At 64.1% G+C, this 48350-nt stretch carries 43 protein-coding genes and 3 tRNA genes; 28 read left to right on the top strand and 18 right to left on the bottom strand.

The genetic code is table 11. The features are described from left to right. Positions 1 to 1199 (bottom strand): chaperonin GroEL (gene groL, locus D779_RS15600; protein ID WP_043755816.1); only part of this gene is annotated, 1199 nt, incomplete at its 3' end. A 73-nt stretch (positions 1200 to 1272) separates the two neighbouring features. Then, a complete protein-coding gene (locus D779_RS15595; RefSeq protein WP_043755813.1) occupies positions 1273 to 1560 on the bottom strand; it encodes a co-chaperone GroES in 288 nt (95 codons plus the stop codon). A 265-nt stretch (positions 1561 to 1825) separates the two neighbouring features. Between D779_RS15595 and recJ the strand changes: the two genes are divergently transcribed. The 4 genes from recJ (at position 1826) to D779_RS15575 (ending at position 6727) form a co-directional block, all read left to right on the top strand. Further along, a complete protein-coding gene (gene recJ, locus D779_RS15590; protein ID WP_043755811.1) occupies positions 1826 to 3547 on the top strand; it encodes a single-stranded-DNA-specific exonuclease RecJ in 1722 nt (573 codons plus the stop codon). 53 nt (positions 3548 to 3600) lie between these two features. Beyond that, positions 3601 to 4161, top strand: a complete 561-nt coding sequence (yjgA, locus tag D779_RS15585; RefSeq protein ID WP_052348179.1) for a ribosome biogenesis factor YjgA — start codon at positions 3601 to 3603, stop codon at positions 4159 to 4161. Positions 4162 to 4392: 231 nt separating this feature from the next. Beyond that, positions 4393 to 5817 (top strand): VWA domain-containing protein, encoded by a 1425-nt coding sequence (locus D779_RS15580; protein WP_043755810.1) that lies wholly within the window; start codon positions 4393 to 4395, stop codon positions 5815 to 5817. Positions 5818 to 5827: 10 nt separating this feature from the next. After that, positions 5828 to 6727 carry a coiled-coil domain-containing 22 family protein gene (locus D779_RS15575; RefSeq protein ID WP_043755808.1) on the top strand — a complete coding sequence of 300 codons (900 nt, stop codon included), beginning with the start codon at positions 5828 to 5830 and terminating at the stop codon, positions 6725 to 6727. Positions 6728 to 6745: 18 nt separating this feature from the next. Here the strand turns inward: D779_RS15575 and D779_RS15570 are convergent, their stop codons facing one another. Next, the gene (locus tag D779_RS15570) at positions 6746 to 7156 is read right to left on the bottom strand and encodes a hypothetical protein (RefSeq protein ID WP_043755806.1); all 411 of its coding nucleotides are present in this window, start codon (positions 7154 to 7156) and stop codon (positions 6746 to 6748) included. Positions 7157 to 7309: 153 nt separating this feature from the next. Continuing rightward, on the bottom strand, positions 7310 to 8587 hold the full coding sequence (locus D779_RS15565; protein WP_081763553.1) for an MgtC/SapB family protein: 1278 nt from the start codon (positions 8585 to 8587) through the stop codon (positions 7310 to 7312). 239 nt (positions 8588 to 8826) lie between these two features. Here D779_RS15565 and D779_RS15560 point away from each other — a divergent pair, with 239 nt between their 5' ends. The 10 genes from D779_RS15560 (at position 8827) to D779_RS15515 (ending at position 19339) form a co-directional block, all read left to right on the top strand. Continuing rightward, positions 8827 to 9786 carry a DUF4351 domain-containing protein gene (locus D779_RS15560; RefSeq protein ID WP_043755803.1) on the top strand — a complete coding sequence of 320 codons (960 nt, stop codon included), beginning with the start codon at positions 8827 to 8829 and terminating at the stop codon, positions 9784 to 9786. 239 nt (positions 9787 to 10025) lie between these two features. Further along, positions 10026 to 11048 (top strand): glycosyltransferase family 2 protein, encoded by a 1023-nt coding sequence (locus D779_RS15555; RefSeq protein ID WP_043755802.1) that lies wholly within the window; start codon positions 10026 to 10028, stop codon positions 11046 to 11048. Next, on the top strand, positions 11048 to 12706 hold the full coding sequence (locus D779_RS15550; RefSeq protein ID WP_043755799.1) for an ArnT family glycosyltransferase: 1659 nt from the start codon (positions 11048 to 11050) through the stop codon (positions 12704 to 12706). The genes D779_RS15555 and D779_RS15550 overlap by 1 nt, the downstream gene beginning before the upstream one ends. Next, on the top strand, positions 12703 to 13566 hold the full coding sequence (locus D779_RS15545; protein ID WP_043755797.1) for a phosphatase PAP2 family protein: 864 nt from the start codon (positions 12703 to 12705) through the stop codon (positions 13564 to 13566). The genes D779_RS15550 and D779_RS15545 overlap by 4 nt, the downstream gene beginning before the upstream one ends. Positions 13567 to 13696: 130 nt before the next feature. Then, positions 13697 to 14251, top strand: a complete 555-nt coding sequence (locus tag D779_RS15540) for a SiaB family protein kinase (protein WP_043755795.1) — start codon at positions 13697 to 13699, stop codon at positions 14249 to 14251. Positions 14252 to 14279: 28 nt separating this feature from the next. Further along, positions 14280 to 14687: a DUF1987 domain-containing protein gene (locus D779_RS15535; RefSeq protein ID WP_043755793.1), complete on the top strand. Its 408-nt coding sequence runs from the start codon at positions 14280 to 14282 to the stop codon at positions 14685 to 14687. After that, positions 14662 to 15513 carry a GGDEF domain-containing protein gene (locus D779_RS15530; RefSeq protein ID WP_052348178.1) on the top strand — a complete coding sequence of 284 codons (852 nt, stop codon included), beginning with the start codon at positions 14662 to 14664 and terminating at the stop codon, positions 15511 to 15513. The genes D779_RS15535 and D779_RS15530 overlap by 26 nt, the downstream gene beginning before the upstream one ends. Before the next feature lie 6 nt (positions 15514 to 15519). After that, positions 15520 to 16287, top strand: a complete 768-nt coding sequence (locus D779_RS15525; protein ID WP_043755789.1) for a substrate-binding periplasmic protein — start codon at positions 15520 to 15522, stop codon at positions 16285 to 16287. A 12-nt stretch (positions 16288 to 16299) separates the two neighbouring features. Next, the gene (locus tag D779_RS15520; protein WP_043755787.1) at positions 16300 to 17991 is read left to right on the top strand and encodes a PP2C family protein-serine/threonine phosphatase; all 1692 of its coding nucleotides are present in this window, start codon (positions 16300 to 16302) and stop codon (positions 17989 to 17991) included. A gap of 247 nt (positions 17992 to 18238) precedes the next feature. Beyond that, entirely contained in the window at positions 18239 to 19339 is a 1101-nt protein-coding gene (locus D779_RS15515) for a glycosyltransferase (RefSeq protein ID WP_043755785.1), read from the top strand. Positions 19340 to 19393: 54 nt separating this feature from the next. Here the strand turns inward: D779_RS15515 and D779_RS15510 are convergent, their stop codons facing one another. Continuing rightward, the gene (locus tag D779_RS15510) at positions 19394 to 20896 is read right to left on the bottom strand and encodes a DUF2325 domain-containing protein (RefSeq protein ID WP_043755783.1); all 1503 of its coding nucleotides are present in this window, start codon (positions 20894 to 20896) and stop codon (positions 19394 to 19396) included. 346 nt (positions 20897 to 21242) lie between these two features. Here D779_RS15510 and D779_RS15505 point away from each other — a divergent pair, with 346 nt between their 5' ends. Then, on the top strand, positions 21243 to 22634 hold the full coding sequence (locus D779_RS15505; protein ID WP_052348177.1) for a DEAD/DEAH box helicase: 1392 nt from the start codon (positions 21243 to 21245) through the stop codon (positions 22632 to 22634). Positions 22635 to 22698: 64 nt separating this feature from the next. On the opposite strand, the gene D779_RS15500 is transcribed toward D779_RS15505, so the two are convergent. Next, on the bottom strand, positions 22699 to 23442 hold the full coding sequence (locus D779_RS15500) for a ferredoxin--NADP reductase (RefSeq protein ID WP_043755781.1): 744 nt from the start codon (positions 23440 to 23442) through the stop codon (positions 22699 to 22701). Positions 23443 to 23593: 151 nt separating this feature from the next. On the opposite strand from D779_RS15500, the gene D779_RS15495 reads away from it, so the two are divergent. The 3 genes from D779_RS15495 (at position 23594) to D779_RS15485 (ending at position 26214) form a co-directional block, all read left to right on the top strand. Further along, positions 23594 to 24139, top strand: a complete 546-nt coding sequence (locus D779_RS15495; protein WP_043755827.1) for a glutathione peroxidase — start codon at positions 23594 to 23596, stop codon at positions 24137 to 24139. Positions 24140 to 24243: 104 nt separating this feature from the next. Further along, positions 24244 to 25584, top strand: a complete 1341-nt coding sequence (locus D779_RS15490) for a heterodisulfide reductase-related iron-sulfur binding cluster (protein WP_043755826.1) — start codon at positions 24244 to 24246, stop codon at positions 25582 to 25584. Positions 25585 to 25635: 51 nt separating this feature from the next. Continuing rightward, on the top strand, positions 25636 to 26214 hold the full coding sequence (locus D779_RS15485) for a DUF3501 family protein (protein ID WP_043755779.1): 579 nt from the start codon (positions 25636 to 25638) through the stop codon (positions 26212 to 26214). Between the two features lie 96 nt (positions 26215 to 26310). On the opposite strand, the gene htpX is transcribed toward D779_RS15485, so the two are convergent. Further along, complete coding sequence (htpX, locus tag D779_RS15480; RefSeq protein WP_198295734.1) at positions 26311 to 27198, bottom strand: protease HtpX; 888 nt, start codon at positions 27196 to 27198, stop codon at positions 26311 to 26313. A gap of 186 nt (positions 27199 to 27384) precedes the next feature. Here htpX and D779_RS15475 point away from each other — a divergent pair. Continuing rightward, a tRNA-Ala gene (locus D779_RS15475) sits at positions 27385 to 27460 on the top strand. A gap of 61 nt (positions 27461 to 27521) precedes the next feature. Beyond that, positions 27522 to 27597, top strand: a tRNA-Glu gene (locus D779_RS15470). Positions 27598 to 27687: 90 nt separating this feature from the next. Here the strand turns inward: D779_RS15470 and hypF are convergent. Further along, the gene (gene hypF, locus D779_RS15465; protein ID WP_043755822.1) at positions 27688 to 30060 is read right to left on the bottom strand and encodes a carbamoyltransferase HypF; all 2373 of its coding nucleotides are present in this window, start codon (positions 30058 to 30060) and stop codon (positions 27688 to 27690) included. A gap of 84 nt (positions 30061 to 30144) precedes the next feature. Here hypF and D779_RS15460 point away from each other — a divergent pair, with 84 nt between their 5' ends. From D779_RS15460 to msrA, 3 genes are all read left to right on the top strand, one after another. Continuing rightward, positions 30145 to 30744, top strand: coding sequence for an NUDIX hydrolase (locus D779_RS15460; RefSeq protein ID WP_043755778.1), 600 nt, complete (start codon positions 30145 to 30147; stop codon positions 30742 to 30744). Further along, complete coding sequence (locus tag D779_RS15455; protein ID WP_043755777.1) at positions 30741 to 32216, top strand: sigma-54-dependent transcriptional regulator; 1476 nt, start codon at positions 30741 to 30743, stop codon at positions 32214 to 32216. The genes D779_RS15460 and D779_RS15455 overlap by 4 nt, the downstream gene beginning before the upstream one ends. 108 nt (positions 32217 to 32324) lie before the next feature. Continuing rightward, complete coding sequence (gene msrA, locus D779_RS15450; protein ID WP_043755775.1) at positions 32325 to 32861, top strand: peptide-methionine (S)-S-oxide reductase MsrA; 537 nt, start codon at positions 32325 to 32327, stop codon at positions 32859 to 32861. 15 nt (positions 32862 to 32876) lie between these two features. On the opposite strand, the gene D779_RS15445 is transcribed toward msrA, so the two are convergent. Beyond that, entirely contained in the window at positions 32877 to 33461 is a 585-nt protein-coding gene (locus D779_RS15445; protein WP_232424211.1) for a MarR family winged helix-turn-helix transcriptional regulator, read from the bottom strand. Positions 33462 to 33866: 405 nt separating this feature from the next. Here D779_RS15445 and D779_RS15440 point away from each other — a divergent pair, with 405 nt between their 5' ends. After that, positions 33867 to 34688, top strand: a complete 822-nt coding sequence (locus tag D779_RS15440) for a glycine/sarcosine N-methyltransferase (protein WP_081763552.1) — start codon at positions 33867 to 33869, stop codon at positions 34686 to 34688. Continuing rightward, positions 34688 to 35533 carry an SAM-dependent methyltransferase gene (locus D779_RS15435; protein ID WP_043755772.1) on the top strand — a complete coding sequence of 282 codons (846 nt, stop codon included), beginning with the start codon at positions 34688 to 34690 and terminating at the stop codon, positions 35531 to 35533. Before D779_RS15440 ends, D779_RS15435 begins: the two co-directional genes overlap by 1 nt. A gap of 86 nt (positions 35534 to 35619) precedes the next feature. Here D779_RS15435 and D779_RS15430 read toward each other — a convergent pair whose 3' ends face one another. From D779_RS15430 to D779_RS15415, 4 genes are all read right to left on the bottom strand, one after another. Continuing rightward, positions 35620 to 37014: a ribonucleotide-diphosphate reductase subunit beta gene (locus tag D779_RS15430; protein ID WP_043755770.1), complete on the bottom strand. Its 1395-nt coding sequence runs from the start codon at positions 37012 to 37014 to the stop codon at positions 35620 to 35622. 162 nt (positions 37015 to 37176) lie between these two features. Then, positions 37177 to 37647 carry a hypothetical protein gene (locus D779_RS15425; RefSeq protein WP_043755768.1) on the bottom strand — a complete coding sequence of 157 codons (471 nt, stop codon included), beginning with the start codon at positions 37645 to 37647 and terminating at the stop codon, positions 37177 to 37179. Between the two features lie 330 nt (positions 37648 to 37977). Further along, complete coding sequence (locus D779_RS15420; RefSeq protein ID WP_043755766.1) at positions 37978 to 39702, bottom strand: potassium/proton antiporter; 1725 nt, start codon at positions 39700 to 39702, stop codon at positions 37978 to 37980. Positions 39703 to 39850: 148 nt separating this feature from the next. After that, on the bottom strand, positions 39851 to 40138 hold the full coding sequence (locus D779_RS15415; RefSeq protein ID WP_052348180.1) for a YMGG-like glycine zipper-containing protein: 288 nt from the start codon (positions 40136 to 40138) through the stop codon (positions 39851 to 39853). A 311-nt stretch (positions 40139 to 40449) separates the two neighbouring features. Between D779_RS15415 and hcp the strand changes: the two genes are divergently transcribed. After that, on the top strand, positions 40450 to 41739 hold the full coding sequence (hcp, locus tag D779_RS15410) for a hydroxylamine reductase (protein ID WP_043755765.1): 1290 nt from the start codon (positions 40450 to 40452) through the stop codon (positions 41737 to 41739). Between the two features lie 104 nt (positions 41740 to 41843). Here the strand turns inward: hcp and ruvB are convergent, their stop codons facing one another. After that, positions 41844 to 42896: a Holliday junction branch migration DNA helicase RuvB gene (gene ruvB, locus D779_RS15405; RefSeq protein ID WP_043755762.1), complete on the bottom strand. Its 1053-nt coding sequence runs from the start codon at positions 42894 to 42896 to the stop codon at positions 41844 to 41846. A 105-nt stretch (positions 42897 to 43001) separates the two neighbouring features. Further along, positions 43002 to 44492: an FAD-linked oxidase C-terminal domain-containing protein gene (locus D779_RS15400; protein WP_043755760.1), complete on the bottom strand. Its 1491-nt coding sequence runs from the start codon at positions 44490 to 44492 to the stop codon at positions 43002 to 43004. Between the two features lie 188 nt (positions 44493 to 44680). On the opposite strand from D779_RS15400, the gene D779_RS15395 reads away from it, so the two are divergent. Together D779_RS15395 and D779_RS15390 are read left to right on the top strand one after the other, a co-directional pair. Next, positions 44681 to 44756 (top strand) — tRNA-Thr (locus tag D779_RS15395). Between the two features lie 431 nt (positions 44757 to 45187). After that, on the top strand, positions 45188 to 45622 hold the full coding sequence (locus D779_RS15390) for a Panacea domain-containing protein (protein WP_043755757.1): 435 nt from the start codon (positions 45188 to 45190) through the stop codon (positions 45620 to 45622). A 707-nt stretch (positions 45623 to 46329) separates the two neighbouring features. Here the strand turns inward: D779_RS15390 and D779_RS22340 are convergent. The 3 genes from D779_RS22340 to D779_RS15380 all read right to left on the bottom strand — a co-directional run bounded on the left by D779_RS22340 (position 46330) and on the right by D779_RS15380 (position 47989). After that, positions 46330 to 46539 carry a hypothetical protein gene (locus D779_RS22340; RefSeq protein ID WP_157726426.1) on the bottom strand — a complete coding sequence of 70 codons (210 nt, stop codon included), beginning with the start codon at positions 46537 to 46539 and terminating at the stop codon, positions 46330 to 46332. Then, positions 46536 to 47147, bottom strand: coding sequence for a hypothetical protein (locus D779_RS15385; RefSeq protein WP_043755756.1), 612 nt, complete (start codon positions 47145 to 47147; stop codon positions 46536 to 46538). The genes D779_RS22340 and D779_RS15385 overlap by 4 nt, the downstream gene beginning before the upstream one ends. 236 nt (positions 47148 to 47383) lie before the next feature. Continuing rightward, positions 47384 to 47989 (bottom strand): hypothetical protein, encoded by a 606-nt coding sequence (locus tag D779_RS15380; RefSeq protein ID WP_043755755.1) that lies wholly within the window; start codon positions 47987 to 47989, stop codon positions 47384 to 47386. Positions 47990 to 48350 lie beyond the last annotated feature (361 nt).

The following is a 48350-nucleotide window of genomic DNA, read 5'->3' as shown; positions in this document are numbered from 1 at the left end:
AGGGCGTCCTCGACGCGCGCCTTCTTCTCCTTCATCTCGATCTCGGTGGCGGCGCCGACCTTGATCACGGCCACGCCGCCGGCCAGCTTGGCCAGACGCTCCTGGAGCTTCTCGCGGTCGTAGTCGGAGCTGGTGTCCTCGATCTGGCCGCGGATCAGCTCGCAGCGCGACTTGATCTGCTCGTGCGAGCCGGCGCCGTCGATGAGGGTGGTGTCGTCCTTGCCGACCTGGACCGTCTTGGCCTGACCCAGGTCGTTCAGGGTCGCCTTCTCGAGCGACAGGCCCACCTCCTCGGAGATGACGGTACCGCCGGTAAGGACGGCGATGTCCTCCAGCATGGCCTTGCGGCGGTCGCCGAAGCCCGGCGCCTTGACCGCGCACACCTTGAGGATGCCGCGTAGATTGTTGACCACCAGGGTCGCCAGGGCCTCGCCCTCGATGTCCTCGGCGACGATCAGCAGCGGCCTGCCGGCCTTGGCGACCCCTTCGAGCACGGGCAGCAGATCGCGGATGTTGGAGATCTTCTTGTCGTGCAGCAGGATGTAGGGATCGTCCAGCTCGGCCTTCTGGCTCTGCTGATTGTTGATGAAATAGGGCGACAGATAGCCGCGGTCGAACTGCATGCCCTCGACCAGATCGAGCTCGTTGGCGAGCGACTTGCCTTCCTCGACGGTGATGACGCCTTCCTTGCCGACCTTCTCCATGGCCTCGGCGATGATGCTGCCGATCGAGTCGTCGGCGTTGGCCGAGATGGTGCCGACCTGGGCGATCTCCTTGTTGGTGGAGCAGGGGCGCGAGAGCGACTTGAGTTCGGCGATGGCGGCCTCGACGGCCAGGTCCATGCCGCGCTTGATGTCCATGGGGTTCATGCCGGCGGTGACCGACTTGAGTCCCTCGCGGACCATGGCCTGGGCCAGCACGGTCGCGGTGGTGGTGCCGTCGCCGGCGATGTCGGAGGTCTTGGAGGCGACCTCCTTGACCATCTGGGCACCCATGTTCTCGAATTTGTCCTTGAGCTCGATCGCCTTGGCGACCGAGACGCCGTCCTTGGTGACCGTGGGTGCGCCCCAGGACTTCTCGATCACCACGTTGCGGCCCTTGGGACCCAGGGTGACCTTGACGGCGTTGGCCAGGACGTCGACGCCGCGCAGCATCTGGGCGCGTGATTTCTCGTTGAAATGGATGAGTTTAGCGGCCATGTGGGCTGAGCCTCGAATAAGGGCTGGATTGAATGTTTTTGGCGATGGATCGGCGGAGAGTCGGCGGCGGCCGTTACTCGATCACGCCCATGATGTCGTCTTCGCGCATCACCAGCAGCTTCTCGTCCGCGACCTTGACCTCGGTCCCGGAATACTTGCCGAAGAGCACCTTGTCGCCGACCTTGACCTCGAGCGGACGCACGTCGCCGCTGGTCAGGATCTTGCCGTTGCCGACGGCGACCACCTCGCCCTGGATCGGCTTCTCGGTGGCCGAATCCGGGATGACGATGCCGCCGGCACTGGTGCGCTCTTCCTCGCTGCGGCGAACGACGACGCGGTCATGCAAAGGACGTAGGTTCATGGATGACGATCTCCCTCGGGGAATCTCAGTGAAGTTGGGTGGATCTTGTGTTGTTAGCACTCTCTCAGAGAGAGTGCTAACGATGTCTCGGAAGTCCAGGCTTGTCAAGATGTCGGTGAGGATGGGCATTCGGGTGTGGGTCGGGTTTGGCCTCCACCTGTCCCAGGCAATACACTGAGCCGAATGGCTCGTCGGGTCTCGATCCGGCCGGCCGAGCCTCATCGATCAACCGGCGATCCCGATCAATACGAGACAGCATTTCGACGTGATTCCCATCCGAATTCGACGCCTCTCCGACGAGGACGGTTTCGCACAGATTCGTACCCCGGAGGCACTGCTGACCGCCCTTTACGCCAATCGCGGCCTGACCGATCTCGATGGCGAGGGTCGACTCGGTCTGGGCGATCTCGAGCCCGTCGACCACCTGCTCGGACTGGAGCGGGCGGTCGAGGTACTCGCCGAGCGGATCCGCGGCGGCGGCCATCTCATGATCGTCGGCGACTACGACGCCGATGGCGCCACCGGCAGCGCCCTGGCGGTGCGCGGACTCAGGGCGCTGGGCGCGGCCCGCGTCTCCTATCTGGTGCCGAGCCGCTTCGCGAACGGCTACGGTCTCAGCCCGGCGGTGGCCGAGGCGGCGGCCGGGCTCCGTCCGGACCTGATGGTCACGGTCGACAACGGGATCTCCAGCGTCTCCGGTGTCCGACGCGCCCGCGAGCTCGGCATCCCGGTCCTGGTCACCGATCATCATCTGCCGGGCGAGGTGCTCCCCGAGGCCGAGGCCATCGTCAATCCCAATCAGGTCGGCTGCCGATTCCCGAGCAAGCACCTGGCCGGGGTCGGGGTGGTCTTCTATCTGCTCGCCGCGACCCGCCGCCATCTGCGCGACGGCGGCTGGTTCGGGGCGGGACGGCCCGAGCCGAATCTGGCCGATCTGCTCGATCTGGTGGCGCTCGGGACCGTGGCCGATGTGGTGACCCTGGACCGCAACAACCGCATCCTGGTCGAGCAGGGGCTGCGCCGCATTCGCGCCGGGCGCTGCACGGCCGGGGTGTCCGCACTGCTGCGGGTGGCCGGGCGCGATCCGAGCCGGGTCACGACGGCCGATCTCGGGTTCTTCGTCGCGCCCCGTCTCAATGCCGCCGGGCGTCTGGAGGAGATGTCGCTCGGTGTCGAGTGTCTGCTGAGCGACGATCCCGACCATGCCTTCTCCATCGCCCAGACCCTGGACGCTCTCAACCGGCGCCGCCGCGAGATCGAGGGCGAGATGAAGGATCAGGCCGAGTCTCTGCTCGACCGGCTGAGTCTCGACGGCGAAGCCCTGCCGCCGGCACTCTGTCTGTTCGGCGAGGATTGGCACCAGGGGGTGTCCGGGATCGTCGCCGCGCGTATCCGCGAGCGCTATCACCGGCCGGTCATCGCCTTCGCCGATGCCGGGGGCGGGGTGCTGCGCGGCTCGGGCCGCTCGATCGACGGACTGCATCTGCGCGATGCCATCGATGCCGTCGACCGCCGACATCCGGGGGTGATCGAGCGTTTCGGCGGTCATGCCATGGCCGCTGGACTGACGATCCGAGTCGATGTCCTCGATGTCTTCCGGGATGCCTTCGTCGAGGCCGTGCGCGAGCAGCTCGGCGACGTGCCTCCTCAGCCAGAGATCCAGTCGGACGGCATTCTGCCGCCAGGCTTGCTGACCCTGGAAACGGCCGAGATGCTGCGGCTCGCCGGCCCCTGGGGCAAGGGATTCCCCGAGCCCAAGTTCGACGGTCCCTTCGAGGTGCTGGATGCGCGTATCGTCGGCGAGCGTCATCTGAAGCTGCGTCTGGTCCCACCCGGCGGGGTGCCGGTCGAGGCCATCGGATTCCATTTCGGCGATCGGCTCGAGCAGGCCCGAGGGCGGATCCAGCTCGCCTATCGGCTCGACGTCAATCAATATCGGGGCGTGCGCTCGGCTCAGCTGGTCATGGAATACCTGCAGCCGGCCTGATGGGCATGAACCTGTTTTCGAACCGCAAAGCGCCGAGTGCGCAAAGAGTGACCATGGTGAGTGAATACGACGAGGATCTCGAGGATCGGTACCTGGATCCGAACGAGGATAAGGATGAGGACGTGATTCCGCTCGGTCCGAGCAAGAGCCAGATCAAGCGCGAGAAGCTGGCGATGCAGGTCCTGGCCGAGCGGCTGGCGGGCATGCCGCGCGCGGAACTGGAGCGGCTGAATCTCAGCGAGGCCACCTGGGCCGCGCTCGACGAGACCCCGCGCATCAAGGACCTTCGCGCGCGCAGCCGGCATTGGAAACGCATCGCCAATCTGCTGGCGCGCGAGGACATGGACGCGGTGCACGCGCTCATGGACGGCGCCGAGCAGCGCGAGCGCGAGGCCAACGCGCGCCACCATGCGCTGGAGCGCTGGCGCGAGCGCATGATCGCCGAGGGCGACGGCGCGGTGAACGCCTTCGTCGAGGAGTGTCCGACGGTCGATCGGCAGCAGCTGCGCTCTCTGGTGCGCGCTGCCCAGCGCGATACCGAGCGTGGAAAGCCGGATGCCCCGCGCAAGCTGTTCCGTTTCCTGCGCGAGACGATGGAAGCGATGGATCCCTGAGACCTTTCATCGGCCCGCGACGATCGCCAGATACATCCAGGGGTCGAGCCCCGGCGTTTGGGTCCGGGGCCGATGGATTTCTCCGTCGGGCGGGAGGGCGGTCGAATTCATGTTTATACTGCACCAGGCGTTCCTTGCGTGTACGTTCTGAGGGACACCGTCTGACTCATCCGCGCCGCGAGTCTCGAATCACATCAACGGGAGGCTGTTCTCATGATGGGTGGGCCGGCGATGCGCCTCTTACCGATCCTGTTCCTGGCCCTCGGAACGCCGGCCGCGGTCGCCTCTGTCGACGTGATGCTGGCGCTGGACCGCTCGCTCAGCATGGCCAGCAACGATCCGGACCGGGACAGCCTCAAGGGGGTCGAGGTTTTCAGCGCCCTGCTCAAGCCCGATGACGAGTTGGGTATCATCACCTTTGCCGAGACGGCCGAATTGGGTGTCGCCGGCAGGGACATGGCGGAAGCCGATGCCCGCACGGATATCGACGCCTTTCTGCGCGAGGTGGTGATGGATGGCAAGCGTACCAATTTCGGTGCCGCCTTGCGTCTCGGCTACGAGACCTTCGCGCACCAGGACGTGAAGTTCGGAGCGGAGCGGTTCCTCGTTCTCTTCACCGATGGGCAGCTCAATCTGGGCGCCGAGGCGGCGACCCAGGCCGCGCGCCGAGCCATCTTCGACGAGCTTCTTCCACTCTATCGGTCCGCGGGGATCCGCATCTTCGGTCTAGCCTTCTCCTCGGAGGCGGATCTCGACTTCCTCGGCCGGCTTGCCGATTCGACCAACGGTCGGGCCTTTCGCGCCGAGAAGGCCGAGGATCTCTATGCTGCCTTCGTGCAGCTTTTCGAGCAGCTGGACATTCCGCTGACGACGCCGATCGCGGGGGACCAGATCCAGGTCGACGAGAATGTGAAGGGGCTGGAGCTTCTCGTCAAGCGCGGCCCGGACGGTGGCCAGATGCGTTTGATCGATCCCGTCAACCAGACGCTCACGGTCGCGGATGGACGCTCGGGTGTCGAATGGCAGAGTTTCGACGATTTCGATCACATCCGGATCCAGGATCCTCAGCCGGGAACCTGGAGGCTCGCGACCTCGAGCACGGACAGCAAGGCCTATATCGAGAGCGATCTGGATCTGGAGGCCGAGATTCCTCCGCGGGTCCGGGCCGGCGAAGGCGTGACGGTGGAGGCGCGTCTGGTGAATCACGATCCGGACGGCGATTCGGCCCTGATCGAGGGGGCGCGCCTGGAGGCTCGGATCCAATCCGCGTCGGGCTGGGAGCAGCCTCCGATTTCGTTCGAATCCGTCTCCATGGATGACGATGCCCATGACTTCAGAGGGACCTTGCTCTTCACCTCCATGGGGGATGCGCGCGTCGAGCTGACTGCCCGGGGCCGGGGTTTTCGGCGTACCAAGCACTATCCGATCGAGGTCGCCGCCGCGGTCTCCGCGCTGGACAGCGTACCGGCGAATGATCAGGATCCCAAGGCCAAAGGGGGCGAACCGATCCCCGCCACGCCGCCGGAGCAGTCCGCCGCTGTGACCCTGTTGTTCGCGAATGCGCTCATCCTGGCCCTGCTGGCCCTCATCCTCGGGGCTTGGTGGTGGCGCCGATGCAGGATGGCCGACCGCGACGAATCCGACCTGGACGTCTGACATCGAGACGATGACGGAAACCGACTATCTATGGACCTACGGATTGGCCGAATTCTCCGCGGTATCGCTGATCGCGGCCTTGGTGTTCGGCATCAATTGGTGGCGTCTGCACAAACGGCAGAAGAAATTGAGGCGAACCTGCAAGGCGGTCTCCAATCGGATCGCCAAGGAGATCGAGGCATTCGGCCGTGACCGAATGGAGGGTCGCCCACGCGGGGACGATCCCGTGGCCTTTCTCGAATTCTTGGCTAAACCTTTCGATGCTGGCGACATCGCCGAGGCAGCGATCTGGAAATCGGTCATGGACGATCTCCACCGCCTGCTTCAAGTCTGCTGCAGCAAGCATGGGGTGTCCCGCGACATCGCCTCGCCCGTGAGCGTGGAGAAGGATCCTTCCCTGGCTGGAGGATTGGCGCTCGGGGAGTATCCGGAGCTCGATGGACTGGAAACCGGTATCGACGACCTCTTGGATCAATATCAGGCGAGTCTGTCGTCGTTCTCCGAGAATCGCAATGACATCGGCAATCTCACGGACAAGTGCCGACAGCTGGAGAGCGCGAACAAGGAGCTTCGACACAAGCTCGAGAAGAACGCGAGATCGGATCTGACCGAGCAACTGATTCAGGATCTCGATGCGATCGAGCAGCAGAATCTCGACCTGAGACAGCTCCTGTCCGAGTCGAGCCAGCATCAGAACGCTCTGGGGGCCGAAATGGATCAGCTGGCGGAGAAGATTCTCTCGCTCAAGTCGATCAATCAGGAATATCGCAGGCTGGTGCAGGAGACACAGCTCGAGCGCGACAGTCTGGCGGAGCAGAAGAGACAACTGTTGGGCCAGCTCGAACGCATGAATCGAACCTACAGCAGTCTGCGTCTCGAATACCTCAAGTTGTATCGCATCACGCACTGAAGCGGCGGCATCGGGCCTTCAGGTCGAGCTCGGGTTTCTGCTCTCCTGATGTTCCTGGTGCTTGCTCAGCGCCTCCGCCAGCTGCTCCCCGGACAGCTTTCCCTGCTTGACGAGGATGTCCCCGATCTGGATACGCTGCTTCGCGGCCGTTTCGAGCATGGCCGCGCAGCCCTCCTCGGACATGATGCCGAGCGTGCGGCTTGCCTGACAGAAGGTCACCATGTGCTCGCGCTGATATTGCCGGGCCCGCATGATCTGGTCCATGGACAGGATCCCTCGCTCGACCAGATGAAAGAGCGGACTGGCGTTGAGCTCCCGCTGCACGGAGGCTGCCTCGGCAATATCCTTTTCCCTCACCAGTCCCATCAGGACGAGATAGCGGCCGAACAGTATGGGCACATCCAGAGAGTCGAACATATCGTTATTCATGTCTTCATCTATCGCGGTTCAGATCGGTGCATCGCCAGGGGCGCGAGCGAATGCCTGCTCGAGATGGAGGCCGTCCCCCGGTATTGGATTCGCGATCTTAAGCCGAATACCTGACTGTTTTGCATCCCTAATCGTCCGATTCTGCTGCTTGCTTCACGAAATCGAACCGGCTGCCGCCCAGATCCAGGCGGTCGAGAGCCCGACGGCGGCACTGGCCGCGAGCGGGAGGCCGACGCGGAGCCGGATCGCCCGTCCGCCGATCGTCGCCGCCATGAGTCCCTTGGTGAGGTTGTTGGCCGAGGCGGCGATGAGGATGCCGGTGGCGGCGGTCTGGATCCCGATGCCGTCGTTGCTCATGCGCGCCAGCGACAGGGTGATGGCGTCCACGTCCGTGATTCCGGAGATGGCCGCGAGCGCCAGCACCCCGGCCGTCCCGAACCACTGGTGCAGGGCGGTACCGAAGAACATCACCAGAGCCAGCAGCAGACCGAAGGTGAGCGCCGTGCCGAATTCGAGCGGATTCTTCAGCGGCGACTCGAGCGGTGCGTCGCCGGTCGTTCGGTTTCGCCATTGCAGCAGCGCAGGCAGCAGCAGACAGAGCGTCATGAGCCCGACCGGGGTGAGCAGCTGCCGAGCCAAGGCCGGATGCAGCAGGGCCGTGACCATGAGCATCCGCGGGAACATGGTCATGCAAGCCAGCAGGATGCCCATCGCCAGTATCGGCGCCGAGTCGCTCTCCTGGCGTGCCATGCGCGAGAAGTTCAGCGTGACCGCGGTCGAGGAGGCGATGCCGCCCATCAGACCGGTCGCGACGATACCGCGCCGGGCCCCGATCAGCTTGACCGATATGTAGCCCGCGAACGAGATGCCGGCGATGAGCACCACCATCCACCAGATGGTGTATGGGTTCAGCGCCTGCCAGGGGCCGTAGCCCCGGTCGGGCAGGATGGGCAGGACTACGACCGAGATGAGGAGCAGCTCGAGACCCGCCTTGAGTTCGGCCTCGCCGAGCCGCTCGACCCAGCGGTGGAGCATGGGCTTGGCGCTGAGGACGAGCGTGGCGACCACGGCGCAGGCGGCCGCGATCGAGACCTCGCCCGCGACCGCCAGTGCGCCGAAGGCGAAGGTCAGGAATACCGCGACCAGGCTGGTGATCCCGAGATCCTGGTCATGGGCGTGCTCGATCACATAGGTCGCCGTGGCCAGGGCGGCGAGCCCGATGAAGACCAGCGCGAGCAGGACCGGACCGAAGGTCTGGGACAGGAGCGCCGTGACCCCGCCGAGCAATCCGATCAGCCCGTAGGTACGTACCCCGGCGACCCGCCGCCCCTCCGAGGCGCGGCGCGCCTTCCAGCCGCGCTCGGTTCCGATCAGCAGGCCGATCGCCAGCGCCACGCCCAGTCTATAGAAGATTTGCTGCTCGTCGTTCATGCCTGCCACCGCCGTCTTGTCGAATCTGGATTACAGCCAAACGGCCGAAGATGAATCGTTCCCCAGCCTGGGAGGATCGTTACACGACCCAGAACAGCGCGCACAGATCAACCCAGACTGCGATTGGGTGTTGAATTGGTTTCGGTTATTTTGCTTTCCATATCGGTTCGATAACCATGGCCGGTTTGTAAGCCCGTTACACGGCCGCTGGGCAACGCCAGTATCCTCGAGATGAGCGTATGAGCCACGACCAGAACTTCAAAAACCTCATCCTGGACTACCCGCGCCAGGCGCTGGACTTCTTCGCCGCCGGGGACCCGATCGAGCATCTGGCGGAGGCCGAGATCCTGCCGGTGCGCCAGGAGCAGCTCAAGGAGCGGCTCGGCGATCGCTTCCGCGAGCTCGACGTCCCGCTGCTGGTGCAATGGCCCGACGGCCGACGCGAGGCGCTGCTGTTCGTCCTCGAGGAAGAGAGCGACCCGAGACGCTTCTCGATCCATCGGCTGGCGCATTACTGTCTCGATCTCGGCGAGCTGCTGGAGACCGACCGGGTGGTGCCGGTCGTCATCTTCCTTCGCGGTCGGTCTCCGCGCTACGAGCTGATCCAGGGCAGCGACCACCAGACCTATCTGAGCTTCCGCTACCTGGCCTGCGAGCTGTCGGCGATCGCCTACGAGCGCTATCGCGAGAGCGACAACATCGTCGCTCGGCTCAATCTGCCGAGCATGCGCTATGCCCCGCAGGACAAGATCGATGCCTACGCCCATGCCGTGCGGGGACTGGCGACGCTCGAGGAAGATCCGGAAAAGCAATTGAAATATATCGATTTCATCGACATCTACGCGGTCCTGGATGACAATGAGCGAGCCAGATACGAGCGGGACTATCCGGAAGAGAGCGAGATCATGAGCACCTTTGCAGAGCGATTCATCCAGCAGGGCTGGGAGCGTGGGAAGCAGGAAGGCGCCTTGGAAGGACGTCAAGCCGGGCGCCAGGAAGGCCGTCGGGAAGGCCGTCGGGAAGGTCGTCAGGAAGGCGAAGCGGCGATGTTGTCGAGGCTTCTCCAGCTGAAATTCGGCGAACTTCCGCCTCAGGTTCTGACTCGGATCGGGGCTGCCGACGTCGAGACGCTGTTGGTTTGGTCCGAGCGCGTGCTGATCACCGAGAGCCTGGAGCGGATCTTCGACGAGAACGATTGATCTTCAAGGCCGGGATTCGTTCCGTCGAGGCCACATCATGGTCAATTGCAGTTCTGTTCCCCCCTCGAGGTTCAGGTTGTCGCGAGTCCAGCGATGGCGATACCGAGTCCGAGGCTGACACCAAGTACGAGCCGATTTCGGATCGAGGCGATCCGCCAACCCGCAGTTGAATTTTCCAGGTCTCCCGTATAGTTTGCCCCTGCCCGGGCCGGCTTGGCCTCATCACGGATCATGCCTCGATGACCAGTTCCCCAGTCTCAGAAGCCGTCGCCGAGAGACGGCCGTCGCTTTCGGTCGTCATTCCCATGTACCAGGAGATCGACAATGTCGAACCCATGGTGGCACGGGTGCAGGAGGGGCTCGCCGCCTATCGGGGGCCTTGGGAACTGATCTGCGTCGACGACGGTAGCCGCGATGGTACCGGCGAGCGTCTAAGCGAGGTTGCCGAACGCACCGGCCCGCATCTGCGCGTGATTCGTCTTCGGCGCAATTTCGGCCAGACGGCGGCCATGCAGGCCGGGTTCGACGCCGCCCGGGGCGAGCTGATCGCGACCCTCGACGGCGATCTGCAGAACGATCCGGCCGACATTCCGCGCATGGTCGACGAACTCCTGGAGCGCGATCTGGATCTGCTGCAGGGCTGGCGGCGCCGGCGCCAGGACGATCTGGTGATGCGCAAGATCCCCTCGCGCATCGCCAACAAGCTGATCGGCAAGGTGACCGGCGTGGCCCTGCACGACTACGGCTGCAGCCTCAAGGTCTACCGCGCCGAGGTCATCAAGGAGGTGACCCTGCTCGGCGAGATGCACCGCTTCATCCCGGTCTGGGTGGCCGGCGTGACCGCGCCCCAGCGCATCGGCGAGACCGAGGTCGCCCACCAGGCGCGCCAGTTCGGCGTCTCCAAGTACGGCATCTCGCGCACCTTCCGGGTGGTGCTGGACCTGATCGCCGCCTTCTTCTTCCTGCGTTTCGGATCGCGCCCCGGACACTTCTTCGGCTCGATCGGGATCCTCTTCGGGCTGCTCGGCGGGCTCATGATGACGCACCTGCTGGTGGTCAAGTTCGTGCTGGGCGAGAACATCGGCGATCGCCCCCTGCTGTTCGTGGCCATCCTCTTCCTAGTCGCCTCGGTCCAGTTCCTGACCACGGGCGTGCTCTCGGAGCTGCTGACCCGCACCTTCTACGCCTCGGGCGAGCGCACGCATCATCGGATCCGCTGGCAGTCCGATCCGGATACGGCTGGCTGGAGCGAGACGCTCTGATGGTCGGCTCCACGGATACGCTCAAGGGCGCCGCGAACTCGGGGATCGCGGCCGGGCGCTTCCAGCGGCTCATGACCTCGCCCTGGCTGCTGATCCTGGTGGTGGCCCTGAGCTTCTTCTGGCAGCTCGGGGCCGTGCCGCTCTACGACCTGGACGAGGGGGCCTTCACCGAGGCGACCCGCGAGATGCTGGCGAGCGGCGATTTCATCACCCCGCACAAGGATGGGGAGCCCCGCTACGACAAACCGGTGCTCATCTACTGGCTGCAGGCGGCGAGCGCCGAGCTGTTCGGGTTCGACGAATTCGCCCTGAGGCTACCCTCGGCCATCGCCGCGACCCTCTGGATCGCCGGCCTCTGGTTCTTCGTGCGGCGCTGTCTCGACGCCCGGACCGCGACCGTCGCCGGTCTGGCGATGGCCCTCTCGCTCCAGGTGTCCCTGATCGCCAAGGCCGCGGTCGCGGACGCGGTGCTGAATCTCTTCATCGCCCTGGCCTTCTTCGAGATCTATCGCTATTTCCTGGATCCGGACCCCAAGACCAACCGAGGCTTCGTGCTGCGTGCCTACCTATGGATGGGGCTCGGATTCCTGACCAAGGGTCCGGTGGCGGTCTTCTTCCCGCTGGTGGTGAGCTTCCTCTTCTTTCTGTCCGAGATGGGCGGGGCGAACGGCGGTCTCCGGCGCTGGTTCCGCGCGGTCTTCTCGCCGCTCGGCTGGCTCGTCTTCCTCGCAGTGGCCGGACCCTGGTATCTGGCCATCTATCTGGACGACGGCGCCGGATTCTTCCGCAGCTTCTTCTTGCAGCACAATCTGGGGCGGTTCGATTCGGCCATGCAGGGCCACAGCGGCTTCCCCGGCTACTATCTGGTGATGCTGCCGATCATCCTGCTGCCCTTCTCGGGCTGGTTCCTGAGTCTCTTGAAGGACCTGCGCCGGTCCTGGTCCGATCCGCTCGATCGCTTCCTCTGGATCTGGTTCCTGACCGTGCTGCTCTTCTTCTCCTTCTCCGGGACCCAGCTGCCGCACTATCTGCTCTACGGCTGCACGCCGCTCTTCATCCTCATGGCCCGATATCGCGAGCGGCTGACCAACGGCTGGCTGGCCTTCGTGCCGCCACTGTTCCTGTTCGCGATCCTGGTGGCGCTGCCCTGGCTGCTGGAGACGGTGGTTCAGGTCGCGCTCCGGTTCGATCTCGGGCTCAAGGCCCACCAGGTCGCCATGATCGGCGCCGGGCGCTTCGCCCTCGATCTCCACTATGGTGCCGCCGTGCTGGCCGGATTGGTCGCCATGCTGGGTCTCATGGTCTGGTCGCGTCCGGCGCTCTGGTCCCGTCTGGTGCTGGCCGGGATCATTCAGACCCTGGTGGTTTTCGGGGTTCTGGTGCCCAAGGTATTCGAGGTCATGCAGGCGCCGGTCAAGGAGGCGGGTCTGGTGGCCAAGGCGCTGGACATGCCGACGGTCGTCTACCGCACCTCCATGCCCAGCTTCAGCGTCTATCGCGAGGCGGTGACGCCGAACCGTCGGCCCCAGGCCGGGGATCTGGTGTTCCTGCGCATCGACAAGCTCGATCGTTTGGAGCGGGATCTGCCGGATCTGGATCGGACGCTCGTCTATCAGCGGGGGCCGGTGGCCCTGGTCATGGTGCGGGCGCCGGAATGATGGGGGCGAGCCTCGGACGTTTCCACGCCGAATGGCGGCGGCGTCTCCAAGCCGGTGTCGAGCGTGCCCCCGAGCTGGATCCGAGGTCGGGCGTCTGGCTGATCCGCTGGGCGCTGGTCGCGCTCTTGGTGGGCTCGACCATCTATCTGATCTGCGGCTATCACGGTGGTTTCGAGCGGCTCAACGGCATTGCCTCGGGCTATCCGGATTGGCTCTGGGAACACCTGACCAGCCTGGGCGATGAGAGATTGGTGTTCGCGCTCTCGCTGCTCTTTTCGCTGCGCTATCCGCGTCTCTTCTGGTCGCTGGTCGTTGCCGGGACGATCGCCGCACTCTATGGTCGAGGATTCAAGGCGCTGTTCGACGCCTCCCGGCCTCCGGCCGTGTTGGCCGCGGACCTCTTCAATCTGATCGGTCCAGCGCACCGGCATGCCAGCTTTCCATCCGGCCACAGCGTGACGGCGGCGGTCTTCTGCGGCGTCCTGCTTTTCCATTCGCATCGCTGGGGCTGGCGGGTTCTGCTGACGCTGATCGCGGTCGCGGTCGGACTCAGCCGTATCGCGGTCGGCGTCCATTGGCCGGTGGATGTCGCCGCCGGGCTCATGGGCGGAGCGCTGGCGGCCTGGGTGGGCTGCCGGATCGCCCAGCGCTGGTCCGGTCCGGCGGCCAATCCGGTCCTGCATCTGTCGATCGTGATCCTCGCCGCGTTTCCGGCGATGAGTCTGCTGTACGATCCTGGCGATTATTCGAGCGCCGTGCCGATGGTGCGGATTCTGGGGCTGGCGGGCCTGGTGGGTATGCTGGTTCAATACGGACTCCTGCCTTGGCGGTCTCTCGCGAGGGTGGACGGACTCCGCTGAAGGTCGGGTCGCATGCGCATCGGTTCGTCGATGACATCCTTCCCGAGGGGGCGGATCCGGAGAGATGCCAAGCGCCGAGGCGTCCGTTTCCGGCGTTCCGCCCTTCGCGGTTCCTTGGAGATCCGATAGCATGTCCATGGCCGAAGACTATTTTCGATTCCACCAGAAGATGGTAGGGGAGGGCGTGATCTTTTCCTTCGTCGGCTATCTTTCCGAAGGTATCCTCTTTTCGCTCGGCGAGGCGCTCAAACAGAAGATGCGCCTGGACGCGACCGACGCCAACGTCACCAAGCGGGTCTTCGCCATCTTCGTGGAGCAGGTCCAGAACATCATCCGTTATTCGGCCGAGCGACTGGAGTCCGACGAGGGACGGCCGAACGAGCTGAGTTCTGGCATGATCACCGTGGGACGGGAGGAGGGGCATTTCTTCGTCGTCTGCGGCAACTGCGTGCTGCGAGATGAGGGCGAGGCATTGACTCGAAGGCTCACCGCGCTGGCCGCCATGGATAAGGATTCGATCAAGACCTACTATCGAGAAAAGCTGCGCGAGCCTGCCGAGGAGGGGAGCCGCGGCGCCAGCATCGGGCTGATCGAGATCGCGAGGCGATCGACCAGGCCGATCGAATTCGGTCTGACGGAGCTGTCCGGGGATCGCGCCTTCTTCTGTCTCAAGGCCTTCATCTGAGATGCCAACAGCCTTTGCATACGAGTCGATGGATACCCTCTTTCTCCAGCGGACAGAACGATCGCCTCTGCTCGAATTCGATTTCGTCGGCCGTCGGCTGCGCATCGAGGGCGAGTCCTATCCGGAGGATGCCGCCGCCTTCTTCGGGCCTGTGCTCAAGAGCCTGGAGTCCTATCTGTCCGAGCTCTCGGTTCAGAGACCGTCGTCGCCGCTCCGTCTCGAGCTGCGCATGGCCTATTTCAACAGCAGCAGCGCCAAGGCGCTGATGAACATCTTCCAGATGCTGGAGTCCGCCGCGCGCCAGGGCGTTCCGGTCGAGGTGCACTGGTACTACGATCCCGAGGACGAAACCATGCAGGAATTCGGCGAGGATTTCAGCGAGGATCTGGAATACGCGCGATTCAATCTCCATGAGCTCGAAGCGCAGCCATCCTGATTCCATGTCATCGGAGCTCGATCCACCCCAGGCGGGGGAGGCGTATTCGCTCTACTTTCAGGAAGAGGCCGTCATCCGCCAGGCCGAGACCATGATCGGCAAACTCGACGAGGTGTCGGACGGGGTCCGCACCCTCGCCGATGCCTATCGTCTCGGCTATCGCGAAACGGCGCGCCTGGTACGCATCAGCGATCGTATGCAGCTGGATCTGCACGAGGCGAATCGGACCCTGACGGCCCAGGCCGAGGATCTCAAGCGGCTCAACGGTACATTGCGCAAGGAGATCGAGCGGCGCGAGCAGCTCGAGCAGGAGCTGCGCCGGATCGCCTCGGTCGACGAACTGACCGGAACCCATACGCGGCGCCATCTGCTGGAGCTTGCCGAGCACGAGCAGCGTCGCAGCGCCCGTCACGGCAAGGGGCTCGTCGTGCTCATGATGGACCTGGATCACTTCAAGAGGATTAACGACCGCTTCGGCCATGCCGCGGGCGATCAGTTGCTGCGCGACTTCGGTGCGCTGCTGCGCTCCAGTCTGCGCAAGGGCGACATCGCGGGCCGTTTCGGTGGCGAGGAATTCCTCGCCGTGCTCCCGGAGACGGATCTCGACACGGCCGAGGCCATCGCCAACCGCCTGTGCGACCGGGTGCGCGAAGGCCGCACCCAATGGACGGGGCAGTTCCTGTCGGTGACGGTCAGCATCGGATTGGCCGGGACGGATGGAGACGAACCGCTCGATCGGGCGATTTCGCGTGCCGATCAGGCCCTCTACGAGGCCAAGAGCGCCGGCCGGGATCGTGTCCTCGTCGCCCGCTCCGGGCCGGGCTAACGCGGTATGAAGTCGGCCGTGCGCGTTTGTGTGCTGGTCCTCTGCGCCGTCTGGTCCCACGTCCACGCCGCTCAGGATCCGCAGCCCTATCGCGTGGGTGTGGAGGACATCGATTATCGTCCCTATCAGAACGGTCTGAACGGCGGTTTCGAGGGCTTCGGCCGCGAGCTGCTGGATGCCTTCGCCCGGGATCGGGGAATCCGGTTCGAGTATCGCCCGATGCCGCCCTCGCGCTTGCTCGAGAGCCTGCTGCACGACCGCATCGATTTCAAGTATCCCGACGATCCCGACTGGCACGGGGCGTTGCGCCAGGGATACGAGATCCATTACAGCCGCCCGATCGTCGGATATCTGGACGGCTCCTTGGTCCCTCCGGAACGGTTCGGCCGCCCGGCGGCGGAGATCCGGAGGCTGGGGATCGTCCTTGGCTTCACTCCGGCGGCCTGGACGCAACCCATCCAGGCGGGACGGGTTGCGTTGATGGAGAACGCCGACTTCTCCGCGCTCTTTCAGCAGGCAATGACGGGACGCGTGGATGCGGCCTATGCCGATGTACGGGTCGCGCGCGCCCAATCGCAGCGTTTGTTCGGGAGCCCCGATCTGCTCGTCTACGATCCCGGTCTGCCCCATGCCAGCGGACACTATCGGCTGTCGAGCATCCGCCATGCTGGATTGATCGAGGACTTCGACCGCTGGCTCGCGGCGAATGCCGCTCTGGTCTCCAGGCTGGAGCGCCAGGCCGGCCTGCTCGATCCCCCTGGGTCGCTCGATTAGCCCAGGCGACTCATGCCTTCCACATCCTCGTCATCCAGTGTGCGGCGGGTCGCCTTTCGGTACGGTCTGACCTTCCAGCAGGCCGCGATGACCCTGCTCGTGGTGCTGGTGCTCGGGATTATGGTCGGGGCCGGGCGGATCTTCGTCGATTGGCGCGCGATGCACGTCGAGACTCGATCGAACATCGGCAAGGTGCTCGCCCTGGTGGAGGGCTCGGCCGCCGAGGCTGCCTATCAGCTCCACCCGGAGCTTGCGCGCCGTCTCGTCGATGGGCTGCTCGTCTTCGATCCGGTCGTGCACGTCGAGCTGCGCACCGATTTCGGGCGTATCTTGGCCCTGCGCGCGCGCGAGCCCGACGCCGGTTCCATCGCCCCGGGTTGGGGCTGGCTGTTCGAGGACGCTAGCCATTATCGCCTGCGGCTGGAGTATGGTGTTCCGGGAGGCGAGCGCGAGGATGTGGGACAGCTGCGACTGGATCTGTCGCCCGAAATGCTCGCTCGGCGTTTTCTCCACCGGGTCGCGCGCGATGCCGTCTTCGAGCTGGTGCGCTCCCTGTTCATCTCCGCTCTGGTGGTGGCGATCTTCTATTTCATGATCACACGTCCGTTGCTGCGGCTGGGGCGGGCGATCGCGGAGGTGGATCCCGATGCGCCCGGCGATTGGCTACCACCCCGGCTGAAAGGCCATGGCCGAGACGAGCTGGGACTGCTGAGCGAACATCTGCGGCGGCTGCTGCAATCCTCCCAGCGCGGGCTCGACCAGCGCGACCTGGCTCAGCGCGAGCTGACCCTGCTCAATCAGGAGTTGGAGCGGCGGGTCGAGGCGCGCACCCTGGAGCTCGAACGGGCGCTCGGCGACCTGGAGCGACAGAAGACCGAGGTCGAGCGCGCCTTCTCCGAGCTGGATCTCACCCATCGGCATCTGGCGCTGGCCAATCAGCAACTGCTGGAGAGCCATCGCTATGCCCGTCGCATCCAGACCAGCATGCTGCCCGATTCTGCGGTCCTGGGCGACGCGGTCCACGAGATCCAGGTGCACTGGGAGCCGCTGCATCAGGTGGGCGGAGACTGGTATTGGTTCGCGCGCCGCGGCGAGCGCTGTCTCCTCCTCCTGGCCGACTGTACCGGTCACGGTGTCCCCGGGGCCTTCATCACCCTGGTCGTCGCCGCGGCGCTGGAGCATCTGCTGCATCATCGGGGGTTGGCCGCGCCTGGCCTCATCCTCCAGGCGCTGGACCTGGAGGTCCGCCGCCGTCTGCGTCAACAGAATCCGGGCGCCGAGTCGGACGACGGTCTGGACGCGGCGGCTCTGTGTTGGGAGGCGGGAGAGAGACAGCTGCGTTTCGCCAGCGTTGGCAGCATCCCCTTGCTGGCGATGGTCCCCGGCGAGCCGATCGAGGTGATTCGCGGTGCGCGCGGCCATCTGGGATACCGCAGCCTCGCCGCCCCGAACGTCATCGCCGAGCGGAGTATTCAGGTCGGTCCCGGGACGACCCTCTATCTCATGACCGATGGCGTTCCCGACCAGATGGGAGGGACGCCGCGCCGCCTGCTGGGACGGCGCAAGGTCGCTGCGTGGCTGGAGGCGCACTGCGAACTCGGCCTGGCCGATCAGGTCGCCGGATTGAGCCGAATGCTCGCCGATTACCGACGGGACGAGGCGAGACGCGATGACATGACGCTGATCGCATTGCGCCCGATCTGACCGGACGCGATTCGGTACCCGTTGCGATCTTCCCTGGCTGAATTGCGGGTTTGCCTTCATCGCTGGCGATCAGCATACTGATCCGCTCTATGGCCCGAGCCATGCCGCCGGATCCCGAAACGGGTTGCATCGGGTGCAAGCCTCCGGCCACCGGGAATACCCGGGCATCCCTGCCTCGACAGGAAGCGCAATCGCCCGGCGCCGTCCCTGCGGCCTCCTGCCAATGTCAGAAACGAGTTTGCCGATCATGTTGCACCATCTGCTGTGGTTGCTCCTGCCGTGGAGTCTCGCGTTCGTCTTTCTGGGACGCATGCGCCTCTGTCCCCCCGTGTCGTCCGATGTCGCCCCGGTTCGCGTCTCGGTCGTCGTTCCCGCCCGCAACGAGTTCCACCGCCTGTCGCCTCTGCTCGACTCCATGAGCCGGCAAGAGTATCCGGACTGCGAGCTGATCGTCGTCGACGACAATTCGACCGATGGGACGGCCGGCTTGGCGCGCTCGGCCGGGGCCACCGTCATCAGCGTCACCGAGCTCGAACATGGCTGGCTGGGGAAGCCCCATGCCTGCTGGGTCGGGGCCCAGCGCGCCAGCGGCGATCTGTTGGTGTTCCTGGACGCCGACACCGAACTGGAGCCCGGTGGGCTGAAGCGGATCGTCGCCACCCATGCCCGGCACGGCGGGCTGGTCTCGGTACAGCCCTATCATCGTATGAAGCGTCCCTATGAGCGGCTTTCCGCACTCTTCTTCATCATCATGATGGGCAGCATCCGATCCTTCACCCTGGCTGGCGATGCCGTACGGCCGAACGGCAGTTTCGGTCCCTGCATGGTCTGCTCGCGGGAGGACTATTTCCGCACTGGCGGACACAGTCTGGTCCGCTCCGAGATCATCGACGATGTCGCCCTGTCGCGAGAGATGGGCCGTCGCGGGATCGAAACGCACAACTTCATCGGTCGCGGGACCATCTCCTTTCGCATGTATCCGCACGGCCTGGGCGACCTGATCGAGGGCTGGACCAAGAACTTCGCCCGCGGTGCCATGCATACGGATCTGCTGATACTGGTCATGATGGTCGCCTGGATCTCGTCCAGCTTCGCGACCTTCGACGCCGCGCGTGCCTTTTTCTTCGAGGACGGCTCCACCTGGGGCATTCCAGGGCTGATCGCCTATACCGCCTATGTCGCTCAGATCTGGTGGCTGCTGCGCCGGCTCGGAAATTTCGGTCTGACGATCGCCTTGACCTATCCTGTGTCCTTGCTGTTCTTCACCTGGGTGTTCGTGCGTTCGCTCTATCTCACCCTCGTCCGCAACAGCGTGCGCTGGAAGGGACGCGTCATACCCGTACGTTGAGTTGACCGGGCCGGACGCGGCCGTTGCCCACGCCGGCCGGCGATGGGCCGACGGCTAATTCGCCACCCGCTCCAAGGCTCGGGCGAAGGATGAGAGGCCCGAGTTGCCGAGCAGTACGTGCGGCTTGTCGAGCCGTTTGCAGAACCGCTTGGTGCGGTAGTAGGCGTTGTGGCTGACGTAGTCGGTGGCGCAGACGATGGCATCGGCCGAGGCGAGCATGGATTCCAGCCGTTGATGGCTGTCCTCGAGTCCGCCGTCGTGGTGTTCGAAGCGGCCGTTGCAGCGTGCGACCAATTGGCGGTATTGCTCGACCAGCTGCTGTCTTCCGCCGACGCAGAGCACCAGCCGACCGGCCAGGTCGGCACAGCAGGCGCAGCTGTCGTTGGGGCATTCGTCGCACTGCTGGCTCAGCCCCAGGGTCAGTAGCCGTTCGAGCGATTCGCATTCCTCCTCGCGCTCGCGCAGGCTGGTCTCCAGCGTGCTCGAGCGCCGCTCGGCGTCGGCGAGGCGTTGACGCAGGGATTCCGTTTCCTGAAGGCTCGTCTCCAGGCGCGAGTGAGTCAGTGCGTGCGCATCGCTGAGCGAGGCGATGCGTTCGAGAAGCGCGGGGGTCTCGCTGCGGCTGAGCCGATGGCGCAGTGTCTCGGCCTCGCTCGCGAGACGGTCGCGTTCCTGTCGACAGGCATCGAGTTCCGAGGTCAATTCGGCGATGGTGCTTTCGCGTTGCTCCAACTGCTGCGCGCTGCGCCTCTGGCAGGTCTCGAGCTCATGCCGGACGCGACCCAGTTCGACCCGGGCTTCGTTGAGTCGTTTCAGGTCGGCCCTCTGTCCTGCGCCGATCTGGTGCGAGAGCATGTGGACGTCCTCGTAGGCGAGGACCATGGTGGCGGCGTCCGTCTTGGGATGACTCATGAGCGCCCAGAGACCGCCGGGAACCTCGCCACAGGCGAGCGATTCGGCCCATAGCGCGAGAATGCCTTCCGGATCCTTGGCCTTGGCGTAGCGGCGCAGGTTGCTCGCGTATTTCTTGTCGAGCAGCTTCTGGGTCGCCTGAGAAAGTGCGTTGCGCTCCTCCGCGGCGGAGACGAAGCCGACATGGATCTCGTAGTCGCTCAGCCGTTCCTTGGTCCGCCAGACGAAACGCCGTCCGATCCTGCGCAGATCGTCGACGCTGAGACAGGTACCGATGATGGGGCAGTGGTATTTGTGCGGCATGTCCCAGAGCTTGCGTCGACCCGAGCGGACTGGGTCCAGTTCCTGTTCCGGTGGGCGGTAGAGTTCGATGGCCTCTGAGGATTCATCCTCCTGGCCGGGGGCGATTCCTGATGTCTCCGAGCCGGTCTCGCCGCGATCCTCAGGGGCTTGAAGCGCAGGTGTGTCCTGCTCGGTTGCGTCGGCATTCCGCTCGACCGACTGGAGTTCGCGCAGCAGGCGCAGCCATTCATCCCCTTCGATCTCGTTCAGCAGGGAGCGGCTTTCGAAGTCGTAGAGCGTCATGCGGTCGGGAATGGCCTGTTCGGCGGATCCGGTGATTTCGAGGAGGTAACGTTGCTGCATGGGGGCTCCTGGAGATGCGGGCCGAGAGAGCTCGAGTGTTCGAGAATGCTGAGTGCTCGGATTCGAATGCAAATGACAATGATTATTGTTTGATGCTATGCCCGGGTCTGGCATCTGTCAATCCGGCGGCTCGGGAAATTCCGCCGCGCTAGGGGCGGGCGCATATTTTCGATTGCAATTCTCGGTTTTTCGCGTATCGTCCAGTTCTCCTCATGCGCCATCCGGTCGGCGCAATCCATGATTTCGGTTGATTTCCCTCCTTCAAGGCTCACCCGTAACCATCTCGAACCACATCGCCTAGACCGGCCCAGTGAACCTCTCTGGGTAGGCCGACCCAGGAGTTTTCATGTCTTTTGCTGAGCTCGGCCTGTCGGCCGAACTGCTGCGTGCCGTCGCTGCGCAGGGTTATACCCATCCCACCCCGATCCAGTGTCAGGCGATCCCCGCCGTGCTTTCCGGACGAGATGTGCTCGCCGGTGCCCAGACCGGTACCGGCAAGACCGCCGCCTTCACCTTGCCCATGCTGCAGCGCCTGAGCGCCGCGCAGCCGGCGCAATCGGGCCGTCGTCCGCGCCGTCCGCGCGCGCTGGTCCTGACCCCGACCCGCGAACTCGCGGCCCAGGTCGGCGAGAGCGTGCGTCTCTACGGCCAGCATCTGCCGCTGCGCTCGCTGCAGATCTTCGGTGGGGTGGGGATGGGGCCTCAGGTCGAGCAGCTGCGTCGCGGGGTCGACATCCTGGTCGCGACGCCCGGGCGTCTGCTCGACCATCAGGGTCAGGGGAATGTGGATTTCGGCGGTATCGAGATCCTGGTGCTGGACGAGGCGGACCGCATGCTGGACATGGGCTTCATCCATGACATCCGGCGCATCATCAAGCTGTTGCCCAGGCAGCGCCAGAACCTGCTCTTCTCGGCGACCTATTCGCGCGAGATCGAGCAGCTGGCCACCGGTCTGCTCCAGGATCCGCAGCGGATCGAGGTCGCTCGGCGCAATACGGCGGCCGAGACGGTGTCTCAGCGCGTCCATCCGGTCGCCAAGGAGCAGAAGCGCGCCCTGCTCTCGCATCTGATCCATCGCGGCGGCTGGGAGCAGGTGCTGGTGTTCACCCGTACCAAGCATGGTGCCAACCGGCTCGCCCAGCAGCTGATCACCGACGGCATCACCGCCGCCGCGATCCATGGCAACAAGAGCCAGGGCGCACGAACCCGGGCGCTGGCGGACTTCAAGAACGGTGCCGTGCGCACCCTGGTGGCGACCGATATCGCGGCGCGCGGCCTGGATATCGATCGTCTGCCGCACGTGGTCAATTACGAGCTGCCCAACGTGCCCGAGGATTACGTCCATCGCATCGGTCGGACCGGGCGCGCCGGTTCGGAAGGCACGGCGGTCTCGCTGGTGGGTCCGGACGAACGCGGGATGCTGGCCGGGATCGAGCGTCTGCTCGGGCGGCGCATCGAGAGCGAGAAGATCGAAGGCTTCGAATCGGTGGTGCCGGACGCTCAATCCGAACGACCGGTTCGGGATGAGATGCCGGGCCGGCGTCAATCGGCTCCATCCGGTGGTCAGCGCGCCCATCAGGGACGTTCGTCTTCCGGGCGCCGAGCGTCCACGGCGTCCGAGAGCGGAGGTCCGAACGGGCGTCATGCCCGCAAGCGTCCGAGCAACAACGGTTCCGGCGGTGGGCGGCGATCGGCGCGGACATCCAATGCCCAGGGTTCGGGGCGGACGCGCGGATAGAATCTGTTGACGAGCCGCTGAAGCGGAGATCGGGACCCGAGCCCGGCTCCGCTTCAGCGGTCGATCAGTGGTACTGCTCGGTGGTGTACTGCCCGGGCGCATGACGCCGGTGACGCGCCAGTCCGCGCGCCTCCAGGATCTCCTTGGCGTCCTTGATCATCGCCGAGTTCCCGCACAGCATGACGTGGCTGAGCGTGGGGTCGATCCGCTCGCCGATGCGTTCCTCCAGCGAACCGTCCTCGAGCCGCTCGGTGATGCGTCCGCCGAGTGCGGAACCGTGAGTCTCGCGGCTCACCACCGGCACCACCGTGAAGCGTCCCTCGTACCGCTCGCCGATCACGTCCAGGGTTTCGCCGTAGGCGAGGTCGCTGGACTGGCGCACGCCATGGACCAGGACGACGCGCTCGAACTTCTCCCAGGGATCCCGGGTGCGCAGGATCGAGAGATAGACGCCCAGTCCGGTTCCGGTCGCCAGCATCCAGAGCGTCTTGGCCGGCTCGACGGTCTCCAGCGTGAAGATGCCGTTGGCGGTTGCCGTCAGCCAGACGCTGTCGCCCGGATTCAGCGCCGAGAGCGGTGGTGTCAGCGGTCCGCTCGGGACCTCGTTGAAATAGATCTCCAGCGGCCGGTCCTGAGGGGCGTTGACCAGCGAGTAGGGGCGACCGACGCGTTCTCCTTCGATGTCCAGGGCCACCTTGATGTACTGCCCGGCGACATAGTCCGCGATCGGCGCCTCGAACTGCAGGCTGAAGAGCCCCTCGGCCCATTGATGCCTGCCGACGACCGTCGCTTTCACCCAATCGTTCATATCCTGTCCTACCTGTGATGATGTATGGGGCCCGCTCACTGTCGGCGGGTCTCACCCGAAATGATCGGTCCATGTCGTGCCATTGCAATCCCGACGCGCTTGCTTCACTTAGCATGGCGGGGTGCGACGTCAGCGAATTGTGGAGGTCTTCATGAAAAATACCCTCTTGATGCTCGGTCTGGCCGCCATGTCCGGCGCGGTCGGGGCCGAAGAGAAACACTGTTCCTCGTTGCTCGATCTGGAGGTGCGACGGCTCGCCGGCGACGAGATGGTGAATCTCTGCGATGCCTATCAGGGCAAGGTCATCCTGATCGTGAATACGGCCAGCAAGTGCGGTTTCACGCCCCAGTATGAAGGACTGGAGAGGCTCTACGGCCGGTACGGCGACCAGGGATTGGTCGTGCTCGGTTTCCCGTCCAACGACTTCGCCGGGCAGGAGCCCGGGAACGAGCAGGAAATCCAGACATTCTGCCGTCTCACCTATTCCGTCGAGTTTCCCATGTTCGAGAAGGTCGGCGTGAAGCGCGGCAAGGCCGCGCCCTTGTTCCAGCGTCTCAATGCCGCTGGCGCGCCCTATCCGAAGTGGAATTTCTACAAGTATCTCATCGACCGTCAGGGCAACTTCGTCGACCATTTCACCAGCATCACCAAACCCGAGAGCGGCAAGGTCGTCAAGGCGATCGAGAGCCTGTTGTGATCGGGAATCCGATGCCGCCGATGGATGGAGACGATGGTTTCGATCCGGATCGGCAATTGGATCGGTGATGCGTTCGTGTCATTCAGCATGAGGGAGTGAAGATCATGGCGTCGCCAAACCTTCGGGAGGGAAGCCTCGAAGCGCCCACCCGTCATCCGCTCGATTGGCAGAATTCCCACTTCTACGACGCGTCCGCGCTCTTCTCCGAACTGGAGCGGGTCTTCGACATCTGTCACGGCTGCCGTCGCTGCGTCAGTCTCTGTCAATCCTTTCCGACCCTGTTCGATCTGGTCGACGCGTCCGAGAGCATGGAGGTGGACGGTGTGGCCAAGGCCGACTACTGGAAGGTGGTCGATCACTGCTATCTCTGCGACCTCTGCTACATGACCAAATGTCCCTATGTTCCTCCGCACGAGTGGAATCTGGACTTCCCACATCTGATGCTCCGGGCCAAGGCGTTCAAGTTCAAGCGGGGCGACGTCCGGTTTCGCGACCGGGTGCTGACCAGCACCGACAGGGTTGGAGCCCTCGCCGGGATCCCCGTGGTGAGCGGGGTGGTCAATGCGGTCAACCGCAATCCGCTCGGTCGCCGAGCGCTGGAAGCGGTTCTAGGGGTCCACAAGGATGCGCGCGTGCCCGAATATCACAGCCAGCCGCTGCGCAGGCGCGAGAAGGGGCGGATCGGGCGCGAGGCGGTCGGCGAGCCGGCCGGCAGCACCAGCGGCAAGGTCGCGCTCTTCGCCACCTGTTACGGCAATTACAACGAGCCCGATCTCGACCAGGACCTGATCGCGGTCTTCGAGCACAACGGCATCCCGGTCACCCTGGCCGAGAAGGAGCGGTGCTGCGGCATGCCCAAGCTGGAGCTGGGCGACCTGGATGCGGTCGAGGCGGCCAAGGAGGCCAATATCCCGGTGCTCAAGCAGCTGGTCGATTCCGGCTGGGACATCGTCGCGGCCATCCCGTCCTGCGTGCTCATGTTCAAGCAGGAGCTGCCGCTCATGTTTCCCGATGATCCGGACGTGCGGCTGGTGAGGGAGCACATCTTCGACCCCTTCGAATATCTGATGATCCGCCATCGTCACGGCAAGCTGAAAACCGATTTCAGTCGGTCGCTCGGCCGCGTGGTCTATCAGGCATCCTGTCACCAGCGGGTCCAGAACATCGGTCCCAAGACGCGGGAGGTGCTGGCCCTGATCCCGGAGACCCAGGTCGAGGTCGTCGACCGCTGTTCGGGGCACGACGGCACCTATGCGGTGAAAACCGAATTCCATGACGCCTCGATGAAGATCGTCCGGCCCGTGGCCGGCCGGGTCGGGAAGGCGGCCCCGGATCATTTCGGCAGCGACTGTCCCATGGCCGGAGCCCATATCGCGCATGCGCTCGGGCAGGACGGGCGCCAGCAGCATCCCATCAGCCTGCTGCGACAGGCCTACGGTTTGTGACGCCAACCGGTCCGGGCCTCGGGGTCCGGTCCCAGGAATTCGGAGACGAGCATGCATCTGACACGAGACGATCTCTACAGCCTCGAGCAGTACGCCCAGCTGCGCGGCGATTTCCGCGCCAAGGTGATGGCCCACAAGAAGAACCGCCAGGTGCCGCTGGGAGCCCATGCGACCCTCTATTTCGAGGATCGGCTGACCATGCAGTATCAGATCCAGGAGATGTTGCGGGTGGAGCGCATCTTCGAGGCCGAGGGCATTCAGGACGAGCTGGATGCCTACAATCCCTTGATTCCGGACGGCAGCAACTGGAAGGCGACCTTCATGCTCGAATACGAGGATCCTGAGAAGCGACGGGCGGCCTTGGCAAGGCTGCTCGGTATCGAGGACAGGATCTGGGTCCAGGTGGACGGATCGGACAAGGTCTATGCGGTCGCCGATGAGGACCTGGAGCGGGAGGACGATTCCAGGACCTCCTCGGTGCACTTCCTGCGCTTCGAGCTGACTGCGCCGATGGTGGCGGCCGTCAAGGGTGGAGCCTCTGTCTCCGCGGGGGTCGAGCATCCAGGCTACGAGCGACACGTCGTTATGTCACCCCAGGTCCGGGATTCTCTGGCCGACGACCTCGTTTGATCCCGGATTGTCCAAGACGGTCTGGAAATCTGCGTTGTCCCGGCTGGATGTCGGATCCTGCATGACGTCCAGCCGGGCTGTCGAGCGCCTGCCGGCTCAGTATCGGTCCTGCTCCAGGACGGCGATCCGCTTTTCGAGCGGGGGATGGCTGCGGAAAAGCCCCATCAATCCCTCGCCGATCTTGCCCGAGATGCCGAATGCGGCGAATTCTCCGGCCGGCAGGTCCTGGGGCTCATGGACGCGCTGCAGCGCCCGCAAGGCGTTCGCCATCTGGCGTCGGCTGGTGAGGCTGGCGCCGCCGGCATCGGCTCGGTATTCGCGGAAGCGCGAGAACCACATGACGATCATGGTCGCCAGCACCGAGAGCATGATCTCGGCGATGATCGAGGTGACGAAGTATCCCACGCCGTAACCTTCCTCGTTCTTGAGGATGACCCGGTCGACGAAATGGCCGATGACGCGCGCCAGGAAGACCACGAAGGTATTCACCACGCCCTGGATCAATGCCAGCGTCACCATGTCGCCGTTGGCGACGTGGCTGATCTCGTGACCGATGACGGCCTCGACCTCGTCCGGGCTCATGTGCTGGAGCAGGCCGGTGCTGACCGCGACCAGTGCATCGTTGCGGTTCCAGCCGGTGGCGAACGCATTGGGCTCGGGCGAGTCGAAGACGCCGACCTCGGGCATGCGGATGCCTGCTTGCTTCGACTGGTTGGCGACCGTGCTCAGCAGCCAGTGCTCGAACTGGTTGCCGGGCTGCTCGATGATCTGCACACCCATGCCATGCTTGGCCATGGTCTTCGAGAGGAAGAGCGAGATCAGCGATCCGCTGAAGCCCACGATGGCGGCCATGATGAGGAGCGAGGTCATGTCGATCCCGCCGCTCTGCAGCAGCATGCCGTCCAGGCCCAGGAGCCGGAAAACGATGCTGATGACCACGAGGATCGCCGCATTCGTCAATATGAACAATAAGATACGCATCATGAATCGAAGTCTCCAGACAGGCCGAAAAATATGTATAATATACGTCCCTTGAGTGGGGCATGAGTCCTTTAGCTGATGCTGAAAACTGCATCCGATATATGGGACTCAAGCCGACGCGGCAAGTGGTGAAAAATAAAGTTTGACAAGCAGACGATTCACCATTAGTATTTCGCGTCTCAGAGCACTGGGGCCATAGCTCAGCTGGGAGAGCGCAACACTGGCAGTGTTGAGGTCGGCGGTTCGATCCCGCCTGGCTCCACCAAATTCTAGAAGCAATCCGATCAGGTAGGTCATGGATCGGGTTGATACGGGAACAAGTTCCTGTCCCCATCGTCTAGTGGCCTAGGACACCGCCCTTTCACGGCGGTAACCGGGGTTCGAACCCCCGTGGGGACGCCAACTAATAGAACGGGTCAGCCGAGAAATCGACTGGCCCGTTTTGTTTTGCGCGCGCAATGCTCGCAAGCATGGGTTCTTCTCCATGCGGGTTCATCTGTCCAGATTCTGAAGCGCCCTGGCCGCGGCGATGCACGCCTGTCCGAGTGAGAGCCCTCCATCGTTCGACGGAACCTGTCGCTGCATCAGGACTCGGATGCCGGCATCCGAGAGATCCTTGGAGACCGACTCCATGAGTATCCGGTTCTGGAAGACGCCGCCGGACAGGGCCATGGTGCCGATCTGGAGGTCGCCCGCGATCTCCAGCGCAAGTTTCACGATGGCAGTGGCGAATCCGCGATGAAAGCGGGACGAGATGCGACCGGTCTCTAGACCTGCGGCGAGGTCCCGGAACAGCGCCGGCCACATGGGGGCGGCGTTCAGCCGGATGCCGCTGGGGCTCTTGGTGGCTCGGAAGGGATAGCCGGGCTCGGAGTCGGTCGGGTATCCGGCGGCCAGCGATTCCAGTTCGATCGCGGCCTGGCCTTCGTAGAGGATGCGGTCGCCGCAGATGCCGAGCGCGGCCGCGACGGCGTCGAACAGACGTCCGGCCGCGCTCGAGCGCGGGGCGTTGATTCCGCGCTCGATCATCGTCCTCAGTACGTCGAGCGGGCGTGCGGCGAGCCTGTCGAGCGCGCTCAGGCCCTGATGGCGTCTTCTCATGGCCTCCAGACCGCCGGCCTTTTCCAGCTGGGCGAAAAGATTGCGCCAGGGTTCGAGGATCGCCTGGGTGCCTCCGGGCATCGCCACCGGTTCCAGGTGTCCGACCCTGCGGCAGTCGCGATAGTCGCCGACCAGAAACTCGCCGCCCCAGATGGTGTCGTCGTCACCGTATCCCAGTCCGTCGAGGATGATGCCGAGGACCGGCGAGCCCTTTAGCGGCCAGCCGTTGTCGGCGAGCGTGGAGGCGAGGTGGGCGTGGTGGTGCTGGATGTCGACCATGGGGATTTCCCAGCGGGAGGCACGGTCACGGCCGATGAGGGTCGAACGATAGTCCGGATGCCGATCGACGGCCAGGATCCTGGGCCGGTGCTGGAAGAGGTCGAGATAGAGATCCAGGGTCCTCTCGTACTCGCGCGCGGTGCGGGCGTCCTCGAGATCGCCCAGGTGCTGAGAGGGAATCGCTTCGCCCCGGCGCAGCAGACAGAAGCTGCTCTTCAGCTCTCCACCCAGGGCCAGAACGGCGGGGGCGGAGTCGAAGCCCGGCGGCAGGACGATGGGCGAGGGCGCATAGCCGCGCGCGCGGCGGATCAGGCGCGGCGCTCCGGCCATGACGCGGACCACCGAGTCGTCGACCCGGTTGAGGATGTCCCGGTCGTGCAGGAGCCCGAAGTCGGCCAATGGGCCGAGTCGCGCGACGGCGTCCCGGTTGTCGATGCATTGGGGCTCCTCGCTCAGATTGCCGCTGGTCATGACCAGGGGGCGGTCCCAGTCGTCGAGCAGCAGATGGTGGAGCGGGCTGTAGGGCAGCATGAAGCCCAGGCTGGTCTGGCCGGGGGCGATGTCAGCGGCGAGTGCAGGCCCGTTCGCGGAATCCGGGTCGTGCCTGTCCAGCAGCAGGATCGGGGCCGCCGGTGCCGTCAGGATCCGCGCCGCCTCCGGATCGATCGCGCAGTAGCGTGCGATCACGTCGAGGTCCCGGGCCATGAGGGCGAACGGCTTGGCGTAGCGGCGCTTGCGCCGGCGCAGCTCGGCGACCGCCTCGGCGTTGGTTGCGTCGCAGGCGAGATGGAAGCCGCCGATCCCCTTGATCGCCAGGATGCGTCCCTCGCGCAGCAGTCGGCTCGCGGCAGAGATGGCGTCGAGGTCTCCCGTCTCCCGGGTATCGAGCTCAAGGCCGTCGGCGTCGACCAGCCAGAGTCGCGGACCGCAGTCCGGACAGGCGTTCGGCTGGGCGTGGAAGCGGCGGTCCGCCGGGTCGCCGTATTCGGCGCGGCAGGCCGGGCACATGGGGAAGACCGACATGCTGGTGCGCGAGCGATCGTAGGGGATGCCGCGCACGATGGTGAGTCGGGGGCCGCAATGGGTGCAGTTGGTGAAAGGGTAGCGGTGGCGCCGGTCGGCCGGGTCGCGGATCTCGCGGGCGCAGTCCGGGCAGGTCGCCGCGTCGGCGACGATGCCGGTGCGCGCCTGGGTGAGCTCGCTGTCGCGGATGCGGAAGCCGCCGCTCGGGGCCGGCTCGGTCAGCGGGCGGCGCTCGATGGCGTCGATCCGCGCCAGCGGCGGACACTCGGCGCTCAGGCGTTCGCAGAAACGGTCGATCGCGTTCGGATCCGAGTCCGATGCGGGACGAGCCCGGATCAGCACCCCCTCGCCGTCGTTGCAGACGTCGCCGACCAGATGGCATTCCTGTGCCAGCCGCCACACGGTCGGTCTGAATCCGACGCCCTGAACCAGTCCACGCACCCGTATCCGCTCGCCTTGCATGCTGTCGTATCCCCGCGGCTTGAAATTCACCGCCGATTCTGTCTATCTGAGGGCTGATTTCGCACCATCACCAGAAGGAATCCCATGAATTACTGCAGCGACTGTGGCGCGCCTGTGACCCTGCTGGTGCCGGAGGGCGACAACCGCGAGCGCCATGTCTGCGACCGGTGCGGCACCATCCACTATCAGAATCCGAAGATGGTGGTGGGCTGCATCCCCGAGTGGGAGGGCAAGGTGCTCCTCTGCCGGCGCGCCATTCAGCCCCGGCTCGGGCTCTGGACCTTGCCGGCCGGATTCATGGAGCGTGGCGAGACGACCCGCGACGGTGCCGTGCGCGAGACGCTCGAAGAGGCCAATGCGCGGGTCCGGGTCGGGCCGCTCTATTGTCTGTTCAATCTGCCACACATCGATCAGGTCTACATGCTCTTTCGCGCGCGGCTGCTCGATCTCGACTTCCATCCGGGGGAGGAGAGCCTCGAGGTGCGGCTCTTCGCCGAGCACGAGATCCCCTGGGACGCGCTGGCCTTCCAGCCCATTCGCGAGACCCTGAGGCTCTTCTTCCGCGATCGCGCCGCCGGGATCCGCGAGATGCGCAGCGGCGATATCGTCCGCGACTGGAGCGGCGAGCCGAGCCTGCACATCACCATCCACGAGGATCCCGGATCCGGCGAGGACCAGGCGTGAGCCGGCCGGGCATCCTGATCGTCGACGACGAGCCGCTGTCGCTCGAGACCCTGGTCCGGATCCTCGACGAGGAGTTCGAGGTCCGAACCGCCACCCATCCGGCCGATGCCGAGCGCATCCTGGAGGAGGAATGGATCCAGGTGGTGATCTCGGATCAGCGCATGCCCGAGATGAGCGGCGTCGAATTCCTGGCCCGGGTACGCGAGCGCTGGCCCGATCTGGCGCGGATCATCATCTCGGGCTACACGGATGCCGAGGACATCATCGATGGCATCAATCGGGGCGGAATCCATCAGTACATCACCAAACCCTGGCATCCGGACAATCTGCTGCTGATCGTGCGCAACGCCTGCCGCCTGGTGCAGCTGCAGCGCGAGAACGCCCTGCTGGCGCTCGAGATGAAGATGACCGCCCAGGCGCTCGAGCAGCGGATCGCCCAGCAGCGCGAGCGGCTCAAGCGCAACTTCCGTCTCGACGGCATCGTTCGCAGCCCGGACAGTCCCATCAATGGGGTCTGCGATCAGATCGCCCGGATCGCGCCCTACGACATCCCGGTCCTGCTGACCGGCGAGTCGGGGACCGGCAAGGAGCTCTTCGCGCGGGCGCTGCACTACAACAGCCCCCGCGCCGACAAGCCGTTCGTGGCCGAGAACACGGGCGCCATGCCGGACCAGCTGCTCGAGAGCGAGCTCTTCGGTCACGAGAAGGGCGCCTTCACCGGCGCCGTCAGCCCCAGGGTCGGCCTGTTCGAGCAGGCCGACGGCGGGACCATCTTTCTCGACGAGATCGGCGAGGTCTCGACCGCCTTCCAGGTCAAGCTGCTGCGGGTGCTGCAGGAGCAGGAGGTGCGTCCGCTCGGCGCCAACCGGCGCCGCAAGGTGAACGTGCGCGTCGTCGCCGCGACCAACCGCGATCTGGAGCGGGAGATTCGTGCCGGTCGTTTTCGCGAGGATCTCTACTATCGGCTGGCCGGGGTTCGGATCCATCTGCCGCCGCTGCGCGAGCGATCCATGGATATCGTCCCCATCGCTCGACATATCCTGGATGCGGCGCAGCGCGATTTCGTCAAGCCGGTCGAAGGCTTCACCCAGGAGGCGCTGGACTGCATGCGCCGCTACGCCTGGCCGGGCAACGTGCGTGAGCTGCAGAACGAGATCCAGCGGGTGCTGGTGCTGGCGCCCGGCCCCATGCTGGGGGCCGATCTGCTGGATCCGCGCATCCTGCGTGCCGGGCCTCATGTTGGGACCGGGCTCACCGCCGTGCCGGGGGTGGGCGAGCGGGCCGTTTCGCTCAAGGAGCGTGTCGAGGCGCTGGAGTCGAGCGTCCTGCGCGAGACCCTCATCCGTCACCGCTGGAACAAGACCCAGGCCGCCGATGAACTCGGACTCTCGCGGGTCGGGCTGCGCGCCAAGCTGGAGCGCTACGGCCTGCTCTCATCCGGCGACGAGGGCTCGGCGGAGGGGGGCGGCTGACCCCGTCTCCCTCCTTGTCGGCGACCCTCCCGGCCCTAATCTCCTGCCCATGGTTGGGCGATCCGTCCGTCCGGCCGAGGTCCCGAATCCTAGAGACTGGAGGAAACGATGCAGATCGAAACAGCGACGCTCGGCGGCGGTTGCTTCTGGTGCCTGGACGCCGTCTTTCGCGAGCTGAAGGGTGTCCAGTCCGTGATCTCGGGCTATGCGGGCGGGGCGCGCGCCGATCCCACCTATCAGCAGGTCTGCACCGGTGCCACGGGTCACGCCGAGGTGGTGCGGATCGAGTTCGATGCCGAGCAGATCGACTACGCGACCCTGCTGCAGGTCTTCTTCGGGATGCACGATCCGACCACGGTCGATCGCCAGGGCGCCGACGTCGGCAGTCAATACCGCTCGGTGATCTTCCATCACTCGGACGCCCAGCGGGTCACCGCCGAGCGGACGATCCAGGAGCTGGACGCGGCCGGTGTCTGGTCGAGCCCGATCGTGACCCGGATCGAGCCTGCGCCCGCCTTCTATCCGGCCGAGGACTACCATCAGGACTATTATCGGCGCAATCCGGGGCAGGGCTATTGCCGGATGGTGATCTCGCCCAAGGCGGCGAAGCTGCGCGAGCGGCATGCCGCCTTGCTGCGAAATTGAGGTCGGATCAGGCGCTCATTGGCCGTCTGCTTCCTTCCGCTGTCCGGGCGCAACCGGCGTTTCCTCGTCGAGGGTCTGAGCTGCGTCGCCCGGGGCCGTGACCTCGCCGGCCGCCAGTACTGGGGCGGCATCGATACGATCGGCGTCCATCAGCGACGCGATGCGCTGCAGTGACGCGACCAGCAGCGTCTGTTCCCAATCCTCCAGCTCCGCGAAGCGCCGCGAGAAATCCTCCTGCAGCAAGGGCGGACCACGCTCGATCGTGAGGCTGGCCTCCTCCGTCGGCGTGACCAGCACGCGGCGTCTGTCGATCGGGCTGCGCTCGCGAACCACCAGTCCGCGGCTCTCGAGTCGGGTGAGGATATCGGTCACGGTCGCCTGACTGAGGTTGATCCGCTGGGCGATGTGTCCGACCGAGACGGGTCCGGAGGCGACCAGTTCCTTGAGGATCAGGGCCTGAGGCGCAGTGAGTCCGTGGCTGCGAACGAGCCGACGCGAATGCAGGTCGACGGCCCGGATGACACGTCGAAGGGCGATCAGAACCTCGTCGCAGCGGTGTTGTTTGTGACGATTTATTTTCGGTTGTAAGTATTCGTTCACGATCGATTTCGTTATGAGTTCGGTGATAGATTAGATTTATGGCCATATTGGCCAATAATGACGCCTTTTTGGCGATCTTCACGGGGAGCGCCTTCATGCTTCTGGCGTTGAAATAGTTCGTGCACGATGTATTATGGATGGGCCTCGGTGCTGAACGCACCAAACCTCGAACAACGGCGACCGCGAAGGTTGCCGTCCTTCGCCGGCTCCGAGCATGCCTGGATTCCTGGGGAAATCATCCCCTGTCCGGCTTGATGGACCGGTATTTTCAGAGCGTGGCCTCGATGCCACCTCGCACCCTTGCCGGGAACCGCTAACACACGGCTCACCTGCGGCCGCGCCAGTGTCCCTGATTCTTCGGAATTTGCGTTGGCCGCGCCTGGCTTGCAACAGGAGAAGAACCGAATGCACGAGCAGTCCATACAAGGGCATGACAGGAACCCCCGCATGGCGGATCCGCTCGCGGCCCGCGACACCGAGAATTATCAGCAGGAATACGTGCAGGAGTTCGTCGACAAATGGGATGAACTCATCGACTGGGACGGACGCGCCATGGCCGAGGGCAGCTTCTTTATCGAGAAGCTGCGCGAGCTCGGTGCCAAAAAGATTCTGGACGTGGCCACGGGCACCGGATTCCATTCCGTCCAGTTACTGGAGGCCGGCTTCGAGGTCACCAGCGCCGACGGCAACCCGGTGATGCTGGCCAAGGCGTTCGAGAACGCACGCCGCCGGGGACATATTCTCCGTACCGTTCACGCCGACTGGCGCTGGCTCAATCGCAGCGTACATGACCTCTACGACGCCGTGATCTGTCTCGGCAACTCCTTCACCCATCTGCACGACGACAACGATCGTCGCAAGGCGCTCGCCGAATTCTACGCCACGCTGCGTCACGACGGCGTTCTGATCCTCGACCAACGCAACTACGACGCACTGCTCGATCACCAGATTCAGCCGACGCACAACTACTACTACTGTGGCGAGAACGTGCGGGCCGAGCCCGAGCACGTGGATGAGGGTCTGGCCCGCTTCTGCTACAGCTTCCCGGATGGCTCGACCTTCCACCTCAACATGTTCCCGCTGCGCAAGCATTACGTGAACCAGCTCATGCGCGAGGTCGGTTTCCAGCGTGTCGAGACCTACGGTGACTTCAAGGAAACCTACCGCGATACCGAACCCGATTTTCTGATCAATGTAGCCGAGAAGGCCTACCAGGGAGACGAGTGATGAGTGCCGACTATGCGGCTGCCGTCAGCACAGCGCGCGATTATTACAACAGCGACGACGCGGATAATTTCTATTTTCATATCTGGGGTGGCCAGGATATCCACATCGGGCTCTACCAGTCCCCCGATGAGCCGATCGCCGATGCCTCGCGGCGCACCGTCGAGTTCATGGCCGAGCGTGTGGGCGCGCGCATCTCGACCCAAGGCGCGAGCATGATCGATCTGGGGTCTGGTTTCGGCGGTGCGGTGCGTTTTTTCGCCGGCCGCTTCGGATGCCGGGTCATGGCCCTCAACCTCAGCGAGACCGAGAATGCGCGCCATCGGCAGATGAACGGCGAGGCCGGTCTCGGCGATCTCATCGAGGTCGTCGACGGCAGCTTCGAGAACATCCCGGCCGAGCACGGGCGCTTCGATCTGGCCTGGTCGCAGGACGCCATCCTCCACTCGGGACGCCGCGATCAGGTCCTGGCCGAGGTCGATCGCGTTCTGAAACCGGGTGGCGAATTCATCTTCACCGACCCCATGCAGGCTGACGATTGTCCCGAGGGCGTACTGGCCCCGGTACTCGACCGCATCCATCTGCAGAGCCTGGGGTCGTTCGCCTTTTATCGCGAGCAGGCGCGACGCCTCGGCTGGGAAGAGGTCGGCGTGATCGAGATGACGGAGCAATTGGTGACCCATTACCAGCGGGTGGCGGATGAACTCCAGGCCAAGCGTGCGAGCCTCGCCGGTCTGGTCTCCGACGGCTATATCGATCGCATGCTGACGGGGCTCGGCAATTGGGTCGAGGGGGGACGCCGCGGCTGGCTCGCCTGGGGCGTCATGCATTTCCGCAAGCCGATCTGATATTCCGCCGGAGCCTGACGGCCGAAGGCTCTGTTCGTTCGATCCGGATGGGGCTCGCCTTCCGGATCGGTTCAACGCGTTCCGCCTCAGTCCCAGTTCAGCGCGCCGCCGGTCTGATATTCGGTGACCCGGGTCTCAAAGAAATTCTTCTCCTTCTTGAGATCCAGTACCTCGGACATCCAGGGGAAGGGGTTGGTCGCGCCCGGATATTGCTCCGGCAATCCGATCTGGGCGCAGCGCCGATTGGCGATGAAGTGCAGATAGTCGGCGAACATGGGTGCATTGAGTCCGAGCACGCCGCGCGGCATGGTGTCGTGCGCGTATTGGGCTTCCAGATCGACGGCCTCGCGGATCATGCCCACCAGTTCCTGCTTGAAATCGGGCGTCCAGAGGTGCGGATTCTCGATCTTGATCTGGTTGATGACGTCGATGCCGAAGTTCATGTGCATCGACTCGTCGCGCAGGATGTACTGGAACTGCTCGGCCGTGCCGGTCATCTTGTTGCGCCGGCCCATGCTGAGGATCTGCACGAAACCGACATAGAAGAAGATGCCCTCGAAGATAACGTAGAAGGCGACCAGTTCGCGCAGTAGCCGCTGATCGTTATCCCGGGCTCCGGTATGGAAGTGCGGGTCCGCGAGGTGGCGGGTGAAGGGCAGGGCCCATTCCGCCTTGCGCGCGACGGACGGGACCTCGCGGTACATGTTGAAGATCTCGCCCTCGTCCAGGCCGAGGCTTTCGACGACGTACTGATAGGCGTGCGTATGCAGCGCCTCCTCGAACGCCTGACGCAGCAGATACTGGCGGCATTCGGGATTGGTGATGTGGCGATAGACGGCCAGCACCAGGTTGTTGGCCACCAGGGAGTCGGCGGTCGAGAAGAAGCCGAGGTTGCGCTTGATGATGGTGCGCTCGTCCTCGGTCAGGCCGTCGGGATTCCTCCAGAGCGCGATGTCCGCGTTCATGTTGATCTCCTGCGGCATCCAGTGATTGGCGCAGGCGTCCAGATATTTCTGCCAGGCCCAGTCGTACTTGAAGGGGACCAGCTGGTTGAGGTCGGCGCGGCAGTTGATGATCCGCTTGTCGTCTACGCGCACGCGCTCGGCGCCCATCTTCAGGGATTCGAGCCCAGTCATGCCGCCCGAGGCATGGCTTGCGCCGACGTCGGATGCCACCGGTTCCGCCGTGGAACGCTCTCTCGGCACCAGCGTGTCTTCGAAGGCCAGCTCCGGTTCGCAGGATCCGGTGGCGAGGAAAGGATCGGGTGCGACGACCGGGGCCGCTCCGGCCGTGGCCATCAGGGTCTGGTTGGCGACCAGTCCTCGGCCTGGGCGGATCTGGCTTCCGGCCTCCTGCGGGCGCGGTGCCGTTGCCGCGGCGAGGCCGGTCGAGCGGGACGATGCATTTTCGAACGGCTCGCCCGAAACCGGCTTGGATGCAGTGTGTTTGGCGGCGGCGAGTGGGTCGTCCCAGTTCAACATGGCGATCTGTCCTCGGCTAGGTCGGTGAGTCGAGTCGCGCGCTGTGGGGGCCGATGGCCGGCGGCTCGGGAAGATGATCCCACGTTAAAGGGAATGAGCCGAGATGTCTAGTGCGGATACTATATATTGTGCTTGAGGTTTTGCGGATTGCTTTATATGGTGTCAGGCGCGTCCTGCGGTCTCGCCTTCATCCATCCAGAATCGGCTCCGCTCGTAGGCATTCTGCGCAGGTTGTGCGATTGGGCTGTCGGCATGGATGGCGACGGGTCGGGCGATGTAGGGTCGTGGCAGATAGCCGGCGATCAGTCGGTAGAGTTCCGTGGCGGCCGATTTGGCATGGTCGAACGTCAGCCGGTCGAAACAGATCAGGGTCGGTTTGACCCGAAGATAGGATTCGGGTTGGGCGAAGCGTTCGAAAATGGCTCGAACATCGCGCTCGAGCGCCTGGAAGTCGCCTCTCAATCGCGCGTCGCAACAAGGGGGTAGGGTCACATAGTCCCAAAGGACGTCGGCCGAGGTCTCGCCGCTGCGAACGACGACATAAGGCGTCTGCGTTTCGCGACAGGTGTGGTACCAGTCTGTGTCGGTGAAATCGTCTTTGGCGTCGACCAGGTCGAAAGGGGCATCTGACATGGTACTTCTCTCCTTGATCCGGTTGGATTGAGCGTCGTTGTCGAAAGACCCGATGCTGTTTCTCGGAGAACGGGTCGGCGCAGCCGCAGCCGAGTCGCGGCATGAATCAGCCTCTGATGTCATAGGAACGCATGGGCGGGTGCCTTTCCCTTGCGGGGCATGGCTCGCCGTCTCGGCCGCTTGCCTGGATGGCATCCAGCCGATGGATCGGCCGCGATGAGCTGATTCGCTACATGGTGTTTTGCTAATGGTGAAGGATCGACCCATTCGTGCGGAAAGTCGATTCTGGTTCTCCCCAGGTTGACGACTTTTTTCTCGCTTTACGTCGATTCAATGCGCGCTGGGGAGCTTGAGACCCACCTTGATGACACGATCCTGCTCGACCTCGCGGACCACCAGTTCGAGCCGGCCGATCTGGAGTCGGTCGCCGACCACCGGGTGGGCCGACAGATGGCGCCTGATCAGGGTGTCGAGCGTGCTCTCCGGGCTCTCGTGCTCGACCTTCACGCCATAGGCTGCGCAGAGATCGCACAGACGTGCCTCGCCGTTGAGCACGAATTCGCCGAAGAAGGCCAGATCGGTCAAATGGGTCGATTCGCTGGGCGGCACGAAGAGGCGGTCCAGCTCGGTGAGATCCTGGGGGTCGGCCATGAGATAGAGATAGTCGCCCGGCAGCGGGTCCAGCGGGTCGAGGGATTCGAGCAGATGGTGATCGCGCAGCAGCGCGACGATGCGGGTGCGCTTGGGCAGATGGAGCTCGGGGCGCTTCTCGACCAGGATGGGCGCATTGTCGGTGAGCCGATAGCCGACCAGCTCCAGTTCCTGCAGGCCCGGGATGTCGAGCTCGACCCGCTGCACCACGTGGGTCGTGGGCGGCACCTCGAGCTTCAGTCGCCGCGCCAGACCGGCGACGGTCCAGCCCTGGATCACGAGCGAGACCAGCACCACGAAGAAGACGACGTTGAAATACATCTGGGCATGCGGCAGCCCGGCCAGCAGGGGGAAGAGCGCCAGGATGATGGGCACCGCTCCGCGCAGACCGACCCAGCCGATGAAGACCTGCTCGCGCCAGGGAAAGCGAAAGGGCAGGAGACAGACGAGGACCGCGAGCGGTCGGGCCAGGAAGATGAGCACCCCGGCGAACAGCAGCGACTGGGTGGCGACCGGCAGCAGCTCCGAGGGCGTGACCAACAGACCCAGCATGAGGAACATGGCGATCTGGGCCAGGCGCGCGATGCCGTCGTGGAAGCGCTTGATCTCGAGCCGGTGCTGCAGGGGACGGTTGCCGATCACCAGTCCGGCGAGGTAGATGGCGAGGAAGCCGCTGCCCCCGGCGGCCGTGGTCGCGGCGAAGAGGCTGAGTCCGCCGGCCATGGCGGCGAGCGGATAGAGTCCGGGCGACATCGCCAGGCGGTTGGTCAGCCAGACCAGCGCGAAGCCGCCGGCGAGTCCGATACATGCGCCGAGCCCCATCTGGCGCAGGAACTCGGTCAGCATGACCAGGCCGGGATTCTGGTCGTCGCTGAGCAGGATCTCGATCAGCGCGATCGTCAGGAAGACCGCCATGGGGTCGTTGCTGCCCGACTCGATCTCGAGCGTGGCCCCGATGCGCTGCTTCAGTTCCAGTCCTTGCGAGCGCAGCACCGAGAAGACGGCCGCCGCGTCGGTGGATCCGACGATCGCGCCCAGCAGCAGCCCCTCGAAGGGCGGTAGATCGAGGATCCAGGCGGCGGCCAGGCCGGTGACCACGGAGGTGATGAGCACCCCGATCGTCGCCAGCCCCAGTGCCGGTTTGAGTCCGACGCGGAAGTTCTTGTAGGGCGTCGCCAGGCCGCCGTCGAAGAGGATGACGGCCAGGGCCAGGGTGCCGAACAGATGCGAGAGCTGAACGTCGTCGAAGGCGATTCCGCCCGGTCCGTCTTCTCCCAGCAGCATCCCCATGACCAGGAAGACCAGGAGCAGGGGCGCCCCGAGCCGGCTGGTGAGGACGGAGGTCATCACGCTGACGAAGAGCGCGACCGATGCGATCAGGATGATCTGGTTGGTGAGCTCCATAACTCGACTGGAGAGATAGGCGGCTTGCGGCAGAAGGTATGCCCCGGAGTTCGTGTCGAGCCCGGGGCGTTTCGGTTAGGACCAGGTTCCAGGTTGCGACCGAGTGACGGACGTTCTCGCGGGGCTTGGTCCTTGGGGCGCCTCGACGCTAGTAGCGGTCGTCGTAGTCGTGCGGGTGATGACGATAGTTGGGATCGCGATATCGCTGGTCGTATTCCTTCTGCTTCTGGTTCTGGTCGTACATATAACCGCCGAGCGCACCGGCACCGGCACCGATCAGCGCACCCTTGCCGGCATCGCCGCTCAGCGAACCGACGGCCGCTCCGGTGGCGGCACCCAAGGCGGCGCCGCTGCCGGTCCGTGAGCCCGTGGTGGTCCCGCACGCCACCAGGGCTAGAGAGGAGGCGAGCGTGAGTGACAGCGCGATTGTCTTCATGGTCTTGGTCTCCTGACGTGTTCGGTGGCCCGGCTTGGAGCCGGATCTACCCAATATGGAGCCTTTGATCGGCGTTGGCAATGACCCCCGCTGGGGCGCCAGCTCGAGCCGATCCCCTTGCCAAGCGAATTGCGGTCTGTCCCAGGAGCGCCCTCTCGCATTGGCCTGCCCCGTTTGACCTCGATCAAGGAGCCGGATTCCCTGGCTGACCAGACTTGGCCCCGAGCGCGGCCCCGCGACCGGTCGAAGATCGAACCGCACGAGCGGGTGCCGCCTGGTCTGCCATCCATCATCCTTCGTCCGAGGTCCCCATGTTCTGCAATCAGTGCGAGCAAACCTTCCGCCAGTCGGCCTGCGTCAATTCCCCCGGTGTCTGCGGCAAGGACGCCGACGTCCAGTCGCTCCAGGAAACCCTGCTCTACGGTCTCAAGGGCATGGCCGCCTATGCCCATCACGCGCGCCGTCTCGGCAAGTACGACGAAGGGGTTTCGGCCTTCATCGAGGAGGCCCTGTTCGCGACCATGACCAACGTGAATTTCGACCTCGACAGCCTGCTCGAACTCTGTCTCAAATGCGGCGAGATGAACCTGAGGGTCATGGAACTGCTCGACGAAGGGCATGTCGAGACCTTCGGTAAGCCGTCTCCGACCCAGGTGAAGGAGGGCACCCAGGCCGGTCCGGGCATCCTCGTGACGGGGCACGACCTCCTGGATCTCTGGAATCTGCTCCGGCAGGTGGAGGGGACGGACATCCAGGTCTACACCCACGGCGAGATGCTGCCGGCCCACATGTATCCCAGGCTGCGCGAGCATCCCAACCTGGCTGGTCACTACGGTGGTGCCTGGCAGGAGCAGAAGAAGGAGTTTGCCGCTTTTCCGGGGCCGGTGGTCGCCACTACCAACTGCGTGCTGATCCCGCCCGAGAGCTACAAGGGACGTCTCTTCACCATGCGCGCCACGGCCGTTCCGGGCGGGCCGCGTCTGGACGAGAACTTCTCCGCGGTGATCGAGGAGGCGCGCCGCTGCGAGCCCTGCGCGGAGCGGATCAGCGGCGAGTCGACCATCGGTTTCCACCGCAGCGTGCTGCTGGATCATGCCCAGACCATCGTCGACGCGGTCAAGGCCGGCCAGATCAGCCGCTTCTTCGTCATCGGCGGCTGCGACGGCGCCGAGAAAGGACGCAACTATTTCAGCGACTATGCCCAAAGCACGCCGAAGGATTCATTCATCCTCACCCTGGGCTGCGGCAAGTTTCGTATCCGCGACTACGACTACGGCGAGCATCTCGGCTTCCCGCGTCTGATGGACATGGGACAGTGCAACGACGCCTACGGCGCCATCTCGGTCGCCGTCGCCCTGGCCAAGGCCTTCGACTGCGGCGTCAACGATCTGCCCCTGACCCTGGTGATCAGCTGGTTCGAGCAGAAGGCCGTCGCCGTCTTCCTGACCCTCTTGAGCCTGGGCGTCAAGGGCATCACCCTCGGACCCAATCCGCCCGCCTTCGTCACGCCCAACATTTTCGCCATCCTGCAGGAGCGCTACGACCTCAAGCTGACCGGCGATGATCCGCAGGCGGACCTGCGCTGCGTCGTCGGCGCCTGAGGCTGGAGGCTGGAGGCTGGAGGCTGGAGGCTGGAGGCTGGAGGCTGGAGGCTGGAGGCTGGAGGCTGGAGGCTGGAGGCTGGAGGCTGGAGGCAACCCTTTGGTCAGGCGTTCGCCTCGTCGAACAGATCCGGAATGGGCGTGGCTTCCCGACCCTTTGGGTCGGGCAACCCGAAATGTCGGTAGGCCGACTGGGTCGCCATGCGTCCGCGCGGGGTGCGCATCAGGAAGCCCTGCTGGATGAGGAAGGGCTCCAGCACGTCCTCGATGGTCCCGCGTTCCTCACCGATCGCCGCAGCCAGGCTCTCCACGCCCACCGGGCCGCCGTCGAACTTCTCGATCACCGCCTCCAGCAGACGCCGGTCCATGTGGTCGAACCCCTGATTGTCGACCTTGAGCATGCTCAGCGCCTGATCCGCCACCTGGACGCTGATGCGCCCGTCGGCCCGGACCTGGGCGAAATCCCGCACCCGGCGCAGCAGCCGGTTGGCGATACGGGGCGTGCCGCGCGAGCGCCGGGCGATCTCGGCGGCACCTTCGGGGTCGGTCTCGATTCCGAGGATCTGGGCCGAGCGTCGCACGATGTGGGTGAGATCCTCGGCCGAATAGTATTCCAGCCGCTGGACGATGCCGAAGCGGTCGCGCAGCGGCGAGGTCAGGAGTCCGGCGCGGGTGGTAGCGCCCACCAGGGTGAACTGAGGCAGGTCGAGCTTGATCGAGCGCGCGGCCGGACCCTCGCCGATCATGATGTCGAGCTGATAGTCCTCCATCGCCGGATAGAGAACCTCTTCGACCACCGGGCTGAGACGGTGGATTTCGTCGACGAAGAGCACATCGCCCGGATCCAGATTGGTCAGCAGCGCGGCCAGGTCACCCGGCTTCTCCAGCACGGGTCCCGAGGTCTGGCGCAGATTGACCTGCATCTCGTGGGCGATGATGTGCGAGAGGGTCGTCTTGCCGAGCCCGGGCGGTCCAAAGATGAGGACATGATCGAGCGCCTCGCTGCGCGCCCGGGCGGCGCCGATGAAGATCTCCATCTGCTCGCGCACCGCTGGCTGACCCACATAGTCGGCCAGTTGGCGCGGGCGGATCGCGCGATCCATTGCCTTGTCGTCCGAGGCCGATTCGGGACTGATCAGACGTTCGGGCGTACTCATCGGACGATGGCTCGCCGAAATGAACGGATACTGAGATGCATGGGATAAACCCTAGTCTTTCTTTGCGTCCTTCGCGCCTTTGCGGTCCAACTCGAAGGACAGTAATCAATGGTGTGCGTGATGCGCCCTCGGGGTCGGCAGCTCGCGATATTCGGAGCAGCGGCGCGGAGTCGGAATGCCCTTGCCCGGATTCAGCAGAGCGTCCGGATCGAACGCCTCCTTCACCGCATGGAACTGGCGCAGCTCCTCGGGGCTGAACTGGACGCACATCTGGTTGATCTTTTCGATCCCGACCCCGTGCTCGCCGGTGATGGTACCACCGACCTCGACGCAGAGCTCCAGGATGCGCCCGCCCAGCTCCTCGGTGCGCTCCAGCTCGCCGGGTTTGTTGGCGTCGAAGAGGATCAATGGGTGCATGTTGCCGTCGCCGGCATGGAAGACGTTCGCCACCCTGAGCCCATATTGGCGCGACAGCTCGGCCGTGCGGCGCAGCACCTCGGGCAGTGCACGACGTGGAATGGTGCCGTCCATGCAGTAATAGTCCGGCGAGATGCGGCCCACCGCCGGAAAGGCCGACTTGCGCCCCTGCCAGAAGCGCAGCCGCTCGGCATCGTCCTGCGAGGTGCGGACCTCGGTCGCGCCGCTTTCCAGCAGCAGGTCTCGGACCTGCATCACCTGTTCGGATACCTCCTGATTGATGCCGTCGAGCTCGCAGATCAGCAGTGCCGCAGCCTCTGTCGGATAGCCCGCGTGGACGAAATCCTCCGCGGCCTGGATCGCGGGGCCGTCCATCATCTCCAGTCCGGCCGGGATGATGCCGGCGGCGATGATGTCTCCGACCGCCTGGCCGGCCTTCTCGACGTCGTCGTAGGCGGCGAGCAGGGCCTGGGCGCGCTCGGGGACCGGAAGCAGCTTCACCCGCGCCTCGACGGTCACGCCGAGCATCCCTTCGGAGCCGATATAGAGCGCCAGCAGGTCGTATCCGGGCGAGTCCGGCGCCGCCGAGCCCAGCTCGATCAGCTCACCCTCCATGGTCACGAAGGTGACGGACAGCAGGTTATGGACCGTGAGGCCGTACTTGAGACAATGCACCCCGCCCGAATTCTCGGCGATGTTGCCCCCGATGGTGCAGGCGATCTGACTCGAGGGATCCGGGGCGTAATAGAGCCCGTGCGGCCTGGCCGCCTCCGAGATCGCCAGGTTGCGCACGCCCGGCTGAACCCGCGCAGTCCTGGCGACCGGATCCAGATCCAGGATGCGGTTGAAGCGGGCGAGGCTCAGCAGCAGCCCGTCGCCGCGCGGCAGAGCGCCGCCCGAAAGGCCGGTTCCCGCGCCGCGGGCCACCATGGGCACCTGGCGCTCGCTGCACAGCCGCAGGATGCGCTGCACCTCCTCGACCGTGCGCGGAAGCACCACCAGCAACGGCAGTTGGCGATAGGCGGACAGACCGTCGCATTCGTAAGGGCGGACCTCCTCCTGCCGCTCCAACACCGCATCGGCCGGCAGGAAGGCCCGCAGGGCCGCGACGAGATCGGCGCGCGCCGACACGATCCGAGGATCGTCGAACGCGATTCGCTCAGGCTGGATGAGGCTCATGTGCGTGGCATCTCCAGTGGCATGGATGTGTCCCCAATGCCGGCAGCATGGTTCCGGATCCGGGAACGACGGGACCGATTCCGCCCGCCGCCGGTCTTCGGCGACATTGAGGTGGGAATCGACTTCACTGTATAATTGCCACCCCGCCGCATCCGTTCAAGGCTGCAGCGTCCTCCCGTCTCCCCTGCGCTGGCGTAGCTCAGTTGGTAGAGCAACTGATTTGTAATCAGTAGGTCGTCGGTTCGAATCCGTCCGCCAGCTCCATATTTTCAATGGCTTACAATATTTTTCGACGGCTCTAGTGGGTCTTTTGACTGCCTTCGTTGCCGTCTGGTTGCCGTTCGTCGCCGGTTGCCTTCGATATTGCCACAACATAACCGCTACTCGGGCCGGGATTCCTTCCGCCCCAATCCCGACTATCCTTGCTCCCATCTCCCGCCTACCCGTAGAGGTTGCCATGCGCGCCAGCCGGTCAGGAGAGCGTCGTCAAGATAAGCGGATTGCTGTGGAATGCCTGGTCCAGATCCAGCCGCTTGATGAGCGGAGTTGTCAGCATTGCTAGCTTTTTGAAGATGCATCGCAACCTTAAAGGCTACCTTGTGTTAGCCTGCGCGGCTCAACAAGTCTGCCTGCTAGACTGAAAATGAAGGCTGATCACCAACTCGACAGCCAGCCTTGACTTCTGGGGATAGATTATGGCGACTTTCAAAGATGTTGCGAGATATATCACGGAGCAACATGGCCAGTTAACCGCGATGAAGCTCCAGAAATTGCTGTATTACGCTCAAGCGTGGAACTTGGTTTGGGAAGAGGAGCCTCTCTTCGAAGATGACTTCCAGGCGTGGGCCAACGGCCCGGTTTTGCCTTCGTTGTATGCGATGCATCGTGGAATGTTCAAGGTCGACGCTTCACTTTTTACCGACGGGTGCGTGGATGCACTAACGGATGTGCAGCGTGAAAATATAGACCGGGTCTTAAGCTTCTACGGCAAGCAGACAGCTCAATGGCTAAGCGATCTTACTCATCAGGAAGATCCTTGGTGCAACGCGCGAGGCGATCTGATGCCTGGTGAGGCTTCGGCAGCCGTGATACCTAAAGCAGCGCTTCATGAGTATTATTCTTCGCTCTAACCTTTTGAGATGGGAAGCAAGAGCGAGGCAAGAAAGATCCGCAAAGCTCAGAAGGTTCAGCGGTTCAATGAGAGGAAAGAAAAATCCCTTGAGACTGCCATTGCAGATCGAATGCCGAGGGTCAGGGATGAACCGAAGGAGGATGGTGGCCCAAGGGTAAGCGGCGCTTTAGCGAATAGAATTGAGTCGTTTCAAAAGCAGCCCAGAGCACAGAAGGGCGGAAGCCGCTTCAGCTGTAAAGTTACCTGGTGCGACAGCCGAGCAGACCTCGATGGCGCCTGGACTTGGGGGGAACCTCGGCTCTGGACTACGGCCGAGTGGAGCGACGAAATTGAGCCAGCTTTTCATCATTTCCAGTGCCTTACGTGGGGGGAAGTGGACAAGATGGCTTCTGGCTCAGGGCATAAAATGCACCATGAGCACGAAATAGATGACTTAATCAAGGAAGCCAAGGATCGTTGGCTGAGCCTTGGACTTGAGCAGTACGATACTGTGTTCAGATTTCGTTTGGATGGACGAAAGAGAGTTTGGGGGTTAATTGTGCAAGCACATTTCCATATAGTGTGGTGGGACCGGAAGCATAAAATCTATCCCGTCGACTAGGTATCGGCTGCCGGTCATGAGTCCTCAATTACTCGATCATCATAGATCTACAGACACAAAAAACCCGCCGCAAGGGCGGGTCTCTGTGTTGCTGGTCCGACCGATCAGGTCAGAGTGATCTCGGCTCGTGTGTCCTCAGTTCGGCCGACTTGCTCGACAGCAATATCAGCAAGAATTGACGCAGCAGTTGAGAGCCAGGTCAGATGATTGTGCTGTGCGGCGAGCCCGTCGGATGGGGTATTGGTCAGCCTATCGTCTAACTCCCGGACAACGGCAGCAAGTGCTTGGGTAGCGTGGCAGTGTTGGTCCATCATGCGGCCTGCTCCTGACCAATGGCCTGATCGGAGATCTTGGCGAGCTGGGCTCTGACGGCATTGGAAGCCCACTGCTGAGGGTCTACGTCTCCGGCTGCCTGACGAAGCCTATCCATCTCTGCTTTGGTGAGCTGAACGTCCAGCTCCTCGATACTGGCAGACTCGGCAATCTCGTTCTCAGCATCGAACAAGACCTGATCGGCTATCTCGACGATGTTGGCGCGAATCCTTCGGGCGCGCTCTAGTCTCTCCTCGGGCGTTGGTTCAGGCTCGTTCTGTTTGGCCTGCTCTTCCTGCTTCACCTCTTTCATCATCGCCGAGTGGGCGCGTTCGATCATGCTGGCGACGATGGTCTCAGACGTGCCGCTCTCGCGCTGCATGAGCTGGCTTATCTGTGCCCATGAGTCGTCGCTGAGCTTGATCGAGGTCTCTTCGAGTTCGTCTGTCTCTGCTAGTGCTCTCTCTGCCAGAAGGTAGGCGCCTGTAGCAATCTGCGCCAGATGATCGCGCTCTTCGAAGAACATCCGTTCATCTGTGGGAGAAAGAGCACCGACGTAATCGGAAAGCTCACGAGTCAGAGCAACGAGGGCGTATGCGTTCAGGTTCATGGATCGATCCTCTTGGATGTAGAGTTGGATCGACCGCGAGGGGCGGGCAAAGGCGAAATATGCGGACGCACCCCGAGCAGGGTGCAGTGTTGATAAGCGCATCAACCCTTGCGGGCTGCAACGCTGCTATCATGTTTTCGCCGGTGCGGAGCCGTTGGCGCGGTCTCTGCTTTGCCCTCGGGGTGGTGGTACACCTCGGGGGACGGCCCCATCCTAAGCCCGTTTCGACGGCGATTTCAAGCGTTTCGTGTTCGCGCCAACGTCGCGCGCCACTGCCCGACCAGCTTGGCCATGTTCGAAATGTCGGGGGCCTTACCATGCGCCGCTAGGATTGCCGCACGGACCTCGGATGTCGGCTTGCCCTCGTCCGCCAGTTCAACCGCCAACCGCTTGATGTCTGAGGGGTAGCCACGCGGGGTAATATCGTTACTAACGCGAGTAGTTCCTCTCGCTTCAAATCTGGCGATCTGCTCGCGATAGGCGGATTCATTGCCCTTGAGCCGCTGAATCTCCGATTCCAACCGTGCGCGTTCCTGTGCGCTGGCGCGTGCGCTCTCCTCATGCTTCTGGATTTCGGCTCGAAGCTGCTTGATCTCGTCTTGCAGGGTCTCAACCCCAGCGTTCCGCATTTGGTTCTGGAGCCTCAGCAGCTCCCGGCGCTGCGAGTCGAATGCCTGCTCAAGGTCGCGCAGTTGGCGCGCCAATTCGCTATCGTTAGTAACGGGATTATCCGCCTTCGCCTTTAGGCGCTCGATGTATCGTCGTTGGCGCTCAGCGTTGGTCATAGCGTTGCCGCTGGGCTTGGGGCCGGGTCGCTTGGTGGTCGGTGGTGTCTTGGGCATCGGTGAAACTCCGTTACTGACGATATTCTCACTATAGCGTCACTAACGGAGTTGGCAAGCCTATGGGTTGTCTTGAGAGCACGCACCACAGCAGGGAGCGGCCCCGCTCATTCCGTGACTCGCTACCTCCCCCTTTCGACTCGCGCCCGAGCTGCCGCGATGAACGGATCACGGGCCTCAGATGATGGCAGCAGCGTCCGACCACGAGCCGCGATCAGGCTTTCCGCCAATGAGGACATCTTCGCCTTGGGCCTGGCCTGCCTCTCCAATTGTATCCGTTCGGTTCCCCCCTGCTCTCACGCCGCAGCAGGTGGCGGCAGAACGGGAGCCGGTCGCCCCTGACGACGCTCGCGCATAACCT

It is taken from the genome of Imhoffiella purpurea (assembly GCF_000585215.1).
GTDB classification, from domain to species: domain Bacteria; phylum Pseudomonadota; class Gammaproteobacteria; order Chromatiales; family Chromatiaceae; genus Imhoffiella; species Imhoffiella purpurea.
The sequence above is the reverse complement of the archived record's forward strand: the minus strand, read 5'-3'. Positions and strand labels throughout refer to the sequence as shown.

Bases quoted from the DNA above. Each gene is read 5' to 3' on its own strand.
- D779_RS15595 (WP_043755813.1), bottom strand. From the start codon at position 1,560: ATGAACCTACGTCCTTTGCATGACCGCGTCGTCGTTCGCCGCAGCGAG.
- yjgA (WP_052348179.1), top strand. From the start codon at position 3,601: ATGGTGAGTGAATACGACGAGGATCTCGAGGATCGGTACCTGGATCCG.
- D779_RS15580 (WP_043755810.1), top strand. From the start codon at position 4,393: ATGCGCCTCTTACCGATCCTGTTCCTGGCCCTCGGAACGCCGGCCGCG.
- D779_RS15575 (WP_043755808.1), top strand. From the start codon at position 5,828: ATGACGGAAACCGACTATCTATGGACCTACGGATTGGCCGAATTCTCC.
- D779_RS15570 (WP_043755806.1), bottom strand. From the start codon at position 7,156: ATGAATAACGATATGTTCGACTCTCTGGATGTGCCCATACTGTTCGGC.
- D779_RS15565 (WP_081763553.1), bottom strand. From the start codon at position 8,587: ATGAACGACGAGCAGCAAATCTTCTATAGACTGGGCGTGGCGCTGGCG.
- D779_RS15560 (WP_043755803.1), top strand. From the start codon at position 8,827: ATGAGCCACGACCAGAACTTCAAAAACCTCATCCTGGACTACCCGCGC.
- D779_RS15555 (WP_043755802.1), top strand. From the start codon at position 10,026: ATGACCAGTTCCCCAGTCTCAGAAGCCGTCGCCGAGAGACGGCCGTCG.
- D779_RS15550 (WP_043755799.1), top strand. From the start codon at position 11,048: ATGGTCGGCTCCACGGATACGCTCAAGGGCGCCGCGAACTCGGGGATC.
- D779_RS15545 (WP_043755797.1), top strand. From the start codon at position 12,703: ATGATGGGGGCGAGCCTCGGACGTTTCCACGCCGAATGGCGGCGGCGT.
- D779_RS15540 (WP_043755795.1), top strand. From the start codon at position 13,697: ATGTCCATGGCCGAAGACTATTTTCGATTCCACCAGAAGATGGTAGGG.
- D779_RS15535 (WP_043755793.1), top strand. From the start codon at position 14,280: ATGGATACCCTCTTTCTCCAGCGGACAGAACGATCGCCTCTGCTCGAA.
- D779_RS15530 (WP_052348178.1), top strand. From the start codon at position 14,662: ATGAGCTCGAAGCGCAGCCATCCTGATTCCATGTCATCGGAGCTCGAT.
- D779_RS15525 (WP_043755789.1), top strand. From the start codon at position 15,520: ATGAAGTCGGCCGTGCGCGTTTGTGTGCTGGTCCTCTGCGCCGTCTGG.
- D779_RS15520 (WP_043755787.1), top strand. From the start codon at position 16,300: ATGCCTTCCACATCCTCGTCATCCAGTGTGCGGCGGGTCGCCTTTCGG.
- D779_RS15515 (WP_043755785.1), top strand. From the start codon at position 18,239: ATGTTGCACCATCTGCTGTGGTTGCTCCTGCCGTGGAGTCTCGCGTTC.
- D779_RS15510 (WP_043755783.1), bottom strand. From the start codon at position 20,896: ATGCAGCAACGTTACCTCCTCGAAATCACCGGATCCGCCGAACAGGCC.
- D779_RS15505 (WP_052348177.1), top strand. From the start codon at position 21,243: ATGTCTTTTGCTGAGCTCGGCCTGTCGGCCGAACTGCTGCGTGCCGTC.
- D779_RS15500 (WP_043755781.1), bottom strand. From the start codon at position 23,442: ATGAACGATTGGGTGAAAGCGACGGTCGTCGGCAGGCATCAATGGGCC.
- D779_RS15495 (WP_043755827.1), top strand. From the start codon at position 23,594: ATGAAAAATACCCTCTTGATGCTCGGTCTGGCCGCCATGTCCGGCGCG.
- D779_RS15490 (WP_043755826.1), top strand. From the start codon at position 24,244: ATGGCGTCGCCAAACCTTCGGGAGGGAAGCCTCGAAGCGCCCACCCGT.
- D779_RS15485 (WP_043755779.1), top strand. From the start codon at position 25,636: ATGCATCTGACACGAGACGATCTCTACAGCCTCGAGCAGTACGCCCAG.
- htpX (WP_198295734.1), bottom strand. From the start codon at position 27,198: ATGATGCGTATCTTATTGTTCATATTGACGAATGCGGCGATCCTCGTG.
- hypF (WP_043755822.1), bottom strand. From the start codon at position 30,060: ATGCAAGGCGAGCGGATACGGGTGCGTGGACTGGTTCAGGGCGTCGGA.
- D779_RS15460 (WP_043755778.1), top strand. From the start codon at position 30,145: ATGAATTACTGCAGCGACTGTGGCGCGCCTGTGACCCTGCTGGTGCCG.
- msrA (WP_043755775.1), top strand. From the start codon at position 32,325: ATGCAGATCGAAACAGCGACGCTCGGCGGCGGTTGCTTCTGGTGCCTG.
- D779_RS15440 (WP_081763552.1), top strand. From the start codon at position 33,867: ATGCACGAGCAGTCCATACAAGGGCATGACAGGAACCCCCGCATGGCG.
- D779_RS15435 (WP_043755772.1), top strand. From the start codon at position 34,688: ATGAGTGCCGACTATGCGGCTGCCGTCAGCACAGCGCGCGATTATTAC.
- D779_RS15430 (WP_043755770.1), bottom strand. From the start codon at position 37,014: ATGTTGAACTGGGACGACCCACTCGCCGCCGCCAAACACACTGCATCC.
- D779_RS15425 (WP_043755768.1), bottom strand. From the start codon at position 37,647: ATGTCAGATGCCCCTTTCGACCTGGTCGACGCCAAAGACGATTTCACC.
- D779_RS15420 (WP_043755766.1), bottom strand. From the start codon at position 39,702: ATGGAGCTCACCAACCAGATCATCCTGATCGCATCGGTCGCGCTCTTC.
- D779_RS15415 (WP_052348180.1), bottom strand. From the start codon at position 40,138: ATGAAGACAATCGCGCTGTCACTCACGCTCGCCTCCTCTCTAGCCCTG.
- hcp (WP_043755765.1), top strand. From the start codon at position 40,450: ATGTTCTGCAATCAGTGCGAGCAAACCTTCCGCCAGTCGGCCTGCGTC.
- ruvB (WP_043755762.1), bottom strand. From the start codon at position 42,896: ATGAGTACGCCCGAACGTCTGATCAGTCCCGAATCGGCCTCGGACGAC.
- D779_RS15400 (WP_043755760.1), bottom strand. From the start codon at position 44,492: ATGAGCCTCATCCAGCCTGAGCGAATCGCGTTCGACGATCCTCGGATC.
- D779_RS15390 (WP_043755757.1), top strand. From the start codon at position 45,188: ATGGCGACTTTCAAAGATGTTGCGAGATATATCACGGAGCAACATGGC.
- D779_RS22340 (WP_157726426.1), bottom strand. From the start codon at position 46,539: ATGATGGACCAACACTGCCACGCTACCCAAGCACTTGCTGCCGTTGTC.
- D779_RS15385 (WP_043755756.1), bottom strand. From the start codon at position 47,147: ATGAACCTGAACGCATACGCCCTCGTTGCTCTGACTCGTGAGCTTTCC.
- D779_RS15380 (WP_043755755.1), bottom strand. From the start codon at position 47,989: ATGCCCAAGACACCACCGACCACCAAGCGACCCGGCCCCAAGCCCAGC.